Source organism: Pseudomonas sp. GW821-FHT02H09 (genome assembly GCF_059421425.1).
The window spans coordinates 173015-230365 of sequence record NZ_JBWKVA010000007.1 but is presented as its reverse complement, the minus strand read 5'-3'; the positions used below and the strand labels follow the sequence as shown (position 1 = coordinate 230365).

General features: G+C 58.2%; 52 protein-coding genes (1 of these 52 running past the window's edge). 22 read left to right on the top strand and 30 right to left on the bottom strand.

Features of this window, described 5'->3' with window-relative positions:
• Window positions 1–62: 62 nt before the first annotated feature.
• The 5 genes from fkpB to murJ form a co-directional block, all read right to left on the bottom strand.
• On the bottom strand, window positions 63–500 hold the full coding sequence (gene fkpB / locus AC07VR_RS11875; RefSeq protein ID WP_494993633.1) for an FKBP-type peptidyl-prolyl cis-trans isomerase: 438 nt from the start codon (window positions 498–500) through the stop codon (window positions 63–65).
• A gap of 7 nt (window positions 501–507) precedes the next feature.
• The gene (lspA, locus tag AC07VR_RS11870) at window positions 508–1020 is read right to left on the bottom strand and encodes a signal peptidase II (RefSeq protein WP_494993609.1); all 513 of its coding nucleotides are present in this window, start codon (window positions 1018–1020) and stop codon (window positions 508–510) included.
• Window positions 1013–3844 (bottom strand): isoleucine--tRNA ligase, encoded by a 2832-nt coding sequence (gene ileS, locus AC07VR_RS11865; protein ID WP_494993608.1) that lies wholly within the window; start codon window positions 3842–3844, stop codon window positions 1013–1015. Before ileS ends, lspA begins: the two co-directional genes overlap by 8 nt.
• Before the next feature lie 13 nt (window positions 3845–3857).
• The gene (gene ribF / locus AC07VR_RS11860; protein WP_495011315.1) at window positions 3858–4796 is read right to left on the bottom strand and encodes a bifunctional riboflavin kinase/FAD synthetase; all 939 of its coding nucleotides are present in this window, start codon (window positions 4794–4796) and stop codon (window positions 3858–3860) included.
• A gap of 129 nt (window positions 4797–4925) precedes the next feature.
• Window positions 4926–6464, bottom strand: a complete 1539-nt coding sequence (murJ, locus tag AC07VR_RS11855) for a murein biosynthesis integral membrane protein MurJ (RefSeq protein ID WP_494993606.1) — start codon at window positions 6462–6464, stop codon at window positions 4926–4928.
• 252 nt (window positions 6465–6716) lie between these two features.
• On the opposite strand from murJ, the gene rpsT reads away from it, so the two are divergent.
• On the top strand, window positions 6717–6995 hold the full coding sequence (gene rpsT / locus AC07VR_RS11850; RefSeq protein ID WP_003215870.1) for a 30S ribosomal protein S20: 279 nt from the start codon (window positions 6717–6719) through the stop codon (window positions 6993–6995).
• A gap of 172 nt (window positions 6996–7167) precedes the next feature.
• Here the strand turns inward: rpsT and AC07VR_RS11845 are convergent, their stop codons facing one another.
• The 5 genes from AC07VR_RS11845 to rplU form a co-directional block, all read right to left on the bottom strand.
• Entirely contained in the window at window positions 7168–7629 is a 462-nt protein-coding gene (locus tag AC07VR_RS11845) for a CreA family protein (protein ID WP_494993605.1), read from the bottom strand.
• An 11-nt stretch (window positions 7630–7640) separates the two neighbouring features.
• Window positions 7641–8759 carry a glutamate 5-kinase gene (proB, locus tag AC07VR_RS11840; protein WP_494993632.1) on the bottom strand — a complete coding sequence of 373 codons (1119 nt, stop codon included), beginning with the start codon at window positions 8757–8759 and terminating at the stop codon, window positions 7641–7643.
• 207 nt (window positions 8760–8966) lie between these two features.
• Window positions 8967–10190, bottom strand: a complete 1224-nt coding sequence (gene cgtA, locus AC07VR_RS11835) for an Obg family GTPase CgtA (protein WP_494993604.1) — start codon at window positions 10188–10190, stop codon at window positions 8967–8969.
• A 195-nt stretch (window positions 10191–10385) separates the two neighbouring features.
• A complete protein-coding gene (gene rpmA / locus AC07VR_RS11830; protein ID WP_150641122.1) occupies window positions 10386–10661 on the bottom strand; it encodes a 50S ribosomal protein L27 in 276 nt (91 codons plus the stop codon).
• 35 nt (window positions 10662–10696) lie between these two features.
• The gene (rplU, locus tag AC07VR_RS11825) at window positions 10697–11011 is read right to left on the bottom strand and encodes a 50S ribosomal protein L21 (RefSeq protein WP_003443915.1); all 315 of its coding nucleotides are present in this window, start codon (window positions 11009–11011) and stop codon (window positions 10697–10699) included.
• Window positions 11012–11252: 241 nt separating this feature from the next.
• On the opposite strand from rplU, the gene AC07VR_RS11820 reads away from it, so the two are divergent.
• From AC07VR_RS11820 to AC07VR_RS11810, 3 genes are all read left to right on the top strand, one after another.
• Window positions 11253–12221: a polyprenyl synthetase family protein gene (locus AC07VR_RS11820; RefSeq protein WP_494993603.1), complete on the top strand. Its 969-nt coding sequence runs from the start codon at window positions 11253–11255 to the stop codon at window positions 12219–12221.
• Between the two features lie 136 nt (window positions 12222–12357).
• Window positions 12358–12699, top strand: coding sequence for a zinc ribbon domain-containing protein YjdM (locus tag AC07VR_RS11815; protein WP_494993602.1), 342 nt, complete (start codon window positions 12358–12360; stop codon window positions 12697–12699).
• Between the two features lie 200 nt (window positions 12700–12899).
• Window positions 12900–13157 (top strand): PA4570 family protein, encoded by a 258-nt coding sequence (locus AC07VR_RS11810; RefSeq protein WP_494993601.1) that lies wholly within the window; start codon window positions 12900–12902, stop codon window positions 13155–13157.
• Between the two features lie 110 nt (window positions 13158–13267).
• Here AC07VR_RS11810 and bamJ read toward each other — a convergent pair whose 3' ends face one another.
• From bamJ to AC07VR_RS11795, 3 genes are all read right to left on the bottom strand, one after another.
• Complete coding sequence (bamJ, locus tag AC07VR_RS11805) at window positions 13268–13885, bottom strand: BamJ family beta-barrel-assembly machinery protein (protein WP_494993600.1); 618 nt, start codon at window positions 13883–13885, stop codon at window positions 13268–13270.
• Between the two features lie 131 nt (window positions 13886–14016).
• Entirely contained in the window at window positions 14017–14319 is a 303-nt protein-coding gene (locus AC07VR_RS11800; protein WP_494993599.1) for a DUF6482 family protein, read from the bottom strand.
• Between the two features lie 137 nt (window positions 14320–14456).
• Window positions 14457–14945 carry a TIGR00645 family protein gene (locus tag AC07VR_RS11795; RefSeq protein ID WP_494993598.1) on the bottom strand — a complete coding sequence of 163 codons (489 nt, stop codon included), beginning with the start codon at window positions 14943–14945 and terminating at the stop codon, window positions 14457–14459.
• A gap of 161 nt (window positions 14946–15106) precedes the next feature.
• Here AC07VR_RS11795 and AC07VR_RS11790 point away from each other — a divergent pair, with 161 nt between their 5' ends.
• On the top strand, window positions 15107–16939 hold the full coding sequence (locus tag AC07VR_RS11790; RefSeq protein ID WP_495011314.1) for a hypothetical protein: 1833 nt from the start codon (window positions 15107–15109) through the stop codon (window positions 16937–16939).
• Window positions 16940–16962: 23 nt separating this feature from the next.
• On the opposite strand, the gene AC07VR_RS11785 is transcribed toward AC07VR_RS11790, so the two are convergent.
• Entirely contained in the window at window positions 16963–17286 is a 324-nt protein-coding gene (locus AC07VR_RS11785) for a PA4575 family protein (protein ID WP_494993596.1), read from the bottom strand.
• A 206-nt stretch (window positions 17287–17492) separates the two neighbouring features.
• The gene (locus AC07VR_RS11780) at window positions 17493–19943 is read right to left on the bottom strand and encodes a Lon protease family protein (RefSeq protein ID WP_495011313.1); all 2451 of its coding nucleotides are present in this window, start codon (window positions 19941–19943) and stop codon (window positions 17493–17495) included.
• Between the two features lie 263 nt (window positions 19944–20206).
• Here AC07VR_RS11780 and AC07VR_RS11775 point away from each other — a divergent pair, with 263 nt between their 5' ends.
• The 3 genes from AC07VR_RS11775 to AC07VR_RS11765 all read left to right on the top strand — a co-directional run bounded on the left by AC07VR_RS11775 (window position 20207) and on the right by AC07VR_RS11765 (window position 23368).
• On the top strand, window positions 20207–20695 hold the full coding sequence (locus AC07VR_RS11775) for a DUF3015 domain-containing protein (RefSeq protein WP_494993594.1): 489 nt from the start codon (window positions 20207–20209) through the stop codon (window positions 20693–20695).
• Between the two features lie 92 nt (window positions 20696–20787).
• Window positions 20788–22641 carry an Lnb N-terminal periplasmic domain-containing protein gene (locus AC07VR_RS11770; protein ID WP_495011312.1) on the top strand — a complete coding sequence of 618 codons (1854 nt, stop codon included), beginning with the start codon at window positions 20788–20790 and terminating at the stop codon, window positions 22639–22641.
• 232 nt (window positions 22642–22873) lie between these two features.
• Window positions 22874–23368, top strand: a complete 495-nt coding sequence (locus AC07VR_RS11765) for a GreA/GreB family elongation factor (RefSeq protein WP_494993592.1) — start codon at window positions 22874–22876, stop codon at window positions 23366–23368.
• 267 nt (window positions 23369–23635) lie between these two features.
• Here the strand turns inward: AC07VR_RS11765 and ettA are convergent, their stop codons facing one another.
• Window positions 23636–25300, bottom strand: a complete 1665-nt coding sequence (ettA, locus tag AC07VR_RS11760) for an energy-dependent translational throttle protein EttA (protein ID WP_494993591.1) — start codon at window positions 25298–25300, stop codon at window positions 23636–23638.
• Window positions 25301–25584: 284 nt separating this feature from the next.
• On the opposite strand from ettA, the gene AC07VR_RS11755 reads away from it, so the two are divergent.
• The 5 genes from AC07VR_RS11755 to AC07VR_RS11735 all read left to right on the top strand — a co-directional run bounded on the left by AC07VR_RS11755 (window position 25585) and on the right by AC07VR_RS11735 (window position 34030).
• A complete protein-coding gene (locus AC07VR_RS11755) occupies window positions 25585–29436 on the top strand; it encodes a sensor domain-containing protein (RefSeq protein WP_495011311.1) in 3852 nt (1283 codons plus the stop codon).
• 239 nt (window positions 29437–29675) lie between these two features.
• Complete coding sequence (gene glyA, locus AC07VR_RS11750; protein WP_494993589.1) at window positions 29676–30929, top strand: serine hydroxymethyltransferase; 1254 nt, start codon at window positions 29676–29678, stop codon at window positions 30927–30929.
• Between the two features lie 259 nt (window positions 30930–31188).
• Window positions 31189–32502 (top strand): C4-dicarboxylate transporter DctA, encoded by a 1314-nt coding sequence (locus AC07VR_RS11745; RefSeq protein WP_495011310.1) that lies wholly within the window; start codon window positions 31189–31191, stop codon window positions 32500–32502.
• Window positions 32503–32569: 67 nt separating this feature from the next.
• Window positions 32570–33271 carry a FadR/GntR family transcriptional regulator gene (locus AC07VR_RS11740; RefSeq protein ID WP_494993587.1) on the top strand — a complete coding sequence of 234 codons (702 nt, stop codon included), beginning with the start codon at window positions 32570–32572 and terminating at the stop codon, window positions 33269–33271.
• 48 nt (window positions 33272–33319) lie between these two features.
• On the top strand, window positions 33320–34030 hold the full coding sequence (locus tag AC07VR_RS11735; RefSeq protein ID WP_495011309.1) for a GntR family transcriptional regulator: 711 nt from the start codon (window positions 33320–33322) through the stop codon (window positions 34028–34030).
• Between the two features lie 149 nt (window positions 34031–34179).
• On the opposite strand, the gene yjiA is transcribed toward AC07VR_RS11735, so the two are convergent.
• The 3 genes from yjiA to AC07VR_RS11720 all read right to left on the bottom strand — a co-directional run bounded on the left by yjiA (window position 34180) and on the right by AC07VR_RS11720 (window position 37554).
• The gene (gene yjiA, locus AC07VR_RS11730) at window positions 34180–35151 is read right to left on the bottom strand and encodes a GTPase (RefSeq protein ID WP_494993585.1); all 972 of its coding nucleotides are present in this window, start codon (window positions 35149–35151) and stop codon (window positions 34180–34182) included.
• Window positions 35152–35274: 123 nt separating this feature from the next.
• Window positions 35275–35472, bottom strand: a complete 198-nt coding sequence (locus AC07VR_RS11725; protein WP_010448516.1) for a YbdD/YjiX family protein — start codon at window positions 35470–35472, stop codon at window positions 35275–35277.
• 15 nt (window positions 35473–35487) lie between these two features.
• On the bottom strand, window positions 35488–37554 hold the full coding sequence (locus tag AC07VR_RS11720; protein WP_494993584.1) for a carbon starvation CstA family protein: 2067 nt from the start codon (window positions 37552–37554) through the stop codon (window positions 35488–35490).
• Between the two features lie 190 nt (window positions 37555–37744).
• Between AC07VR_RS11720 and AC07VR_RS11715 the strand changes: the two genes are divergently transcribed.
• Window positions 37745–38113, top strand: a complete 369-nt coding sequence (locus tag AC07VR_RS11715; RefSeq protein ID WP_494993583.1) for a PilZ domain-containing protein — start codon at window positions 37745–37747, stop codon at window positions 38111–38113.
• A 78-nt stretch (window positions 38114–38191) separates the two neighbouring features.
• On the opposite strand, the gene radA is transcribed toward AC07VR_RS11715, so the two are convergent.
• Window positions 38192–39559 carry a DNA repair protein RadA gene (gene radA / locus AC07VR_RS11710; protein WP_494993582.1) on the bottom strand — a complete coding sequence of 456 codons (1368 nt, stop codon included), beginning with the start codon at window positions 39557–39559 and terminating at the stop codon, window positions 38192–38194.
• Window positions 39560–40441: 882 nt separating this feature from the next.
• Between radA and mscL the strand changes: the two genes are divergently transcribed.
• Window positions 40442–40855, top strand: coding sequence for a large-conductance mechanosensitive channel protein MscL (mscL, locus tag AC07VR_RS11705; protein WP_494993581.1), 414 nt, complete (start codon window positions 40442–40444; stop codon window positions 40853–40855).
• Between the two features lie 47 nt (window positions 40856–40902).
• Here mscL and AC07VR_RS11700 read toward each other — a convergent pair whose 3' ends face one another.
• Complete coding sequence (locus AC07VR_RS11700; protein WP_495011308.1) at window positions 40903–41679, bottom strand: ferredoxin--NADP reductase; 777 nt, start codon at window positions 41677–41679, stop codon at window positions 40903–40905.
• Window positions 41680–42080: 401 nt separating this feature from the next.
• Here AC07VR_RS11700 and AC07VR_RS11695 point away from each other — a divergent pair, with 401 nt between their 5' ends.
• Complete coding sequence (locus AC07VR_RS11695) at window positions 42081–42791, top strand: autoinducer binding domain-containing protein (protein ID WP_494993579.1); 711 nt, start codon at window positions 42081–42083, stop codon at window positions 42789–42791.
• Between the two features lie 217 nt (window positions 42792–43008).
• Window positions 43009–44133, top strand: coding sequence for a methyltransferase (locus AC07VR_RS11690; protein WP_495011307.1), 1125 nt, complete (start codon window positions 43009–43011; stop codon window positions 44131–44133).
• Window positions 44134–44223: 90 nt separating this feature from the next.
• Here the strand turns inward: AC07VR_RS11690 and AC07VR_RS11685 are convergent, their stop codons facing one another.
• From AC07VR_RS11685 to AC07VR_RS11675, 3 genes are all read right to left on the bottom strand, one after another.
• On the bottom strand, window positions 44224–44391 hold the full coding sequence (locus tag AC07VR_RS11685; protein ID WP_494993577.1) for a DUF2474 domain-containing protein: 168 nt from the start codon (window positions 44389–44391) through the stop codon (window positions 44224–44226).
• Window positions 44392–44462: 71 nt separating this feature from the next.
• The gene (cydB, locus tag AC07VR_RS11680; protein ID WP_494993576.1) at window positions 44463–45470 is read right to left on the bottom strand and encodes a cytochrome d ubiquinol oxidase subunit II; all 1008 of its coding nucleotides are present in this window, start codon (window positions 45468–45470) and stop codon (window positions 44463–44465) included.
• Window positions 45471–45473: 3 nt separating this feature from the next.
• On the bottom strand, window positions 45474–46907 hold the full coding sequence (locus AC07VR_RS11675; RefSeq protein WP_495011306.1) for a cytochrome ubiquinol oxidase subunit I: 1434 nt from the start codon (window positions 46905–46907) through the stop codon (window positions 45474–45476).
• 397 nt (window positions 46908–47304) lie between these two features.
• Between AC07VR_RS11675 and AC07VR_RS11670 the strand changes: the two genes are divergently transcribed.
• Entirely contained in the window at window positions 47305–48546 is a 1242-nt protein-coding gene (locus AC07VR_RS11670) for an MFS transporter (RefSeq protein WP_495011305.1), read from the top strand.
• A gap of 14 nt (window positions 48547–48560) precedes the next feature.
• Here the strand turns inward: AC07VR_RS11670 and AC07VR_RS11665 are convergent, their stop codons facing one another.
• Window positions 48561–49112, bottom strand: a complete 552-nt coding sequence (locus AC07VR_RS11665) for a DJ-1 family glyoxalase III (protein WP_495011304.1) — start codon at window positions 49110–49112, stop codon at window positions 48561–48563.
• Window positions 49113–49179: 67 nt separating this feature from the next.
• On the bottom strand, window positions 49180–49635 hold the full coding sequence (locus tag AC07VR_RS11660) for a DUF4879 domain-containing protein (RefSeq protein WP_494993572.1): 456 nt from the start codon (window positions 49633–49635) through the stop codon (window positions 49180–49182).
• Window positions 49636–49838: 203 nt separating this feature from the next.
• On the opposite strand from AC07VR_RS11660, the gene AC07VR_RS11655 reads away from it, so the two are divergent.
• Window positions 49839–51134, top strand: coding sequence for an NCS2 family permease (locus AC07VR_RS11655; RefSeq protein ID WP_494993571.1), 1296 nt, complete (start codon window positions 49839–49841; stop codon window positions 51132–51134).
• On the top strand, window positions 51131–52219 hold the full coding sequence (trmA, locus tag AC07VR_RS11650; RefSeq protein WP_495011303.1) for a tRNA (uridine(54)-C5)-methyltransferase TrmA: 1089 nt from the start codon (window positions 51131–51133) through the stop codon (window positions 52217–52219). The genes AC07VR_RS11655 and trmA overlap by 4 nt, the downstream gene beginning before the upstream one ends.
• Window positions 52220–52284: 65 nt before the next feature.
• Here the strand turns inward: trmA and AC07VR_RS11645 are convergent, their stop codons facing one another.
• Entirely contained in the window at window positions 52285–52731 is a 447-nt protein-coding gene (locus AC07VR_RS11645) for a DUF2442 domain-containing protein (RefSeq protein WP_494993569.1), read from the bottom strand.
• Complete coding sequence (locus AC07VR_RS11640; RefSeq protein WP_495011302.1) at window positions 52728–53156, bottom strand: DUF4160 domain-containing protein; 429 nt, start codon at window positions 53154–53156, stop codon at window positions 52728–52730. Before AC07VR_RS11640 ends, AC07VR_RS11645 begins: the two co-directional genes overlap by 4 nt.
• A 324-nt stretch (window positions 53157–53480) precedes the next feature.
• Here AC07VR_RS11640 and aroQ point away from each other — a divergent pair, with 324 nt between their 5' ends.
• A complete protein-coding gene (gene aroQ / locus AC07VR_RS11635; protein WP_494993567.1) occupies window positions 53481–53921 on the top strand; it encodes a type II 3-dehydroquinate dehydratase in 441 nt (146 codons plus the stop codon).
• 5 nt (window positions 53922–53926) lie between these two features.
• Window positions 53927–54781 carry a shikimate dehydrogenase gene (locus AC07VR_RS11630; RefSeq protein WP_494993566.1) on the top strand — a complete coding sequence of 285 codons (855 nt, stop codon included), beginning with the start codon at window positions 53927–53929 and terminating at the stop codon, window positions 54779–54781.
• Window positions 54782–54828: 47 nt separating this feature from the next.
• On the opposite strand, the gene AC07VR_RS11625 is transcribed toward AC07VR_RS11630, so the two are convergent.
• Window positions 54829–55506, bottom strand: a complete 678-nt coding sequence (locus tag AC07VR_RS11625; protein ID WP_494993565.1) for a TetR/AcrR family transcriptional regulator — start codon at window positions 55504–55506, stop codon at window positions 54829–54831.
• Window positions 55507–55608: 102 nt separating this feature from the next.
• Window positions 55609–57351, bottom strand: partial view of a 3-dehydroshikimate dehydratase QuiC gene (gene quiC / locus AC07VR_RS11620; protein WP_494993564.1) — the 3' portion only. Its footprint extends 168 nt past the window's final position; 1743 of the gene's 1911 nt are visible here — the last part of the coding sequence; its start codon lies off the right edge, out of view — the gene reads right to left on this strand; it ends in the stop codon at window positions 55609–55611.

Here is a 57351-nt window from a genome sequence, read left to right as displayed (position 1 = left end):
TCGTGGCTGTGTGCGCAAGAAGTTAGTTCATTGCAACCGCTTCGCGGTTGTTCGCGCTGCCTTTAAAGCGCTTTGACTTCAATGATCTCGACGTCAAAGGTCAACGTCTTGCCAGCCAGCGGGTGGTTGAAGTCGATGGTCACCTGGGCATCATCGAACGCTTTGACCACACCGGGCAGCTCGGTATTCGCCGCATCATTGAAAATCACCAGCAAGCCTTCGGACAGCTCCATATCCTGGAACTGCGAACGCGGGATGATCTGCACGTTTTGCGGGTTTGGCTGACCGAAAGCGTTTTCCGGCAGGATCTGCAGGTTGCGCTTGTCGCCAGCCTTGAAGCCGAACAACGCCACTTCGAAACCCGGCAGCAGGTTGCCGTCACCGACCTTGAAGGTCGCCGGGGCCTTGTCGAAGGTGCTGTCGACGGTGTCGCCGTTCTCCAGGCGCAATGCGAAATGCAAGGTGACTTCCGTGTTCTGGCCGATGCGTTGCTCAGCCAATAACTGTTCAGTCATGAACGGTTTCTCCAGTCTTTTTACTTTTGAACATATCCAGCGCCAGCATTACCGCACCAACACTGATGGCGCTGTCGGCAAAGTTGAATGCCGGGAAATACCAGCGATTCTGCCAATGCACCAAAATGAAATCGATCACATGGCCCAAGGCAATGCGGTCGTACAGGTTGCCCAGAGCACCGCCAAGAACCAGCGCCAGCGCAATCGCCAGCCAGGTTTCGTTGCGCCCCAGACGCTTGAGCCAGATCACCAGCACCGCACTGACCACGATCGCGATCAAAGCGAACAGCCAGCGTTGCCAGCCGGAGCTATCAGCCAGGAAACTGAACGCTGCACCGGTGTTGTAGGCCAACGTCCAGCTGAAGTAATCCGGGATCACCACAATTTGCTGGTACATCGTCAGCGAGCCTGCGAAGTAGAACTTGCTGGCCTGGTCAATGACCAGTACCAGCACGCTCAACCAGAGCCAGCTCAGCCGTCCGAAACGGCTAGCAGCGTTAGGCATAGTGACGAACCTCGCCAGCACCGCTGATGTTGTCGACGCAGCGACCGCAGATTTCCGGATGCTCGGGATTGATCCCGACGTCCTCGCGGCAATGCCAGCAACGGGCGCACTTGGCGAAAGAGGACTTGACCACTTTCAGCTTGAGGCCAGCCACTTCGGTTTCCACTGCATCGGCCGGCGCTTGCACCAAAGGTGCAACGCTGGCGGTCGAGGTGATCAGGACGAAGCGCAGTTCGTTGCTCAGCCTGGCCAGGTCGGCCGACAGCGACTCCTCGGCGAACAGCGTCACTTCAGCCTGCAGGTTGCCGCCAACGGCCTTGGCCGCACGCTGGTTTTCCAGTTCTTTGTTGACCGCGACCTTGACCGCCATGATCCGCTCCCAGTAGGCGCGGTCCAGCTCGAAGCCTTCCGGCAACTCACTGAGGCCTTCGTACCAGGTGTTGAGCATGACCGATTCGTTACGCTCGCCCGGCAGGTACTGCCACAGCTCGTCGGCGGTGAAGGCCAGAATCGGTGCGATCCAGCGCACCAGCGCTTCGCTGATGTGGAACAACGCGGTCTGGCAGGAGCGCCGGGCCTTGCTGTCCGTGCCAGTGGTGTACTGACGGTCCTTGATGATATCCAGGTAGAAACCGCCCAGCTCCTGCACGCAGAAGTTGTGCACTTTCGAGTAAACGTTCCAGAAACGGTACTCGCCGTAATGCTCTTGCAACTCGCGTTGCAGCAACAATGTGCGATCCACCGCCCAACGGTCCAGCGCAAGCATTTCTTCAGCCGGCAGGATGTCGGTGGCCGGGTTGAAACCGGTCAGGTTCGAGAGCAGGAAACGCGCGGTGTTACGGATCCGCCGGTAGGCGTCCGCACTGCGTTGCAGGATTTGCTCGGAAACCGCGATCTCGCCCGAATAGTCAGTGGATGCTACCCACAGACGCATGATGTCGGCGCCCAGGGTGTCGTTGACCTTCTGCGGCGCGATCACGTTGCCCAAGGACTTGGACATTTTGCGGCCACTCTCGTCGACAGTGAAACCGTGGGTCAGCAACTCGCGGTACGGCGCGTGATTGTCGATGGCACAACCGGTCAACAACGACGAGTGGAACCAGCCGCGGTGCTGGTCAGAGCCTTCCAGGTACAGATCGGCACGCGGACCGCTCTCGTGGCCTATCGAGTGCGAACCACGCAGCACGTGCCAGTGAGTGGTGCCCGAGTCGAACCAGACGTCGAGGGTATCGCTGATCTTGTCGTAAAGCGCTGCTTCGTCACCGAGCAGCTCGGCAGCGTCCATCTTGAACCAGGCTTCGATACCTTCCACTTCGACGCGTTTGGCAACTTCTTCCATCAGCTCGACGGTACGTGGGTGCAATTCACCGCTTTCCTTGTTCAGGAAGAACGGAATCGGCACGCCCCAGTTACGCTGACGGGAGATGCACCAGTCCGGACGGTTGGCAATCATCGAGTGCAGACGCGCCTGGCCCCAGGCCGGAACGAACGTGGTGTCTTCGATGGCCTTGATCGCACGCTTGCGCAGGGTCTCGCCGGTAGCCGGCTGTTTGTCCATGCCGACGAACCACTGCGCGGTAGCGCGGTAGATCAGCGGGGTCTTGTGCCGCCAGCAGTGCATGTAGCTGTGGCTGATGGTTTCGGTGTTCAGCAATGCACCGACTTCAGCGAGTTTGTCGACGATGGCCGGGTTGGCTTTCCAGATGAACTGGCCGCCAAAGAACTCCAGCGAAGGGGCATACACGCCGTTACTCTGCACTGGCGTGAGGATGTCGTCGTTGACCATGCCGTAACGCTTGCAGGTCACGAAGTCGTCTTCACCGTAGGCTGGCGCGGAGTGAACCACGCCGGTGCCTGCGCCCAGTTCGACGTAGTCGGCCAGGTAAACCGGCGACAGACGATCGTAGAACGGGTGACGGAAATTGATCAGTTCCAGTGCCGCGCCTGGAACGGTGGAGATCACCGAACCTTGCAGGTTGTAGCGAGCCAGGCAGGATTCGACCAGCTCTTCAGCCAGCACCAGCAGCTTGTCGCCGACATCGACCAGGGCGTACTCGAACTCCGGGTGAACGTTCAGCGCCTGGTTGGCCGGGATGGTCCACGGGGTAGTGGTCCAGATCACGATCGAGGTTGGCTTGCTCAGGGCAGCAACGCCGAAAGCGGTCGCCAGTTGGGCTTCGTCAACGATCGGGAAGGCTACGTCGATGGTCGAGGACTTTTTGTCCTGATACTCGACTTCCGCTTCAGCCAACGCCGAGCCGCAGTCAAAACACCAGTTCACGGGCTTGAGCCCCTTGAACACGAAACCGCCCTTGACCATTTCCGCCAGCGCACGGATTTCTCCAGCCTCGTTGGCAAAATCCATGGTTTTGTAGGGGTTGGCGAAGTCGCCGAGCACGCCGAGGCGGATGAACTCGGACTTCTGCCCTTCGATCTGCTCGGTGGCGTAGGCACGGCACAGCTCGCGGGTTTCGTCCGCGGACAGGTTCTTGCCGTGAGTCACTTCGATTTTGTGTTCGATCGGCAGGCCATGGCAGTCCCAGCCCGGAACATAAGGCGCGTCGAAACCCGAAAGGGTTTTCGAGCGGATGATCATGTCCTTGAGAATTTTGTTCAGCGCATGACCGATGTGAATAGTGCCGTTGGCGTACGGAGGACCGTCGTGCAGAACGAACTTCGGACGATCCTTACCAATCTCACGCAACTTCTGGTACAGGCCAATGCTGTCCCAGCGCTGCAGAATCTGCGGTTCGCGCTGAGGCAGGCCGGCCTTCATCGGGAAGGCGGTGTCCGGAAGGTTTAACGTGGCTTTATAGTCGGTCATTTAAGGCTCTTCATTAGCGATTGGCGCTAGGTGCGGCATAGGCACGGGCGGCGGCGACATCCGCATTGATCGCCGTCTTAAGCGCCTCCAGAGAGGCAAAACGCTGCTCTTCGCGCAGCTTGTGGTGGAAAACCACCGTCAAACGCCGGTCATACAGATCGCCGGCAAAATCTAAAAGATGGACTTCCAGGTGGGCTTTGCCATCACCTGCAACCGTTGGCCGAACGCCTATATTGGCGACACCGGGCCAGGGTTGACCGTCGATTTCGACACTTACCAGATAAACCCCGGTCAGTGGCACGCGACGGCGTTTGAGTTGCACATTGGCCGTTGGCGTGCCCAATTGGCGCGCCAGCTTCTGCCCATGCAGTATCCGCCCGGCAATCTGGAACGGACGACCGAGCAGACGCTCGGCCAAAGCAAAATCAGCAGCGGCCAAGGCATTGCGTACCTGGGTGCTACTGACACGTATACCGTCCAGTTCAACGGTCTGCGCCGCTTCGACGGTAAAACCCTGAACGATCCCGGCCTGTTGCAGAAAATCGAAATCCCCTGCCCGGTCGCAGCCGAAACGGAAGTCGTCACCGACCTCCAGATGCTGCACTCCAAGGCCATCGACCAGAATAGTATCGACGAACTCGGCGGCGCTGAGCTTGCTCAACCGTTGATTGAAGGCCAGGCACAAGACCCGGTCGACCCCCTCGCAGGCCAGCAGCTGCAGCTTGTCGCGCAATCGCGCCAAGCGGGCTGGAGCCGTGTCTGGCGCGAAAAACTCACGCGGCTGCGGCTCGAAAATCACCACACAGCTGGGTACGCCCAACTCAAGCGCACGCTCACGCAGCCTGGCCAGGATAGCCTGGTGACCACGATGAACACCGTCAAAGTTGCCAATAGTGGCGACACAGCCCCGATGCTGGGGGCGCAAATTGTGGAGGCCTCGAACCAGCTGCATAACACGCTTCTTGCTTATAAAGTGGTCGATTATAACCACACCCGGCGGCCGACGACAGGCAACACCGCAACCCAAAGTGGTCGAACCGATAAAATCGACGTTTGACCCGCGCTTATCCGTGAAAAATCGTTAGTTCAACGCCTTGCGATTGAAATCCCGAAGGCGGAAGCCCATCAGCGCCAGCATGCCGAAGTACGCCACCACGCCCGCCACGACCAACGCCCCCAGACGCAGGAAACGCTCAAGCATTTGCCCCTGATCCCAGGCTGGCATGAACCGCATCGAACCCAGCAATACCGCGGACATTACCGCCACCGCGACCACCAGCTTCAGACCAAACTTCCCCCAGCCCGGTTGCGGCTGAAACATTTTCTTCTTGCGCAGTTGATAAAACAGCAGACCGGCATTGATGCAAGCGCCGACGCTGATGGCCAACGCCAGGCCCGCATGCTTCAGCGGCCCGATAAAGGCAAGGTTGAGCAACTGCGTGACGATCAGCGTGAAGATGGCGATTTTGACCGGCGTACGGATGTTTTGCTGCGCATAAAAACCGGGAGCCAGCACCTTGATCACTATAATCCCGAGCAACCCCACCGAATAGGCGATCAAGGCTCGCTGGGTCATCAACGCGTCAAACGCACTGAAATGGCCATACTGGAACAGCGAAACGGTCAGCGGCTCGGCCAGAATCCCCAGCGCCAGAGAGCACGGCAGCACCAGCATGAAACACAGGCGCAAGCCCCAATCGAGAATCCGCGAGTATTCGTGGCGATCCTTGTTGGCATAGGTCTTGGCCAGCGTCGGCAACAGAATTGTCCCCAGCGCCACACCCAGCACCCCGGACGGCAGCTCCATCAAGCGGTCAGCGTAATACATCCACGACACCGAGCCCGCCACCAGGAACGAGGCGAAGATGGTGTTGATGATCAACGAGATCTGGCTCACCGAAACCCCGAGTATCGCCGGCAGCATCTGCTTCATCACCCGCCAGACGCCAGTATCACGCAGGTTCAGGCGCGGCAACACGAGCATGCCGATCTTCTTGAGGTGCGGCAGCTGGTACAGCAACTGCGCCAGACCGCCGGCCAGGACTGCCCAGCCCAATGCCATGACCGGTGGATCGAAGTACGGTGTCAGGAACACCGCAAAGATGATCATGCTGACGTTGAGCAGGGTCGGCACAAAGGCCGGCACAGAGAAACGGTTCCAGGTATTGAGAATCGCCCCGGCCAGCGAAGACAGGGAGATCAGTAATATATAAGGAAAGGTCACCCGCAGCAGATCGGACGTCAGCGCGAACTTTTCCGGTGTATTGGCGAAACCCGGCGCGGTCGCCCAGATCACCCAGGGCGCAGCAATCATCCCCAGCGCCGTGACCAGCGCCAACACCAGCGTCAGCAAGCCCGAGACGTAGGCAATAAAAGTGCGCGTCGCCTCTTCACCCTGCTGGTTTTTGTATTCAGCCAGAATCGGTACGAATGCCTGGGAAAACGCCCCCTCGGCGAAGATTCGCCGCAGCAGATTGGGCAGTTTAAACGCAATAAAGAACGCATCCGTGGCCATCCCTGCGCCAAATGCGCGCGCGATGATGGTGTCACGCACAAACCCCAGAACCCGGGAAAGCATCGTGATAGAGCTGACGGCGGCCAACGACTTGAGCAGATTCATTGAAAGAGTTTTTGCCTGTAGATAAAGAGCAGGCGAACAAAGCGCCCACATATGCGATACTCCGCGCCGCAACAGCACAGAGCCAAAGCTCGCGAGTTTACAGGTCGCACGCCGGAAAGAAATATCCCGGCGCTCCGCATCTACCACTCAGCGGAACGCATCACCCGCCCTTGACAAGACTTCAACTCATCGGCATGATTCGCGGCCTATTTTGTTTGCTATTTCCTAAAAAGTCTTTCGAGGAGCTCGACGGTGGCCAACACACCTTCCGCCAAAAAACGTGCAAAACAGGCTGAGAAGCGTCGCAGCCACAACGCCAGCCTGCGTTCCATGGTTCGTACCTACATCAAGAATGTAGTTAAAGCCATCGACGCAAAAGACGCTGAAAAAGCGCAAGCTGCTTACGTTCTGGCCGTGCCAGTTATCGACCGTATGGCCGATAAAGGCATCATCCACAAGAACAAAGCTGCTCGCCATAAAGGTCGCCTGAATGGCCACATCAAGGCTCTGAACCTTGCTGCTGCAGCCTAAGCGACACGCTTGTTAAAAAACCGACCCCAGGGTCGGTTTTTTATTGCCTGCGATTTGAGCCTGACAGCCGAGAAATGCAGCGCCCGAGACATCGCCTTCGCACGCAAGCCTCGCCCCCTACGGATCGCACACCCTGCAGGAGCGAGGCTTGCCCGCGATAGCAATCCTCAGATCACTGATGCGCCCAAGGCAGAATCGGAATCGCGGTCACCGCATTCTGCGGACTGCCCTCGATCAGACGGTCGCTGTAGACCAGATAAACCAGGGTATTGCGCTTCTTGTCGAGAAAACGCACCACTTGCATGGTCTTGAACACCAGGGACGTGCGCTCCTTGAACACCTCTTCACCATCCTTGAGCTCACCCTTGAAGCTGATCGGCCCGACCTGACGACAAGCGATGGACGCCTCCGACCGATCCTCAGCCAATCCCAACCCACCCTTCACACCACCCGTCTTGGCGCGCGACAGGTAGCAAGTCACGCCATCGACCTTCGGATCATCGAAAGCCTCGACGACGATACGATCATTCGGCCCGACGAATTTGAACACGGTCGATACCTGTCCGATTTCTTCCGCCGAAGCCAGCAGCGGCATCGCCAACAGCAGCCCCAACAACCCTTTTGCCATGCGCATACGCGTTTTCCTTAAACCAGAATCAGGTTATCGCGGTGAACCAGCTCCGGCTCCGCCATGTAACCCAACAAACCGACAATCGCCTCAGACGATTGACCGATGATTTTTTGCGCCTCAAGCGCACTGTAGTTGGCCAGACCACGAGCGATCTCACGACCATCCGGCGCCACGCACACCACCATCTCACCGCGACGGAAGCTGCCCTGAACCAGCTTCACGCCGACCGGCAGCAAGCTTTTGTTGCCTTGAGACAACGCCGATACCGCCCCTTCGTCCAGCACCAGCGTGCCGCGAGTCTGCAAATGCCCGGCCAGCCATTGCTTGCGTGCCGCCAGCATGCCACGCTCAGGTGACAGCAAGGTGCCGATGCGCTCGCCCGCCTTCAAACGGTCCAGCACCCGCTCCAGACGCCCACCCACGATGATCGTGTGAGCCCCCGAACGCGCCGCCAGACGTGCCGCCCGCAACTTTGTCTGCATGCCGCCACGGCCCAGTGCACCGCCGGTGCCGCCCGCGACCGCGTCCAGCGCCGGATCATCGGCACGCGCCTCGTAAATCAGCTTGGCATCGGGGTTGTTACGCGGATCCGCATCGAACATGCCGTCACGATCCGTGAGAATCACCAGCAGATCAGCCTCGACCAGGTTGGCCACCAGCGCCGCCAGGGTATCGTTGTCTCCAAAACGGATTTCGTCGGTGACCACCGTGTCGTTCTCGTTGATCACCGGAATGACCTTGAGCTCAACCAGCGCGCGCAAGGTACTGCGGGCATTGAGGTAACGCTTGCGGTCGGACAAGTCATCGTGAGTCAGGAGAATTTGCGCTGTGTGCCGGCCATGCTTGGCAAAGCTCGACTCCCAGGCCTGCACCAGCCCCATCTGACCAATGGCGGCAGCGGCCTGCAACTCATGCATCGCACTGGGTCGTGCAGTCCAGCCAAGGCGACTCATACCCGCCGCCACCGCCCCCGAGGACACCAGCACCAGCTCGACACCCGCCTCATGCAACGCGACCATCTGCTCAACCCAGACACCCATTGCCGCGCGATCCAGCCCTTTGCCGTCAGCCGTCAGCAAAGCGCTGCCAATCTTCACGACCCAACGCTGCGCACCTGTCACCTTGCTCCGCATCATCTTCCAACCTTTGCCGGCGAGCGGCGCGACCCAGCGCCACCCATGCGATTATTCGTATTTGCGTTTTACAGACACCAAAACGCCGCTCTAAAGAGCGGCGCCTTGGAAACTGGCTTGCGAGCGATGATAACACCGCACCCCACCAGATAAACCGTCATTGCCGACAAGCCTCACTCCTGCAAGGGCGAGGCTGCCGTAAATGAATCAGTCACGAACGTAAATGATTTCCGGACCATCTTCATCATCCACATCTTCTTCATCCCAGTCATCATCGCCGATGTCGTGGACCGACTTCACACCGCTGCGTCGCAGGGCGCGCTGGTCATCCAGGGCCTGCAACTGGGCACGAGCTTCATCTTCGATGCTCTGATCAAGCTCGGCCAGCTCTTCCCTGTAGACCGGGTCGTTAGCCAGACGATCGGCACGATCCTCCAGATAACGCATGATGTCGCGCGTCAGGCGCTCGGTACCTTCTTTGGCGATGGCCGAGATCACGTAGACCGGACCAGTCCACTCCAGACGATCAACGATCTCCTTGACCCGAGCCTCATGCTCTTCCTCAAGAATCTGGTCGCACTTGTTCAGCACCAACCAGCGATCACGCTCAGCCAGGGACGGGCTGAACTTGGTCAACTCGCTAACGATGACTTCAGCAGCGTCTGGAGCACTGGTTTCATCCAGCGGCGCCATGTCGACGAGGTGCAACAACAGACGGGTACGCGACAAGTGCTTGAGGAAGCGAATCCCCAGGCCCGCACCGTCGGAAGCCCCTTCGATCAGCCCCGGAATGTCGGCAATGACGAAGCTCTTCCAGCGATCGACGCTGACCACACCCAGGTTTGGCACCAGCGTGGTAAACGGATAATCGGCAACTTTCGGCTTGGCTGCCGAAACCGAACGGATAAAGGTACTTTTGCCGGCGTTCGGCAAACCCAGCAGGCCGACGTCAGCCAACACCTTCATTTCCAGCTTGAGATCACGCTGCTCGCCCGGCTTGCCCGGCGTAGTCTGGCGCGGCGCGCGGTTGGTACTGGATTTGAAACGGGTGTTGCCCAGACCGTGCCAGCCGCCATGAGCCACAAGCAGACGCTGGCCGGCCTTGGTCAGGTCGCCAATGACTTCTTGCGTAGCAGAGTCGATGACGGTGGTACCGACCGGAACCCGAAGCACCAGCTCTTCGCCTTTTTTACCGGTGCAGTCAGTGCTGCCGCCGTTGGCGCCACGCTCGGCATCGAAGTGCCGGGTGTAACGATAGTCCACCAGGGTGTTGAGGTTTTCGTCGGCGATCATGAAGACCGAGCCGCCATCACCACCATCACCACCGTTCGGACCACCGTTTTCGATGAATTTTTCCCGACGGAAACTCATGCAACCATTGCCGCCGTCGCCAGCTTTTACTCGAATCGAAACTTCATCAACAAACTTCATAACAAAACGCCTCTCGCCATACGGACGAGCCGAAAAACACTAAGACATAAGACTCTTGCAAAAATGAGCGCAGCGACCTCAATCAACGACCGCACAATCCAGCGCCAGCAGCCCATACAAACAGTTTTGCAAGAGACTCACCCCACAAACGAAAAAGCCCCGTCGCAAGACAGGGCTTTTCCAGCAACTACGCAATTACGCCGCGACGACTTCAGTCTTCGGGACGATGCTCACGTAACGGCGACCGAAGGCGCCCTTAACCTGGAACTTGATCACGCCTTCGATTTTAGCGAAGAGAGTGTGATCCTTACCCATGCCAACACCGTAACCGGCGTGGAATTGGGTGCCGCGCTGACGCACGATGATGTTGCCCGGAATGATAACCTGGCCGCCATACATCTTCACGCCAAGGCGTTTGGCTTCTGAGTCGCGACCGTTACGGGTACTACCACCAGCTTTTTTGTGTGCCATGAGTTCAATTCTCCTAGTGAGGAATTAGGCTGAAATTAAGCCTGAATACCGGTGATTTTGATCTCGGTGTACCACTGGCGGTGGCCCATACGCTTCATGTGGTGCTTACGGCGACGGAACTTGATGATGCGGATTTTATCGTGACGACCTTGGGAGATCACTTCAGCCACAACGGTAGCGCCAGGAACAACTGGAGCACCGATATTCACGTCGTCGCCATTGGCAACCAACAGAACGCGATCAAAAGTAACGGATTCGCCGGTAGCGATTTCCAGTTTTTCGATCTTCAGGTATTCACCTGGGGCGACCTTGTATTGCTTGCCACCAGTAACGATTACTGCATAAGACATGGTATTTCTCCGATAATCCTGCTCACCCAGCTCTTTATAAGAAGAGGTATTGGCTGGCATGGCTGCATGAGGCTGGAACGGCCCAGATGCAATTGCGTAAGGCAGGTGCTGCCCAGGAAGTTCAGGGTGCGCGATTGTACGCAAGCGGGGAAGGCGATGCAAGTGGCTGAGTATAGCGCCTTGACACCTGCGGACCTGAGTCCTAGCATGCCGCGCAACCCTTCTGGAGCACCTGTCGCTGATGCAACCCCAAGCTTTCTACCGCGCGGTGGCGGACGATTTTAGCGCCGTCGACGGCATCATCAAGAAGCAGCTGACTTCCCGAGTGCCGCTGGTATCAAAAATCGGCGATTACATTACCTCGGCCGGCGGTAAACGCCTGCGCCCTTTATTGGTGTTGCTGTGTGGCAAGGCCCTGGGTCGCGAAGGCGATGACATGCGCCTGCTCGCCGCGACCATCGAGTTCCTGCACACCGCCACCCTGCTTCACGACGACGTGGTCGACATGTCAGGCATGCGCCGTGGCCGCTCGACCGCCAATGCCATGTGGGGCAATGCCCCGAGCGTGCTGGTTGGCGACTTCCTGTACTCGCGCTCCTTCGAGATGATGGTCGAACTGGGCTCGATGCCAGTGATGAAGATCCTTTCGCAAGCCACGCGAATCATCGCTGAAGGCGAAGTGTTGCAGTTGTCGAAGGTTCGTGACGCCAGCACCACCGAAGAAACCTACATGGAAGTCATCCGCGGCAAGACCGCAATGCTCTTCGAGGCCTCGACCCACAGTGCCGCAGTCCTGGCCGACGCCACGCCTGAACAGGCTGAAGCGCTGCGCACCTTTGGCGATCACCTTGGCGTGGCCTTCCAACTGGTTGATGACCTGCTGGATTACCGCGGCGATGCCGAAACCCTGGGCAAGAACGTCGGTGACGATCTGGCCGAAGGCAAACCAACCCTGCCGCTGATCTACACCATGCGCGAAGGCACTGCCGAGCAAGCTGCACTGGTACGCCAGGCGATCCAGAAAGGTGGTATCGAGGACCTCGAAAGCATCCGCGCTGCCGTGGAAGCCTCCGGCTCTCTGGACTACACCGCACAACTGGCCCGCGATTACGTGGCGCGCGCCATCACCTGCCTCGAAGCGCTGCCAGCCAGCGAATACCGTGATGCACTGGTCGAGCTGAGCGAGTTCGCAGTCGCCCGCACGCACTAAGACCAAGACCGCCAAGGGTCGCTTCGCGACCCGACGCAGCCGCTGCTACAGCAGCGCGTAACACCGCCCCCCACCCTCCCCACCAAAACCCTATATAATGTGCGCTTTTTAGCCATCCTGAATCCAAGGAGCCTTAGTGAGCACGTTGCCACCCTGCCCGAAATGCAATTCCGAATACACCTATGAAGACGGCGCCCATCTGATCTGCCCGGAATGTGCCCACGAGTGGTCCGCTAGCGGCGAAGCCGAGGCTACGTCCGACGAATCCGTTAAAAAGGACTCGGTCGGCAATGTCCTGCAAGATGGCGACACCATCACCGTGATCAAGGACCTCAAGGTCAAAGGCACGTCACTGGTGGTCAAGGTCGGCACCAAGGTCAAGAACATCCGCCTGTGCGATGGCGACCACGACATCGACTGCAAGATCGACGGCATCGGCCCGATGAAGCTCAAGTCCGAGTTCGTCAGAAAGGTCTGAGCCTGCCGCTTCCATCCCGCGCCTTGTGCGGGATGGCGCTTCACCCTCCCCCTGCAAACACCCCCGCATCAATAGCAAAAGGCCAGTCCTTTTGACTGACAACAATGCCCGCGCAGAAAAAACAGAAACTGCCAATAGGTACTTGCCATTAATTGAATAAGAACTATTCTCATTGGATTCCATTAAAGGAGATGAGAACCATGACTTACTTGATCGATGCCTGGCTGGACCGCCCACACCCTTACCTCAGGATCCTGCATCGGGAAACCGGGGAAGTCTGTGCGGTATTGGAAGAAGAAGCATTGAATGAGCTGCAGGATCAAGGCGACCTGGACGTCAACGGCCTGAGTTCCAGCGAACCCGTGGTGCTCAAGGAGTTGGTGCGCAACCTGTTTCTGTTCTGCTACGCGCGGGCACTGCGCCCTGTGAATGATCTGAACACAAAGTTCCAGATATGACTGACGCAAAACCTGTAGGAGCCGAGCTTGCTCGCGATGCGCATAACCCGGTTTAACCATGAAACCGTATCGATGCCATCGAAAGCAAGCTCGGCTCCTACTTTCAGGTCTTACAGTACGTCGAGCAGCTCGACGTCGAATACCAGTACGCTGTGCGGCGGAATGCTACCAACGCCTTGCGCGCCGTAAGCCAACTCGCTCGGCACGTACAGACGCCATTTGCTACCGGCGTTCATCAGTTGCAGGGCTTCGGTCCAGCCAGCGATCACGCCGCCGACCGGGAATTCTGCAGGCTGACCGCGATCGTAGGAGCTGTCAAACACAGTGCCGTCGATCAGAGTGCCGTGGTAGTGAGTACGCACGCTGTCTTCACGGGATGGCTTGGCGCCAGCACCGGCAGTCAGTACTTCGAATTGCAGACCGGAAGCCAGAGTGGTGATGCCGTCACGCTTGGCGTTTTCAGCCAGGAATTCCAGACCAGCACCAGCAGCCGCTTCAGCCTTGGCTGCCGCTTCGGCTTGCATGATTTCACGGATAACCTTGAAGCTGGCGGACATTTCTTCCTGGCCAACACGGCTGTCCTTGCCGGCGAAGGCATCGGTCAGACCTGCCAGGATCGCGTCCAGGCTAACGCCCGGTGGCGGGTTGTCACGCAGTTGGTCGCCCAGCTGACGGCCAATACCGTAGCTGACGCGGGTTTCGTCGGTGGACAGATTTACTTCGGACATAACGCTGCTCCGCTGTGCGGACGGCTCTGGAAATTGCCGTGCGTGCACAGCGCATTCCGGGGCGCCCGGAACCAAAAGGGCGAGCAGACTAGCACACAAGTCGGCCCCGTGATGAACGCGCGTCCGAGCTGTCAGGCAGAATGGATAGCGATCGGCACCCGCAAGCTTTCCTCGGTGCTGCCCGACATCCCACACATTTCATCGTGAACCGAGGTGTGAATCAGATTGAACGGCAGCTTCGGAAAGGCATGGAGGACTTCGCGCGCGTGTTCAACCGAACGCAGATGAAGCATCTGGCCATGAGTGTCGCTCAACGGATAGGCCGCGCCATGTATGCGCGCTTCTATCAAATAAATCCCGCCTTCGAGCGAGATCAGGTTCAGCTCGTCAACCTTCCCGGCGATCGCATAAGCATTCAACTCTTGCAGGTTCATGACCGCACCTCGCGCAACTTAAACTTGGCCCAGGACAGTTACAGGCATATGCCTCGCCGCACAAAAGCACAAGCCAGAAACGCCACCGCCCGTCCGTTTCGCAACGGCCGGGCGGCTCACAACTTCGCTCAGAGCAATCAGTGCTTGGTCAACTTGTCCAGGTAACCCATGGCGAAGGCTGAGATCACGAAGGTCATGTGAATGATCACGTACCACTTCAGATGCTCAGGATCGACATTCTTCGCATCCATGAATATGCGCAGCAGGTGAATCGAGGAAATCGCCACGATCGAGGCAGCCACCTTCATTTTCAATGAAGAGGAGTCCATCGTGCCAAGCCAGTTGAGCTTTTCCTTTTCTTCATCGATGTCGAGCTGGGAGACGAAGTTTTCGTAACCGGAAATCATCACCATCACCAGCAAGCCACCGACCAGCGCCATGTCGATTAACGACAACAACACCAGAATCAGATCCGACTCGGCCATTGAGAACACGTCGGGGATAACGTGCGAGACTTCCTGGAAGAATTTCAGGGCCAGGGCCAGCAAGCCAAGGGACAGACCGAAGTAGATAGGCGCCAGCAACCAGCGCGAGGCGTACATTGTATTCTCGATAAAGCGTTCCATTAAATCTCACATCAGGTCTGAAAATGGCGGCAAGTATATCAGCCGGTCAAAAACCCATAAACCGCAGAGAAATCCATGACCTGCGCGTCTGCCAAGGTGTTTTTCTGCTAGTGTCGAAGACATTCACGCAGCTCACTGACGTCGGACAGGAAGACTGAACAATGGATTTGCGATTCCCTTTAGCGAGTGTTGGCCTGTGCATCGCACTGCTGATCTGCGGCGGCTGCTCACCCAGCGATGGGAAGTCGCAGACCAGTCTCGAAGACAAGACCGCGCAGTTCGAGAAGTCTCTGGATGCTATCGAGGATCCGAAACTCAAGGACGCCGTGGCCAATCTCGGCGGCTCTTTACTGTTGTTTGAGCGCGCCCAACTCAAACTCAAGAGCAAGCCGATCGAAACCGAGTACGGTGAAGATGCCATGGCCTTGCTCAAACACTATCCAAGCCCGCAAGCCTTCGTCGACACCTACATCAACGGTCTGTTCGTACTGCGTAAATCGTCCGACTCCGACTACCTGACCGACCTGCAGCCGGTGTTCCCGTTCAACTTCAGCATGGCAGCAGAGTTCCCGTTTCCTCACGGTCTGGAATGGCAGTCGGTAACGTTAAGCAACAAAAAAGTCGTTCCCTTCCAGCCCGAATGGTCGGAAACCGATCCCGGCATTCAGTTCAGTCCTTCGAGCTCCAACCTGACCAACCCCGATGATCTGACGGTAACCTACCCCTACATCGAAGGCCTGGAAGTCGAAAACAAAAATCAGCCTCAACCGGTGACACTACAGGGCAAGGTGGAAGTCATCGCGCCGCGCAAGGTATTCACCTTTGACCTGACAAAAAAGGACGTGGGTAAAAAGCGCACCGATGAAAACATCACCGTCACGCTGTTGACCCTGGGAAAGAACTACGCGGAAATCGAACTGAGTAACAGCGCATCGCTGGCACCTGAGGTCAGTGCAACTCCGCTCAACCCGCTGATTGTTCAGGCCAAAGACACGACCGGGCAATTCCTCACGCGCTCGGGCTCGATCAACGAGAACGCCAGACAAGTCGCTTTCTATGAAAAACAATTGGCCGAAATGCAGAAGCAGAAGGCCTGGAGCGAGACCTTCCAGAAACAGCTTGAGGATGAACAGCGCACATTTGAATACCAGCAGACCAGCCATTACACCAAGGTCTACTTCAACGGCGCGATCGAGAACCTGGAAGTCAGCGTGCTCGACTTCTCGGGCGCCACGGTCACACGCAAGGATCTGCAGTTACCGGTGCGTCGGTTCGACAGGAACACCACCGAGAGAACCATCCAGAGCCTCTCACTGCCCGTGGTGGTGTATGACGACCAGGCAGCGACCTGGCTGAAGGACGCGACCCTCGACGAGGACAAACTGAAGAAAAGCATCACCATCAGCCAATCCGTCGAAGACCCCAGTGCCGCGCGCATCGAATTCGATCATCCGAAAACCTTCAATGATGAGCTACTGGGCTCCTCTTTCAGTGCCGGCGACACACCCGTGACCTTCTTCACTCAAGACGAGAACGGCAAACGCGCAGGCCCCATAGAGCTGCCACCTGAAGCCTTCCAGGTCGATCCGCTACGCGCCACGATCACCTACGACCTGAATCTGTTTCCGGAAACACCGACCTACGCCATCGGTTCTGTGCCATTTTTTCTCGCCAGCATCAAAAAAAACACCCTCGCAGCAGGCCAGCTGCCTAAAGGTCTCGAGCTCAAGGGCAATGCCTTGATTGTCGACCAGAAGTTGTTCCCGTCGCAGGACTGGCGCTTTTACGCCAAGGACGACAGCGGTAATTACTTGAAGGAAATTCTTGCGGTCAGTCATAGCGCGACCGCCGACGGGCCGGCGTTATCGGATGTGCATTACTTCTACGGCCAGCCGACCCATCTGGAGACCTACCAGCGCACCGAACTGAACACTGTCGAATATGGCTTCGAGGTCAAACTCGACAAAGCGGAAACAGAAAACCCTGTCGAGTAAGCGTTTCAGTGTCCAGGATGCATTCAAAAGTCGCCCGAGGGGCGACAGCGCCCGCCGTTGATTTCCCGCAACTGCGCCTGTAGGTGCAGGCACCAGATTTGCGGATCATCGGCCAGTTCGTAGCCGTGTAACGTCAGGCTTTCAACGATGGTTTCAAGGATCGATTCGGCCACAAAAGGCCCATGAAACGGGCCTTGAGCCTTGATGGCGGAAGGTTGTTCTCCAGCCATTCCGGCGGCGAAGAGTAAGGTCCACATACCTGTATCCCCTGCAAGCGGGCGAATGCTGCATTCGATACGGGTAACCAGGCCAAGGCATTGGCGGGTAAGGCTGAGGTTGCGCGACATAGCGGCGACCCTCGGTAGATCCGGTATTCAGCCTCCACAGGAAGGCTGTCTCGATCCAGTGATTACTGTCGATATCCTTGCCCTGAGAATAGAGGAAAAGTCTGGACTGCATGGTCTGCGAAGACCAGCGGCACCAAATGGTCATTTTTCGAACATTGACGTCAGTTTTGTGGCGAAGAGGCTCTCCCCCTCGCCACCGGTCAGCCTCAGAGAGGTTTGGCCGCTGCCAGCGCCTCTTGAATTGCCTCTTTTTCCGCTTCTTTTTCTGCTTCTTTGAGGTCTTCATCGCTGACCATTTCGGCGATCACTCGCAGACGCTCAACCACCCGCGCGTTGACGCTACCCTCGGGGAATTGCCCCTCTGCATCCGGCTCGCCGGCAGGTTCACCGACCAGCAGACTCAGTGCTTCATCAGCCTGGCGCACCGCGTAGACGTGGAACTGCCCGGCCCGCACCGCCGAAAGCACGCGCTCATCGAGCATCAAGGTCGCGACGTTGGCCTGCGGGATGATCGCGCCCTGCTCACCCGTCAAACCGCGGGCTTCGCAGAGACGGAAGAAACCTTCGATCTTCTCGTTGACCCCACCGACCGCTTGAACCTCACCGAACTGGTTGATCGACCCGGTGATTGCAAAGCACTGCTTGAGCGGCGTTTTCGACAGCGCCGAAATCAAGGTGCAGGCTTCGCCCAAAGAGGCGCTGTCACCGTCGACATAGCCGTAGGATTGCTCCAGGGCGATACTCGCGGAGATCGCCAACGGGAACTCCTGGGCGTAGCGGCTACCCAGATACCCGGTAAGGATCATCACGCCCTTGGAGTGGATCGGCTGCCCAAGGTTGACCTCACGCTCGATGTCGACAATACCGCTGCCGCCCGGGTAGACCGTGGCGGAAATCCGCGCCGGTATACCGAACGCCGAGTCACCGACTTCGAGCACCGTCAGACCGTTGCACTTGCCCACCGCCGCGCCCGCGGTGTCGATCAGGATGATCCCCGCCAGCATGTCGTCGAGAATCCGCGCAGAAACGCGTCCAGTGCGGGTCGCCTTGGCTTTCAAGGCACGTTCGATGTGCCCGGCATCGGTCATCTTGTCGCCGGCCAGATGACGGATGAAATCCGCTTCGCTGACCAGCTGGAACAGATCACCGATACGTGCTGACAACCGCCCCTGATGCTCGGCCAGGCGTGCGCTGTAGGTCGCCAGGCGCGCCACGGCATCAGCGGTCAGCGGCGCCATGCCTTCTTCCGAGGTACGGGTTTTCAGCAACTGAGCGAACTGCTCGAGGCTTTCATCGACCATCGGGATGTCTTCGTCGAAGTCCACCAGCACCCGGAACATTTCCTGGAAATCCGAATCCAGGTCTTGCAGCGCGTAGTAAAGCTGCCTCGCACCAATGATGACGACCTTGACCTGTAACGGAATAACCTGAGGTGCCAGCGTTACCGTTGCCAGCCGCCCCAGCTCGCCCAGCGGTGATTCCATTTTCAGTTTGCGCGACTGCAACGCGCGCTTCAGCGCATCCCAAACGAACGGCTCGCTGAGCATTTTCTCGGCTTCGAGGATCAGGAAACCACCGTTGGCCCGATGCAAAGCCCCCGGGCGCAATTGTCGATAGGTGGTGTAGAGCGCGCCCTGATCGGTGCCGTATTCGATACGGCCAAACAGGTTGTCGTAGGTCGGGTGCGGCTCGAATACCACTGGCGCACCGCCGCTGGCGTGGTGCCCGACAACAAGGCTGGGGCCGTACTGTTCTTCCAGAAGCTTGCGGGCCACCGCATCGGTCTTGCTGTCGTCGACCAATTGCTCGACCACGGTTTTCAGCAGGTAAACCTGCATGGCTTGCAGATAACCGCACACCGCGGCGTTTTCCGCGTATTTTTCCGAAAGAGGCGCCAACAGCGGCTGCAAGGCCAGGGTGATGGTTTCTTCGTTGAGGTGGCGCATCTGGTTGCTGGATTCACGCTTCCATTGCGGCAGACTCGCCAGCTCTTCGTTGAGGCGTTCTTCCAGTACGGCGATATCGGTGTGGAAACGCTCGCGCTCGGCTTCCGGCAGTTGCGCGAACTCGGCCTCGTCCAGCGCCTTGCCTTCGCTCATCGGGGTGAAGGCGATGTTGGTGCTGTCGCGATAAAGGGCGACTTCCTTTTCCAGGGCCAGGCGCTCGATCACATCCAGTGCGCGGTCGTAGCGCTGGTTGAACGCGCGGTCGATGGCGCTTTTCTTTTGCTGGTAGGAAGGGTGCTCGAACACTGCCGGGAAGGTCGCCAGCAGGTTATCGATCAGACCATTGATATCGGTAATGAAAGCACCGGCCGCGCCCGAGGGCAGCTCCAGCGCACGTGGCTCGCGCGGCTCATCGAAATTGTTGACGTAGACCCAGTCCGCCGGGGTTTGCAGACGTTTGCCTTCGGCTTTGAGGTAGCGTTTGACGAATGAAAACCGGCCAGTGCCGGGCTCTCCCATGACAAACACGTTGTAACCGGGGCGCGGCATGGCCACGCCGAACTGCAACGCTTCGACCGCACGCTCCTGGCCTAGCACACCGCGAAAAGGCTCCAGATCATTGGTTGTAGAGAAGCTGAACTGTTCAGCGGAAAACGGACGTGTCAGCGCTTCGGGCGCTAGACGCAAGCTGGCAGCAACAGGATCAGGCATCGGGCTTCCTTACATCAGGCGGGGCAGATAACGGCATTCTGGCGCCGGGTGTACCCGGCTGGCAAGGCACGCTGTAGACGAAAGCATAGACAAGTAACAAACCCAAGGCGGGCCGTGGTAAATGGCTCTTTTGAGGAATGTTTTGCAAAAAATCACGGAACCCCTGGTTCGTGCCTAAACTCCAGGCTGCGCGGCTGGACTAATAACCGGCCCAACTGGCACCGGCACGGGCCAGACCCCCTTGTCCAAAAGAGAACAAAGCTATGAAACGGATTCTTCTCGGTACTCTCTTCACCGTTGTATCTCTCAATGCAATGGCCCAGGCGCCAGGCGGTCCGGACTGCGGCTGGGGCAATATGCTGTTCAAAGGTCAGCGTGGCACCCCGGCCCACTTCCTGGCATCTACCACCAACGGCACTTCTGGCAACGCAACTTTCGGAATGACTTCCGGCACCAACGGCTGCGCGACCAACGCTGAGCTGACCTACGGTGGCAAGTCCTGGATTGCCATGAATGGCATGATGAACGAGCTGTCCGAAGACATGGCCAAGGGTCAGGGCGAAGCGCTGACGACCTACGCGGTGGTGCTTGGTGTGGCGCCTGAAGACCGCGCGCATTTCGCTGCTGTCACCCATGAGCACTTCCAGCAAATCTTCAACAAAGCCGATGTGACCGCCGAGGATGTGCACACCAATACCCTGGCCGTACTTAAAGGCGATGCTCGTCTGGCCAAATATGCTACCCCGGCATAAGCTCGACCCTCCCGCTCCTTTGAAGGGGCGGGATTTGTTTTTTGGACCTGTCCCGCCTTGGGTCTTTCTTATCGAATTCTAAGTTGCCCACCATGCTCAAACGCCTTGCCTGCTTGGCGCTCTGTGTCTGCGTCCCGCTGTCCGCCGCGCCTCATATCGACAATCAACGTTTGCAGCAATTGGCCAAGACCCCCTTCTGGATTGCCCTGGGTCACTATGAAACCGCCAAGCTCGGCGGCTGGCGCAGCTATGTCAGCGATCCGAAGTTTTTCCTCGCCACCGATGGCGCCCATCATCCCGACGCCGAGCTGAACGCGACCCTGCAAGCGTTGTACGCCCCGGCCAGCGCCGGCGAAAAACACGCGCAATGCGTTTACCCGGCGCGAACCCGATGGTTGAAAGCGCAGCTGAACCTGACTGATTTACCGGCCGTGGACTGCTCCGAATTCAAGCAGTGGTTCAAGGACGTCGCGCCACACAGCGCGGTGATGATTTTCCCGGCGGCTTATTTGAACAGCCCCTCGTCGATGTTCGGTCACACCTTACTGCGAATCGACCAGGCCGACGTACAACGCGATCACACTGCCCTGCTCAGCTACGCGATCAACTTCGGCGCCTATATCGAAGGCTCGGACAACAGCATCCTTTACGCCTGGAAAGGCCTGATGGGCGGCTATCCCGGCCTGTTCGCACTGGTGCCCTACCAGGAAAAACTCTCGGAATACCGCAGCCTGGAAAACCGCGACCTGTGGGAATACCAGCTGAACCTGACCCAGGAAGAAACCGAGCGCATGGTCGAGCATATCTGGGAACTCAAGCAGATCCGGTTCGACTACTTCTTCTTCGACGAAAACTGCTCCTACCGCTTGCTGGAACTGCTGCAAGTGGCGCGACCGAGCCTGAAGCTGACCGAACAATTCCCGCTGACCGCTATCCCCACCGACACCGTGAAAGCCGTGAAGGAAGCCGCACTGGTGGAGAAGATCGACTTTCGACCGTCCCGCGAACGCGAGCTCCTGAGCCGTGCTGAACCATTGACCGGCGAAGAACAGGCTTGGGTGCTGAAAGTCAGTGCCGACCAACAGTATTTGCAGGATCCGGTTTTCAAGGCTCAACCACGGCCCCGTCAGGCTCTGATCATCGACGCCGCCTACCGTCTTGAACGCTACCGCGCCAACGGCCTGGAGCGCGATCCACAGCGCTCGCAACGCAGTTTCGAGCTATTGCGGGCGATCAGTCAGAATCCCGCGCCGCAGCTTTCGATCGAACGCCCTGGCCTACCCGAGAACGGTCACCAATCGCGCACCTGGCAAGCCGGTATCGGCACCCGGGGCGACAGAGCCTTTGGCGAATATGGCCTGCGCATGGCCTATCACGACCTCAACGACAATGCCGAAAGCTTCCCCCTTGGTGCACAGATCGAAATCCTCCAGATGAAGCTGCGCCAGTACGAAGGCAATAAATGGCAGTTGCAGCAACTGGACCTGGCGACCATCCGCTCGCTAACCCCGCGTAACGAGTTGCTGCAACCCTTGTCCTGGCAAGTCATGGGCGGTCTGGAGCGCGTGCCGGGCAAGCATGACGATGAAACACTGGTGAGCCACGTCAATGGTGGCGCCGGCGGCACCTGGCGGCTCAGCGACAAGATGCTCGGATTTGCCCTCGGCACCGTGCGCATTGAGCACAACGCCGACTTCGCCGGCTTCATCGCCCCGGCAGCCGGTTTCAACACCGGCCTGCTCTGGCGAAACCCGCTGGGTAATCTCAGCCTGGAAGCCAAAGGCGATTACTTCACCAATGACGAAGTACGCCGCAGCCTGAGTCTGAATCAACAGTGGGAGCTGTCGCGCAACCTCAGCTTGCGGCTCAGCGCGCAGCGCGAGTTCAGCCACTTGGCATCCCCCGAGAACGAGGTGATGCTTGAAGTGAAGTGGTATCACTACTGACCCATCCCATGCCCCCTGTAGGAGCTGAGCTTGCTCGCGATGGTATCGCCGCGGTCATTCAGCTACATCTAGTAGGTGTTCGCATCGCCAGCAAGCTGTGCTCCTGCAGGAGATCGAGGTGCCAACGGTTTATAACGGCACAAGCTTATCGCTTACAGCAGGTCGCTTTCGGACAATCGACGAAACTAAAAGACTGCGATCATGGCCCAAACTCCATCAAGGGAGAAATGCCATGAGCCGCGCCTTCGTCAATGAAGATCGTGCCGCCGCGCAAGCCGACCAACCGGTAGAACGGCAGGTCAGCGCGCAGCCCAATTACGTCACCCCCGCAGGCCTGGCTCAGCTCCAGGCCAAAGTCGCAGCACTGCAGGCGCAGCGCAATGAGCAATCGATGCTAGGTGAGGGAGCTGACAAGCAACGCCAGGCCGATATAGAACGCGACCTGCGTTACTTCAATCAACGCCTGCAAAGCGCTCAGGTAGTCGCACCGGCAATTTCAACCGAGAAAGTGCAGATTGGCAGTTGGGTGACCTTTGCCGACGAACACAACGTGGAACAACGCGTGCAATTGGTCGGCGAAGACCAGGCCGATGCCGCCCATGGCCTGATCAATTGGGGCTCACCGCTGGGTCGCGCGCTGCTTGGCGCCAGGCCCGGTGATGAAGTGCAGTGGAAGCGACCGGCCGGCGATCAGTTGATTGAGATCATCCGCATCGAACCGGACTAGTGGCCTGTACGGTTAGTTCGTTAGTTCAAATTCGGATGCCGGAAGTCCCTGGCCAAGGCGCTGTGACGAGTCATAGCCCGCTATGGCGAGGAACAGCAACGCAGGATAGGGGCTTGTGGCGCCGAAGTTGACAAACAGAACCAACCACACAGGTCACTAGACGCCTGGATGAAGTTTTCTCTGTGGCAAGCGGGCCTGCCACAGGTTGATGTGCTCAGCTCGAAAAAAACGGAGCCCGAAGGCTCCGTTCTTTGTCCACCGACCTTATCAGGCCAGTTTCTTGTGGCGTACCCGGTGTGGCTGGGCGGCCGCTTCGCCGAGGCGCTTTTTACGATCGGCTTCGTACTCGGTGTAGTTACCTTCGAAGAACACCGCTTGCGAGTCGTCTTCGTACGCCAGGATGTGAGTGGCCACGCGGTCAAGGAACCACCGATCGTGAGAGATCACAATGGCAGCGCCCGGGAAGTCGAGCAAGGCTTCTTCCAGGGAGCGCAAGGTTTCAACGTCGAGGTCGTTGGACGGTTCGTCGAGCAACAGGACGTTCGCCCCCTCTTTCAGGGTCAGCGCCAGGTGCAAGCGACCACGCTCACCACCAGACAGGTCCTTGACGAACTTCTGCTGATCGCCGCCCTTGAAGTTGAAACGGCCAACGTAGGTGCGCGACGGGATTTCGTAGCTGCCGATACGAATCTGATCGGAGCCATCGGAAATCGCCTGGAATACCGATTTGCTGCCGTCCAGGTCCTCGCGGCTCTGATCCACGCAAGCCAGTTGCACGGTCTCACCGACTTCAATAGTGCCGGAGTCCGGTGTTTCCTTGCCCATCAGCATGCGGAACAGGGTCGATTTACCGGCACCGTTACCACCGATCACGCCGACGATCGCGCCTTTAGGCATGGAGAACGACAGGTTGTCGATCAGCACCCGATCGCCGTAACCCTTGGAAACGTTCTTGAATTCGATGACCTTGTCGCCCAGGCGCGGACCGGCCGGGATGTAGATCTCGTTGGTTTCGCTGCGCTTCTGGAATTCCTGCGATTGCATTTCTTCGAAGCGTTGCAGGCGAGCCTTGGATTTCGACTGACGGGCCTTGGCGCCCTGGCGTACCCATTCCAGCTCGTCTTTCATGGCCTTTTCGTGGGCCGACTGCTGCTTGGATTCCTGGGCCAGACGATTGGACTTGGCTTCCAGCCAGCCCGAATAGTTGCCCTCGTAAGGAATACCGGCGCCGCGGTCGAGCTCTAGAATCCAGCCAGCGACGTTGTCCAGGAAGTACCGGTCGTGCGTGATCGCAACCACGGTGCCTGGGAAGTCGTGGAGGAAATGCTCCAGCCAGGCCACAGAATCTGCGTCCAGGTGGTTGGTTGGTTCGTCGAGCAGCAGCATATCCGGAGCGGACAGCAGCAGTCGGCACAGCGCCACACGACGCTTTTCACCACCGGACAGATATTCGATCTTCGCATCCCAGGCCGGCAGACGCAGCGCATCGGCGGCGACTTCCAGTTGGCGATCAAGGTTATGACCATCGCCCGCTTGCAGGATGGCTTCGAGCTTGGCTTGTTCGGCGGCCAGCTTGTCGAAATCGGCATCCGGATCCGCGTATTCGGCATAGACCTGATCCAGACGCGCCTGAGCGTCCTTGATCACGCTGACAGCTTCCTCAACCACTTCACGCACAGTCTTGGTCGGATCCAGCTGCGGTTCTTGCGGCAAGTAACCAACGTTCAGCTCGGGCATTGGCCGCGCTTCGCCGTCGAATTCGGTGTCGACGCCTGCCATGATTTTCAACAGGGTGGACTTGCCCGAACCGTTGAGGCCGAGCACGCCGATCTTGGCGCCGGGGAAAAACGACAGAGAAATGTTTTTCAGAATTTCCCGCTTCGGCGGAACAACTTTGCTCAGCCGATGCATGGTGAAGACGTATTGAGCCATGGAGAACCTAGCGTCAGTGACTGATGAATAAAGCGCGAGCGAAGCTCGAGCCAGGCCATGCGCGGTGCCAGCAATTGATCGCAATCAATACCTGCGCGCGGAAAAAGCCTGAGTGTAGGAGCTGGAACGCCCCCGCGTAACCGGCAAAGCTACCTTAATGAAGGATTTCAGTCCAGCCAGCGAAGGCTGGCACTTTGCCACAACTCAAGGCATGCTAGCCGCCCTCCGGGCGTCCGGCTTATAGTGCACGTCGCGCCAGTCCAGCCAATCCGCAGGATCACAGTTTGTCCAACGTCACTCTGCCATCTTCCGCGCGCGCATCAAACTCTGCGCCCGGCTCGACCCTGCGCGGCACGCTCAAAGGCGCGTTGGCGACGCTGGTATTGCTGCTGCTCGCCCTGCTGTTCTGGCAGTTGCTCGATCAGCTCAAGCAAACCCAAAAGCACCAGCTTCAATACACCATCGATTACACCGCTGATCTGGCTGATCATGTCAGCCTGAACATGGCGTTGAATGCGCAAATTGCTCTTAACCTGCTACCGCTCGTCGAACAACCGCAGCACATCGACCAACAGCAGGCGCTGCTGAAAAAACTGCAGCTATCACTCCCGGATCTGCGCAGCGTGGCATTGCTGGGGCCGACCGGCGAAGTGCTCAGTGACAGCGCGACGGACAGCCACGACTATGCCTCGCTCGCCGATCTGGTCAAACGCAGCCGTTCCCAGCGCTACTTCTATAGCAACGCAGCCGATGGTTCGGTAGTGCAACTATTGCTGCCCTCATCCAGTGGTGCGACAAACGGTTATTGGGTGTTGCGACTGGCGCCGACATTTTTCCAGTCCCTGACCAAGCAGGCCGATCAACCGGCGCCGCCGATGTGGGTGGTGCAAAACCAGCTCAGTCATCAAATCATCAGTCGCGAGGCTAGCCTTTCGACCGCCAAAACAGATGTATTGACCCCGGATGATCTGACCAACAGCGTCCTGGTCGCGCCCTTGAGCAAAAGCGACTGGCAACTGCGCGGTCTATTCGATAAGCAAGCAGCGCTCAATGAACTGTTGCCTGCCTTCATCGGCAAATGCCTGCTGGGGCTGGCCTTCTCCCTTCTGCCGGTGATCACACTGCTGAACATGCGTCGCCGACAGCGACAATCGAATGAAGGGCGTCGCCGTTATCAGGACATTTTTGACGGCACTGGTGTTGCCCTGTGTGTGCTCGACCTTTCCGGTCTCCAGGCGTTTTTCGACAAAATTCAACTGCAGACCAGCGAACAGCTGTACCTCTGGCTGGAAAACAATCCCGAGCAACGCCAGAAACTGCTGCAAGAATTGCGCATCACCGAAGTCAACCAGGTTGCCTTGCAACTGCTCAAGGTCGAGTCCTGCGAGCAAGCCTGGAAATTCTTGATCGACGGCAGCCCGCTGGACAACAAGGCCATCGGTAACCTGTTGCTCGAGGCTGTACTCAACCAGCAGAAGCAGCTGGAGCAGGAAATCAAGCTCAAGGATGCCCAGGGTCATGACCAGCATCTGTGGCTGGTACTGCGCCTGCCGCAAGAGCAGCACGACTACCGGGCGGTGATTCTCAGTATCAGCGACATCACCAGCCGCAAGCTCGTCGAATTGTCCCTGCTGGAGCGTGAGGGCTTCTGGTCCGACGTCGTGCGCACCGTGCCTGATCATTTGTATGTGCAGGATGTGATCAGCCAACGCATGATCTACAGCAACCACCATCTGGGCCAGACGCTGGGCTACAACAAGACCGAGCTGCATCAGATGGGCGAGTATTTCTGGGAAATCCTGTTACACCCCGAAGACGCCGATCACTATCACCGTTTGCGTCAGGATCAGCGGCAAGCCGGTTACGCGCAATTAATGCAATGCCAACTGCGCTTCCGCCACCGCAACAATCAATGGCGCCGTTTCGATATCCGCGAACAGGCGCTCGCCCGCGACAAGCACGATCAGGTCACGCGCATCATCGGCGTGGCCAAGGACATCACCGACCAGATCGAAGCCAGCGAATCCCTGCGCGACAGTGAGCAGCGCTACCGCATGCTCGCTGAAAGCATCAGCGACGTGATTTTCTCCACTGACAGCACGCTGGCGCTCAATTACGTCAGTCCTTCGGTACAGGCCGTACTCGGTTATGACGCCGACTGGATCTTCCAGAACGGCTGGCAATCGATCATCGCCAACCCACAACAATTGACCGGCATCTACACGCTGATGGAACGGGTCAGCAAAGCCCTGGACAAGCCCGTACAGCTTGCTCAATTGCGCAGCCAGGTGCAGACCCAGTTATTCCTCTTTGACTGCCTGCGGGCCGACGGACGCAAGATTCCAATCGAACTGCGGCTGGTACTGGTGTGGGACGAACACGGTGCCTTCGAAGGTGTGCTCGGCGTCGGCCGTGACATCAGCCAGCAACGCCGTGCGGAAAAAGATCTGCGCATGGCGGCCACGGTATTCGAGCATTCGACCTCGGCGATTCTGATCACCGACCCGGCCGGCTATATCGTCCAGGCCAACGAGGCCTTCAGCCGCGTCAGTGGTTATGCGGTGGCACAAGTCCTCGATCAGTTGCCAAACATGCTGACCGTCGATGATCAGCAAGAAGCTCATCTGCATTATGTCCTCAAGCAACTTCATCAACACAGCACTTGGGAAGGCGAAGTCTGGCTCAAGCGACGCAACGGTGAACATTACCCGGCTTGGGTCGGGATCACTGCGGTGCTGGACGACGAAGGCGACCTCGCCAGCTACGTCTGCTTCTTCAGCGACATCAGCGAGCGCAAGGCCAGTGAGCAGCGCATCCACCGTCTGGCGTATTACGACGCCCTGACCCACCTGCCCAACCGCACACTGTTCCAGGATCGCCTGCACAGCGCATTGCAATCGGCCGAGCGGCAGAAGTCCTGGGTAGTGCTGATGTTCCTCGACCTTGACCGCTTCAAACCGATCAACGACTCCCTCGGTCATGCCGCCGGCGATCGCATGCTCAAGGAAATGGCCATACGCCTGCTCGGCTGCGTCGATGATGACGACACTGTGGCGCGCATGGGCGGCGATGAGTTCACCTTGCTCCTGCAACCGCGGGCCAACCGTGAAATAGCACTGAATCGAGCCATTCACGTCGCTGAACAAATCCTCGCCAGCCTGGTCAAGCCGTTCGTGCTCGAAGGCCGGGAATTCTTTGTCACCGCCAGTATCGGTATTGCCTTGAGTCCGCAGGACGGCAACGAGCTGAGCCAATTGATGAAGAACGCCGACACTGCGATGTACCACGCCAAGGAGCGCGGCAAGAACAACTTCCAGTTCTATCAGGCGGACATGAATGCCAGCGCCCTGGAACGCCTGGAACTGGAAAGCGATTTGCGCCATGCCCTCGAGCAAAATGAATTCGTTCTCTACTACCAGCCGCAATTCAGCGGCGACGGCAAACGCCTGACCGGCGCCGAAGCCCTGCTGCGCTGGCGTCATCCACGGCGCGGGCTGGTGCCGCCGGGAGACTTTATCCCGGTGCTCGAAGAGCTCGGGTTGGTGGTGGATGTTGGCGACTGGGTAATCAGCGAGGCCTGCCGTCAGCTCAAAACCTGGCACCAAGCCAAGGTCCGGGTACCGAAAGTCTCGGTGAACATCTCGGCCCGGCAGTTCTCCGACGGTCAGCTCGGCACGCGGATCGCCACCATCCTCAAGGACATCGGCTTGCCGCCGGCCTGCCTTGAGCTGGAACTGACCGAAAGCATTCTGATGCGCGAAGTCAGCGAGGCGATGCAGATCCTCGCCGGCCTGAAAAACCTCGGTCTGAGCATCGCGGTCGACGACTTCGGTACCGGCTACTCGTCACTGAACTACTTGAAGCAGTTCCCCATCGATGTGCTGAAAATCGACCGCACCTTCGTTGATGGCCTGCCGTCTGGCGAACAGGACGCGCAGATCGCCCGGGCAATCATCGCCATGGCCCACAGCCTGAACCTGGCGGTGATTGCCGAGGGCGTGGAAACCCATGAGCAACTGGACTTCCTCCGTGAACACGGTTGTGACGAAGTGCAGGGTTACCTGTTCGGCCGCCCGATGCCGGCCAACCGCTTCGAAGCGCAATTCAGCAATGATGCGTTGTTCATGTTCGATTGAGATTTTGTGGTGATGCGGGCGGCCCCATCGCGAGCAAGCGAACGTCGCCCGGCCCTTCCCACATTTGGTATGCGTTCCCCAGTGGGAGCGAGCCTGCTCGCGATGAGGCCCGCACGATCGCCGCCAATCCCCTCATGAAAGCCACTTGTCTGCGACATGATGTCCTTTCATATGCCAGACAAAACCCATTGGGTTAGAATGCCTTCCTTTTCTGCCCCCCCCGATCCTTGAGGACCGCCATGTTCAGCCGTGATTTGACTATTGCCAAGTACGACGCCGACCTTTTTGCCGCCATGGAGCAAGAAGCTCAGCGCCAGGAAGAACACATCGAGCTGATCGCTTCGGAAAACTACACCAGCCCAGCGGTGATGGAAGCTCAAGGCTCGGTACTGACCAACAAATACGCCGAAGGCTACCCAGGCAAGCGCTACTACGGCGGTTGCGAGTACGTTGACGTGGTTGAGCAACTGGCCATCGACCGCGCCAAAGAACTGTTCGGCGCCGATTACGCCAACGTTCAACCGCACGCCGGCTCCCAAGCCAACAGCGCGGTTTACCTGGCCCTGCTGCAAGCCGGTGACACCATCCTGGGCATGAGCCTGGCCCACGGCGGTCACCTGACTCACGGTGCCAGCGTCTCCTCCTCCGGCAAGCTGTACAACGCCGTGCAGTACGGCATCGACAGCAACGGCCTGATCGACTACGACGAAGTCGAGCGTCTGGCGGTAGAACACAAGCCAAAAATGATCGTGGCCGGTTTCTCTGCCTACTCGCAGATTCTGGACTTCCCGCGCTTCCGTGAAATCGCTGACAAGGTCGGCGCCTACCTGTTCGTCGACATGGCTCACGTAGCCGGTCTGGTCGCTGCTGGCGTCTACCCGAACCCGGTTCCATTTGCTGACGTCGTGACCACCACCACTCACAAGACCCTGCGCGGTCCACGTGGCGGCCTGATCCTGGCTCGCGCCAACGCCGACATCGAGAAGAAGCTGAACTCCGCAGTATTCCCGGGCGCCCAGGGTGGCCCGCTGGAACACGTGATCGCAGCCAAGGCGATCTGCTTCAAAGAAGCGCTGCAGCCTGAGTTCAAGATCTATCAGCAACAAGTGGTCAAGAACGCCCAGGCCATGGCCGGTGTGTTCATCGAGCGCGGTTTCGACGTGGTGTCTGGCGGTACTGAAAACCACCTGTTCCTGCTGTCCCTGATCAAACAGGAAATCTCCGGTAAAGATGCCGACGCTGCTCTGGGCAAGGCTTTCATCACCGTGAACAAGAACTCGGTCCCGAACGATCCACGTTCCCCGTTCGTCACCTCCGGCCTGCGTTTCGGTACACCTGCAGTCACTACTCGTGGCTTCAAAGAGGCTGAGTGCAAAGAGCTGGCCGGCTGGATCTGCGACATCCTGGCAGACCTGAACAACGACGCCGTCATCGACGCCGTTCGCGAGAAGGTCAAGGCCATCTGCAAAAAGCTGCCGGTATACGGCGCTTAATCAGCCCGCTTGACCGCAACACAAAGAAACCGGTCAGTGATGGCCGGTTTTTTTTCGCCTGTAAAACAGCTCAAGCTCGGGCATCGCCACCCAACTGGTAAGACCGGTAAAGCCAATTCATTATTTTCTGCTTGCGATCACCTGAAAACAGCGCCTACACTGCGCCTGCACTGGACATACCGGTAAGACCACAATAATTAAGTCCTGAATCTGATGCACCTTGCGCACAGCAATCAGGACACTCACCAGGATTCCTCCCATGCTCAGATGGTGCTCGCGTTCAATCTTCCTTCAAGTTGTCCTTGGCCTGGTGCTTGGCATCGTCTGCGGACTGACCCTTCCCGAATACTCCGCCCAGCTAAAACCTCTCGGCGACGGCTTTATCAAACTGATCAAAATGCTCATCGGCCTGATCGTTTTCTGCGTGGTAGTCAGCGGCATTTCCGGCGCCGGCGACCTGAAAAAGGTCGGGCGCATCGGCCTCAAGTCGGTGATTTACTTCGAAGTGTTGACCACCATCGCCTTGGTGATCGGTCTGGTGTTCGCTTTCAGCACCGGTATCGGCAGCGGTGCGAACATTCATCTGGATCAGCTTTCCGCTGCCGACATGGGTGACATCGCCCAGCGTGGCCAGCACATGCACAGCACCACCCAGTTCCTGATGGATCTGATTCCGACCTCGGTGATTGGTGCATTCGCCGACAACAACATCCTGCAAGTGCTGCTGTTTTCGGTGTTGTTCGGCAGCGCGTTGAACCTGGTGGGTGAGGCGGCTTCGGGAATCTCGCGACTGATCAACGAGCTTAGCCATGTGATCTTCCGCATCATGGGCATGATCGTACGTCTGGCACCGATTGGTGTGTTTGGTGCGATTGCCTTCACCACCAGCAAATATGGCGTGGACTCACTGCAACACCTGGGCAGTCTGATCGGTCTGTTCTACCTGACGTGTGCGGTGTTCGTGTCGTTGATCCTGGGTCTGGTGATGCGTCTTTCCGGCCTGCGGATGCTGCCGTTTCTCAAGTACCTGCGCGAAGAGTTGCTGATCGTTCTGGGCACCGCCTCCTCCGACGCCGTGTTGCCGCAAATCATGCGCAAACTTGAGCATCTGGGCATCGGCAGTTCGACGGTGGGCCTGGTGATTCCCACCGGATACTCATTCAACCTCGATGGTTTTTCGATCTACTTGACCCTGGCCATCGTGTTCATCGCCAATGCCACCGGTACGCCGCTGGCCATGACCGATTTGCTGACGATCCTGCTGGTCTCGCTGATCACCTCCAAAGGCGCCCACGGCATTCCAGGCTCGGCACTGGTGATTCTGGCGGCGACCCTGACTGCGATCCCGGCGATTCCGGTGGTAGGTCTGGTGCTGGTACTCGCGGTGGACTGGTTCATGGGCATCGGCCGGGCACTGACCAACCTGATCGGTAACTGTGTCGCCACCGTGGCCATCGCCCGCTGGGAAAAAGACATCGATGTCCAGCGTGCCAACAAGGTACTGTCCGGCGAGCAGGGTTACACCTTCCAGCCGCGTAAAGCCCCACCACCGGCACATCAGCAAGAGTTTTGACCCAACCTTGTGCCTGTCATTGGCAGGCACAATAACCAACGCCTTACCGACTCTCATGGAGTGAACAGTGATCACCTCGTCAACAGTTGTAAATTCAGTGGTTCAAAAGCTTCGCGCCGCGTTGGCGCGTGGGCAGTGGCGCTCTGGCGATATGTTGCCGGGGCAACGCGAACTGGCTGAACAACTGGGCATCAGTCGGCCGAGCCTGCGTGAAGCGGTAATTGTGCTGGAGACCCTCGGCCTGGTGCGCTCCATGCCCGGCAAGGGCGTGGTGGTACTGGAAGCCAGCCTCGATGATGCGCCAACCACTGACAGTGGCGTGGCCGGCGCCAGCCTGGAGGATGTACTGCAACTGCGTTACACCCTCGAACCGTTCATTGTCGGGCTGGTTGCCCAATCCATCAGCAGCAAGGAAATCGGCCAACTGCGCCTGACGCTGATGGACATGCGCGAAGCCCTCGAATCCAATGACAGCGAAGCCGGGATGAACGCCTACATCGACTTCCACGAAGAGCTGTTCACCCTGACATCGAACCCGATCTTCCAGAACGTCGTGCAGCAAACCAGCAACGCGCTCAAACAGAGCGCCGAGATGCTGCGCAATTCGCCGGAGCATTTGGCCGAGCGCCTGGAAGAAAACGAAACCGTGGTGCGTGCGATCCGCAGCAAAAACAGCGCCCTGGCCAGCGCCGAAATGCGCCGGCACATCCTTCAGGAAGGGAAACGCATGGGCATTGAACTGAACATCCCGGACGACAATCTGGGCTAATAGCTGTAGTAGAAAAAACCCTATCGGCAACCGGACTGGAGACAGGCCATGAGTTCCTACGCCTTGAAGAATCCCGTTTTCTCGATTTCTGCCGCCCTGCCCCTGCGCCGCCAGAGCGAAAAAAAGCGTTGCGTCGACGACATCTATCCGCAGATTTTCGACGCCATTCTCGAACAACGCATTGCCCCGGCCAGCCGATTCACCGAAGAAAGCCTTGGCCAGGCATTCGGTGTCAGCCGCAGTATCATCCGCCAGGTACTGGCGCGATTGTCTCATCAGCAGGTGATCACTCTGCGGCCCAATCATCGCCCGCAAGTCGCGGCCCCCGATGCCGAACAAACTCGCCAGATACTCCACGCCCGAAGGCTGACAGAAACCACCCTGGTGCGACTGGCCTGCCAACAACCAACTTCCCGGCACCTGCCGCAGTTACGCGAATTGATCGACCGCGAACGCCGCTGCATCGAACAAAACCAACGCGGGTCGGCGATTCGCCTGTCGGGTGAGTTCCATCTGCAACTCGCGCAAGTCGCCGGCAATGCACCGCTGGCCCAATTTCTCGGAAGCCTGGTGCCGCTGACTTCACTGGCTATCGCCTGCTATGAAGAACAGTCGTGCAGTCATTGTGCGTGGCAGGAGCATGCGGCGATTGTCGAGGCAGTGGAGCGCGGGGATGCCAAGGCTGCCGAGGGGTTGATGACCCTGCATCTGGATCATCTTGAGGAGAAACTGCTGAACTCAGGGCTAGCGTCTAGTTGAAATCGTGTTGCCGGTTAGATCGCCTTCGCGAGCAAGCCCGCTCCCACATTGGATTGGTGGTGTTCACAAATATTGTGTTCACAGGTGATCTAGTGTGGGAGCGAGCCTGCTCGCGATAGCGGTCTCAAACACGCTGGAAATATTCGACCTTACTCAGCCGCCACTCGCGCAAACCCTGCGCGGATTTTCTCTTCCGGCAATTCATCGGCGATAAACACGATCACGCTCTCGCGCGCTTCATCCTCGGCCCACTCGGCGTCCCAATCGAAGCCATACAACTTCAGCACGCCCTGAAACACCATGCGTCGTGGTTCGTTGATGATGTTCAGCACACCTTTGTAGCGCAGCAGTTGCTTGCCGTGGTCTTCCAGCAGTTCGTTCATGAACTCGCTGAGCTTGTCGATATCCAGCGCTTTGTCGGTACGCAGCACCAGGCTGGAGATGCGGTCAATGGAAGGCGCCTTGCTCACCGGGCGCAGGCTTACACCGCCGCCGAGGTCGGCGTTGAGATTGAAGCCACGCACATCGAGCAACTCGGCCAGATCGATCTTGCCGTGTTCGACCACGCGGATCGGCGCGCGACGATTGATCCGGGTCAGACGTTCACTCAGAGCGTTAAACGTCGCCTCGTCGACCAGATCGCGCTTACTCACCAGCAAGCGGTCGGCAAAACCGATCTGCGCCTGAGCGATGGTCTGGGTCAGGTGCTGCTCGGCGTGAGCCGCATCGACCAGGGTGATGATGCCGTCGAGGATATAGCGTTCGCGCAGTTCTTCATCAATGAAGAAGGTTTGCGCCACCGGCGCCGGATCCGCCAGACCAGTGCATTCGATCACCAGCCGGTCGAAGGCGATTTCTCCGCTGTCCAGACGCTCCAATAACAAGTACAGCGCCTTGGTCAGATCGGTGTGAATGGTGCAGCAGACGCAACCGTTGGACAGGGTCATGACTTGCACTGGCTCATCGCCCAGCAGCTCGGCGTCTATGTTGGCGTCGCTGAATTCGTTTTCAATCACGGCGATTTTCAAACCGTGTTCGGCCTTGAGCAAATGGCGCAACAGCGTGGTTTTGCCGGCGCCGAGAAAGCCGCTAAGGACCGTGACGGGGATGGTGGGTAGCAAAACGAAGATCTCCCATATGCAGAAAAAACTGTAGGAGCACGGCTTGCCGGCGATGACGTCCAGAGGATCGCAATCGCCGGCAAGCCGTGCTCCTACAGTGGTGTGTTGCTTAAACGCCGTATTTCAACAGCATTTCGGACCGCCCTTGCCTCCGTAGCGAGCCTCCTGGCGTTCGCGAAAGAACGCCTCGTAGCTCATCACCGGCTTGTCCGGGTGTTTGGTTTGCATATGCTCGACGTAGGTGTCGTAGTCGGGCATGCCGACCATCAGGCGCGCGGCCTGACCGAGGTACTTACCGAGGCGACTCAGGTCATTGAACATGGCTGCAACCCTCTATTACGCTTCCGGCTGGGCCTGGAATGGCGTTTCTTTGTCCGTGCGCTCTTTGCTGCCCCAGGACGAAACACCGACCTTGAGGGCATAGAACAGGATGCTGAATACCACAAACAGGAACAGCGCCGTCAGTGTCGCATTGGTGTAGGCGTTGTAGATCACATGCTGCATCTGGGTGATGTCCTTGGCCGGGGCGAGGATCTGACCGCTGGCCAGCGCATCGCTGTATTTCCTGGCCAGGGACAGGAAACCGATCGCCGGGTTGGCGTCGAACAGCTTGATGAAGCCTGCGGTGGTGGTGCAGATCAGCAGCCAGACTGCCGGCAGCAAGGTCACCCAGATGTAGCGCTGGCGTTTCATCTTGATCAGTACGACAGTGGCGAGCATCAGCGCGATACCGGCCAGCATCTGGTTGGAGATACCGAACAGCGGCCACAAGGTGTTGATGCCACCCAGCGGATCGATCACACCTTGGTACAGCAGATAACCCCACATCGCCACGCACCCGGCGGTCGCGATCAGGTTGGCGGTCCAGGATTCAGTGCGCCGAAGAGCCGGAACGAAAGAGCCGAGCAAGTCCTGCAGCATGAAACGACCGGCACGGGTACCGGCGTCGACGGCGGTCAGGATGAACAGTGCCTCGAACAGAATCGCGAAGTGGTACCAGAACGCCATGGTGTTTTCACCCGGCAGTACGTGGTGCAGGATCTGTGCGATACCGACCGCCAGGGTTGGAGCGCCACCAGCACGGGCCAGAACCGTGGTTTCACCGATGTCCCTGGCCACCGCTTGCAGCGCTTCCGGGGTAATTGCAAAACCCCAACTGCTGACCGCTTGAGCAACCGAAACAGCATCAGCGCCGACAATGGCCGCCGGGCTGTTCATCGCGAAGTACACGCCCGGTTCGATCACCGAAGCAGCCACCATGGCCATGATGGCCACGAAGGATTCCATCAGCATGCCGCCGTAACCGATGTAACGGGCGTTGCTTTCGTTATCCAGCAGTTTCGGCGTGGTCCCGGAGGCAATCAGCGCGTGGAAACCAGACACCGCACCACAAGCGATGGTGATGAACAGGAACGGGAACAGCCCGCCCTTCCATACCGGCCCGGTACCGTCGGTGAACTGGGTCAGTGCCGGCATTTTCAGCTCGGGCATGGTGATCAGAATGCCGATCGCCAGGGCGATGATGGTGCCGATCTTGAGGAAGGTTGACAGGTAGTCGCGCGGCGCCAGAATCAGCCAGACCGGCAGTACCGCCGCGACAAAACCGTAGCCAATCAGCATCCAGGTGATCTGGATGCCGGTAAAGCTGAACGCTTTGGCCCACACGGGATCGGCGGCAATCTGCCCGCCCAGCCAGATCGAGCCCAGCAACAGCAACACCCCGACAAGGGAGATTTCACCGATGCGACCCGGGCGGATGTAGCGCATGTAGATGCCCATGAACATCGCGATCGGGATGGTCGCCATCACCGTGAAAATACCCCACGGGCTCTCGGCCAGGGCCTTGACCACGATCAGCGCCAGCACCGCGAGGATGATGATCATGATCAGGAAGCAGCCAAACAGCGCGATGGTGCCAGGAATGCGGCCCATTTCTTCACGGACCATGTCGCCCAAAGAACGGCCGTTGCGGCGGGTCGACATGAACAGGACCATGAAGTCCTGCACGGCGCCAGCCAGCACCACACCGGCAATCAGCCACAGCGTGCCGGGCAGGTAGCCCATCTGCGCTGCCAGAACCGGGCCGACCAACGGCCCCGCACCGGCAATGGCTGCGAAGTGGTGACCGAAAAGAACATGTTTGTTGGTCGGCACATAGTCCAGACCGTCGTTGTTGAGCACTGCGGGAGTGGCCCGCAGTGGATCAAGCTGCATCACATTGTTAGCGATAAACAGACTGTAGTAACGATAAGCAACCAGATAAATAGCCACTGCCGCAACCACAATCCACAAGGCGTTGATCGCCTCGCCGCGGCGCAAGGCCACTACCCCTAAGGCACACGCACCTACGATTGCCAGCAGCAGCCAGGGTAAGTGGCGTAGCAGGCTATTATTGTTTTTCATCTTTTTCTTCCAGCCAGGTGGACTTGAGAGAAACTCACCTCGAGTTTAGACCTGTTTGCATTAAAGACCATACCCGACATTGGTCTGGAGCCTTGTTTCAAGGCTCCCTTCCCCCTCCTGAGTGAGCACAGACGGTGGCAGCTTCTACAGATGCGGGTCTATAGTCAGCAAACATCAAGAGGACTGCGCCATGAGCGACCACCCTGCAGATCGCCGCCGCTTCAAACGTATAGCCTTCGACGCCACGACTGAACTCAGCCAGGGCGGGAATCGTTGGCCAGTGCAGCTGATTGATCTGTCACTCAAGGGCTTGCTGATCGAACGTCCCGAGCCTTGGCAGGGGAACAAGGAACAGATTTTTTCCGTCGACATTCACTTGAGCAAGGAGGTCGAGATCGCCATGGACGTACAGCTTACCCATGAAGATCACGGCCAGCTTGGCTTCGTCTGCCGGTACATCAACCTGGAATCTGTCAGCCGCCTGCGGCGCTTGATCGAGCTCAATCTGGGCGATCAGGCCGTACTTGAACGGGAGCTGGGAGCGCTGATCAAGATTTGATCATGACGGATCAACCAGGAGCCGGCCGCAAGTCGCCTGGAGGCGGGATACATTAAAGATTGTATCCCCGAGTCGTCTTTATTCGAACAACGCGTCCAATGCCTGTTCAAGGCGTGTCACGGCAATAATCTGCAACCCTGGCGGCGCCTCTTTCGGTGCGTTGCCCTTGGGTACGATGGCCCGCTTGAAGCCGTGTTTGGCGGCCTCTTTCAGGCGCTCCTGACCGCTGGGTACCGGTCGCACTTCACCGGACAAACCCACTTCGCCAAACACCAGCAGATCGTGGGGCAAAGGCCGGTTGCGCAAACTGGACATCACCGCCGCCATCAACGCCAGGTCGGAAGCGGTTTCCAATACCTTGACCCCGCCGACCACGTTGAGGAATACATCCTGATCATGGGTCGGAATGCCGCCATGTCGATGCAGGACCGCCAACAGCATGGCCAGTCGATTCTGATCCAGACCCAGGGTTACCCGACGCGGGTTGGCCAGGTGAGTGTCGTCCACCAGTGCCTGGACTTCCACCAGCATCGGCCGGGTGCCTTCCCAGGTGGCCATCACCACACTGCCCGGCACTTCTTCCTGAGCGCGAGTAAGGAAAATTGCCGACGGGTTAGAGACTTCTTTCAGACCTTTGTCGGTCATGCCGAACACACCTAATTCATTGACTGCGCCGAAGCGGTTTTTCACCGCCCGCAACAGGCGCAGACGGCCATCCGACTCACCTTCGAAATACAGCACGGTATCAACCATATGCTCCAGCACCCGCGGCCCGGCCAGTGCCCCCTCTTTAGTGACGTGGCCGACCAGGAAAATCGCGGTACCGCTCTGTTTCGCGTAACGCACCAGCAACGCCGCACTTTCGCGCACCTGGGACACGCCACCCGGCGCCGATTGCAGTTGCTCGGTGAAGATGGTCTGAATGGAGTCGATCACCATGACTTTCGGCTTTTCTACCCGAGCCGTAGCAATGATGGTTTCGATGCAGGTTTCGGTCATCACCCGCAGCTTGTCCTGAGGCAATCCCAGGCGACGGGCGCGCATCGCGACTTGCTGCTGGGACTCTTCGCCTGTGACGTACAACGCCGGCATGCGCGCGGCAAGACTGCATAAGGTTTGTAACAGGATGGTCGACTTGCCGATGCCCGGATCACCACCAATCAACACCACCGAACCGTCTACCAGACCGCCGCCGAGCACCCGGTCCAGCTCGCCGGATGCCGTGGAAAAACGCGGAACTTCTTCAACGCTGACTTCGGCCAGCGTCTTGATCTGAGCCTGCTGCCCGGTCCAGCCAGTACGTCCGCTGGGAGCCGCGGCCGCACCGCTTTCCAGCACGGTTTCGACCAGCGTATTCCAGGCGCCGCATTCGCCGCATTGGCCGGCCCACTTGGGGAAGGTTGCGCCGCACTCCGTGCAGCCGTACATGCGCTTTGCCTTGGCCATCAGAACTCCAACGAAAAACCGCGATGATAGCTCAGCTGGCAGCAATCAGCGCGGCGCACGCCGTATGGATTTCAATCTTGCCGTTGCGTTTACACCAACGTTGAGTCGCTTCAAGGCAGGTTCAATCAACCCATTTCGCCAGACGCTTTAGTAACGTGTTCTATTTCCTGTAATGGGTCAGCCAAATTACGATTGAGCACTAGTTGTACAACTTTCGTTTTGACGCATCAGTCCAGACTTCGATCCGGCCCATCAAACCAAACCAAAGCTTGTACAAACCTTGCTACTTAAAAAGCGCAATGTACAAGCAACACACTGAAAAGCACCTTTAACGCAACGCCCATCACCTTAGTCCTGCCACTTCAAACTTACCCGGAAAACTTGATGAGCACTTTAGAGCAACTCTTTTGCGACGAGCCTTTTTTGCCATAAGCTTGATTTTTGGCGTCGGTCAATTTTTAGAGATGCACTTACGCTACTGCTTTCCTCCGACAACTGCTGACGTACCGCCATTGAACTACAACACCGTCTGTTTATGCCTACTGTTTTGGAGCATAAAAACAAACCAACCAGACATAAGTCATCGATATTACCACCCGCGATCCAGAGCGTTGCGACAAGCTTGCGCCCCCTCCCGCAGCAATGCGTGAGCATCGGCCGGGCTGGTTCGAGGTGAGGACTTTGGCCTTGGGCCGCCCTTCAGCTTTTCGGCCACGATAATGGAATCCCCACGGACTTCGCGCGCGATTGAGGGCACGTTGTAAACCATTTGCTGCAGGCAGGTCGATGCCTGCGAGCGCTATAAGCAGTTGCGTCGAGCAAGATGCGTTTTGCTGAATTACACTGCGCTCACCAACCTCATCTGTAACAGGGAAATAACCTATGGGCGTGCTAAGTGAGTTCAAGGCCTTCGCGGTCAAAGGTAATGTGGTCGACATGGCCGTCGGTATCATCATCGGCGCGGCTTTCGGCAAAATCGTTTCGTCATTTGTAGGTGACGTGGTGATGCCGCCCATTGGCCTGCTGATCGGTGGGGTGGATTTCGCTGACCTGGCGGTCACGCTCAAAGCGGCTCAGGGCGGCACTCCGGCAGTGGTCATGGCCTATGGCAAATTCATCCAGAGCATCATCGACTTCCTGATTATCGCGTTCGCGATTTTCATGGGTGTGAAGGCAATCAATCGCCTGAAACGCGAAGAGGCCGTTGCGCCAACCCTGCCGCCGGTTCCGACCAAGGAAGAAGAGCTGCTTGGCGAAATTCGCGACCTGCTCAAAGCGCAGAACAACAGAGCCTGAACGCTCCTGTCGCGATAAAGAACGGCGCCATCAAGGCGCCGTTTTTTTTACCAGTAACTCTCTACAGCAACCTGTCCGGGCCTGCGACTCAGGCTCAGTTGCATATCACGCTTTTTAAGCATGCTACGCGTGTCATCGATCATCTGGGGGTTACCACAGAGCATCACCCGCGAATGCTCGGCCGTAAGCTCCACGCCTGCGGCTCGCTCCAGTTCGCCACTCTCGATCAACCGGGTGATCCGCCCGTTCAAGGCTCCCGAAGACTGCTCGCGGGTGACCGTCGCGATGAACTGCAATTTATGGCCGTACTCAGCCAGGTACTCACGCTGTGCCAGTCCGGCTATCAGGTCCTGGTAGGCCAGCTCTCGTGCTTCGCGCACGCTATAAACCAAGATGATTCGCTCGAATTTTTCCCACACATCAAAGTCCTGCAGGATCGACAAAAACGGCGCAACGCCCGTACCTGTGGATAACAACCAAAGATCACGGCCACTGGCAAAGCGGTCAAGGGTCAGAAAACCGAATGCCTGGCGCTCGACCAATAATGTATCGCCCTCCCCCAAACGACTCAGCTCACTGGTGAACTCACCACCCGGAACGACAATGGAAAAAAATTCAAGAAACTCGTCATGAGGTGAAGACACCATGGAATAGGCCCGCCACACCGTACTGCCATCCGCTTTGGTAACCCCCAGGCGAGCAAATTGCCCGGCCTGGAAACGGAAGCCCGGATCTCTGGTGGTGCGCAACGTAAACAGACCAGGAGTCAGCGGTTGTACGTCGAGCAACGTTTGGCGGGTAAATTTTTCGGCGCTGACGGTCATGGGGCGCTCCATTGAACAGGTACCCCAGTTTCCCGCAAAGCCGAGCCCAGGAACACCGGCGATTTGTAATGTTATCTAGCTGTGTGTGAGGGTGGCACACGCTCAACATAATCTTTAAACGAATGAGACTGACTGCATAGTGATAGATTCTGACTATATATTGCACTAACCAAGTTTGATTTAAACAATCGCAACACTATTAAACCCCCCTCACTCTTCCCGACCATTAGAGGAAGCAGGGTATTTTTATGCCATGTCACATTGTGAGCTTGCTAAGAATAAAATCGTTCAATTTCGAACAAAGTCCTCAGCATTTCCGAAAGAAATATCCTACACTCGGTTTTCGAGTTTTCCTTGGATCCAATGCAATACCCTACAGAGCCCGACAGAGGGAATAATCAATGACTATTTGGACCGACGCCCAGATACAGCGATTAACGCAAGGCAGCGACATTCAGTCCACATTCGAAGTCGCTCTTAGCCTTATTTACGAGATGGGATTTGAGTACTGCGCATTTGCGGTAAGCCCTCACTCGCAAAGTACTCAAACACACACTGTAAAGATCAACAACTACCCGGACGAATGGAACAAAAAATACGAAGCGCATAACTATGTCGCAATAGATCCGATCGTAAAATATTGCAGTCAGTCGGTTTTGCCTATCCTCTGGGATGACAACGCGTTCTCTGGCACCCCTGCCTTTTGGGAAGATACGCAAGCCCATGGGATGCGTCATGGCTGGTCGCAATCGGTGCATGATCTTCGTGGATTCTTCAGCGTACTGAGCCTCTCACGAAGCCACCAACCGATCACTGCCAGGGAGCTCTACGGGAAGGCAGGCCAACTTATCTGGCTAAGCCACACGCTGCACTCAATCGTCGCGCAGAAGATGCTATCCGACGCTGACTTTCGTGACGGGACCAGTTTATCAACCCGGGAAACCGAAGTCCTGAAATGGTCTGCGGACGGCAAGACCGCCTCCGACATTGCAACCATCCTCAATCTCTCGGAGCGGACCGTGAATTTCCATGTGAGCAGCGCAATAAAGAAGATGGGCGTCAACAATAAAATCTCGGCAGTGGTGCAGGCCAGCCTGAAAGGATGGCTCTGAGCCTTGCCGTACGGTAGACAAAGACCGAACTATCCACTGTTCGCGCCGATAAAACCTGCGAGTAATTCATTAGAAAAAAACGTACCATTTGCGGCCGCATCTGAGTGATGACGCGAGTTGCCCAGCACCGCGACGCAGTCCACTCAGACGATCCTGCAAGCATCAAAGCCGCCCAGGCCCTGCGGGACACCCGTTGATTACCCAGAGTCCCCGCACCATGCCCCTGCTCGACAGCCCCTTCGCCCAGCTCGACCTGATCCGCCAGCCTGAACAACAGAACGAGCCGTTACAGGCCTTCGACGCGGCTGATGAATTCCTGCTCAACCATCTGGCCGAGCAACGGCCGGCAGCGGGTACCCGGGTATTGGTGCTCAACGACAGCTTTGGCGCTCTGGCAGCCAGCCTGGTCGGGCATGTACAGGTCACCAGCAGCAGCGACTCGTTTCTCGCCACCCTGGCACTGGAGAAGAACCTGGTGCGTAACGGCCAGGCCTTCGATGCCGTGCCGATCGTGCCCGCCAGCGAAAACCTGACCGGACCGTTCGACCGGGTGTTGATCCGGGTGCCGAAAACCCTGGCCTTGCTGGAAGAACAGCTGATTCGCCTGCAAGACCAACTGGCCCCCGGTGCGCAGGTGATTGCGGCCGCCATGGTCAAACACCTGCCACGCGCCGCCGGCGATCTGCTGGAACGCTATATTGGCCCGGTACAGGCTTCGCTGGCGGTGAAAAAAGCCCGCCTGCTGATCGCCACGCCCGAGAGCAAAAAACCAGCCGTATCGCCTTACCCGACTCGCTACACCCTCGAGGAGCCTGCGATCGAATTGTTGAACCATGCCAATGTGTTCTGCCGCGAAGGCCTGGATATCGGCACGCGGGCGTTTCTCCCACACTTGCCGAAAAACCTTGGCAGTGCGCGGGTCGCCGACCTGGGATGCGGTAACGGGGTGCTGGCCATCGCCAGCGCGCTGCAAAACCCTCAGGCTCAGTACACGCTGGTGGATGAATCATTCATGGCGGTGCAATCGGCGGCCGAAAACTGGCGCGCGGCACTCGGTGAGCGCGCAGTGATTGTCCGCGCTGGCGACGGCCTGGCCGGGCAAGAGCCGCAATCGCTTGACGTCGTGTTATGCAACCCGCCGTTTCACCAGCAACAGGTGGTCGGTGATTTTCTTGCCTGGCGGATGTTCCAACAAGCTCGTGAAGCGCTGGTGGTCGGCGGCGCGTTATATATCGTCGGCAATCGTCATCTGGGCTATCACAGCAAACTCGCCCGATTGTTCCGTGGCGTCGAGCAAGTAGCGGCCACGCCCAAGTTCGTGATTCTCAAAGCGCGTAAATAACGCTCGAATCCCAGGCAAAAAAAACCCTCCGTCAGGAGGGTTATAAATCCGTGCCGCAAGGCAACGGGATGGGAATGGGTGTCGCGAATTTCAGTGTGTGGTCAGGCCGGCGGCGTTCATAAACATGCGCATCAGGCTGGCGACGATCGCCAGGGTCAGCACGCTACCGGTCCAGATCACCGCCAGCCAGCCAAGCCTGTGCCAGAGCGGTTTCTTTTCCGCCTGTTCGATTTCCTGCAAGGAGTGTTTGCCGGTCATTACCTGAAATCCTCTCTGGGGGTTTGATGGTGCCCAAGAAGACGCCATCACGAGCAAGCTCGCTCCTACACCTAGTGATAACCGTCTTCATGGGTGACCTTGCCGCGGAACACGTAGTAGCTCCAGAAGGTGTAACCCAGGATGAACGGGATGATGAATAACGTGCCGACCAGCATGAATCCCTGGCTCTGCGGCGGTGCCGCGGCGTCCCAGATCGATATCGACGGTGGCACGATGTTCGGCCACAGGCTGATGCCCAGACCGCTGTAGCCGAGAAAGATCAGCACCAGGGTCAACAGGAACGGCGTGTAATGCGCATTGCGGGCCACGGCGCGGATCAAACCGTACAGGGTCACCAACACCAGAATCGGCACCGGCAGGAACCAGAACAGGTTCGGCAAGGTAAACCAGCGTGCTGCGATCTCGACGTGGGCCAGCGGGGTCCAGATACTGACAATGCCGATCACCGCCAACAAGACGAACGCCAACGGTCGCGCAAGATTATGCATCTGCTCCTGCAGCTTGCCTTCAGTCTTCATGATCAGCCAGGTGCAGCCGAGCAAAGCATAGGCGACCACCAGTGCCACACCGCAGAACAGTGTGAAGGGCGTGAACCAATCCAGCGAACCGCCGGCGAACTGGCGGTTGACCACCGGAATGCCATCGATGAAAGCCCCCAGCGCCACGCCCTGAAAGAAGGTCGCCGTCAGCGAGCCGCCGATAAAGGCCTTGTCCCAGAGGTGTCGCTTGTCGTCCTTGGCCTTGAAGCGGAATTCGAAGGCAACGCCGCGGAAAATCAACCCGATCAGCATCAGGATCAACGGCAGGTACAGCGCCGAGAGCACCACCGAGTAGGCCAGCGGAAAGGCCCCGAAGAGTGCGGCGCCGCCCAGCACCAGCCAGGTTTCGTTACCGTCCCAGACCGGCGCGACGGTGTTCATCATCACGTCGCGATCGCGGTCCTCCTTGACGAAGGGGAAAAGGATTCCGATCCCCAGGTCGAACCCATCCATAACCACGTACATCATGATGCCGAAGATGATGATCACGGCCCAGATCAGCGGAAGATCAATACCCATGACTCAGTTCCCCTTGTTCAGGCTGTCGCTGTGATCGCCATCATCATCAGCAGCGGAAAGCGGACGCGCTGGTGTACGTTTCTGGCCAGGACCACCGTGGCTTGCTTCGGCCCCCTCGTTGAGCACCGGTCCTTTGCGCACCAGACGCATCATGTAGCCCAGACCCACGCCAAACAGCGAGAAATACACCACGACGAACAAGGCAAGGGTGATACTCATCTGCGTCAAGCCATGCCCCGACGAGGCATCCGCCGTGCGCATCAATCCGTAGACCACCCACGGCTGGCGCCCGATCTCGGTGGTGAACCAGCCGGCAAGGAGCGCGATCAGACCGGACGGCCCCATCCATAGCGCCAGATACAGGAACGGACGAGACGAATACAGGGTGTCGCGCTTGCGCAGCCACAGGCTCCACAACCCGGTAAAGATCATCAGCATACCCAGCCCGACCATGACCCGGAACGACCAGAAAACAATGCTCGAATTCGGTCGGTCTTCAGGTGGGAAGTCCTTGAGCGCCGGTACTTGTTTGTCCAGCGAGTGGGTCAGGATCAGGCTGCCCAAATAAGGGATCTCTACGGCAAAACGGGTCTTCTCGGCTTTCATGTCCGGCCAGCCGAACAGGATCAACGGAGTCGGCTCATTGCCGACATTCTCCCAATGGCCCTCGATCGCGGCGATTTTTGCCGGTTGATGCTCGAGGGTATTGAGGCCGTGGAAGTCACCGATAACCGCCTGGATCGGCGCCACGACCAGCGCCATCCACATCGCCATCGACAGCATCGTACGGATTGCCGGGTTATCACGGCCGCGCAGCAGGTGCCAGGCAGCGGACGAACCGACGAAGAAGGCGGTAGCGACAAAGGCCGCCGTGGCCATGTGCATCAGACGGTAGGGGAAAGACGGGTTGAAAATCACTGCCAGCCAGTCAACCGGAATCACCCGACCGTCAATGATTTCGAAACCTTGCGGGGTTTGCATCCAGCTGTTGGAAGCCAGGATCCAGAAGGTCGATATCAGCGTACCGATGGCCACCATGACGGTTGCGAAGAAGTGCAGCTTGCGCCCGACCCGGTTCCAGCCGAACAGCATGACGCCGAGGAAACCAGCCTCGAGGAAGAACGCCGTGAGCACCTCATAGGTCAGCAGCGGCCCGGTGACAGACCCGGCAAAGTCGGAGAAGCGGCTCCAGTTGGTGCCGAACTGATAGGCCATGACCAGCCCGGAAACCACACCCATGCCGAAGTTGACGGCAAAGATCTTCGACCAGAAGTGGTACAGATCGCGGTAGGTATCGTTGTGCGTCTTCAGCCACAGGCCTTCGAGCACCGCCAGGTAACTCGCCAGACCAATAGTGATGGCTGGAAACAGGATGTGGAACGAGATGGTAAACGCGAACTGAATTCGGGCGAGATCAAGTGCCTCCAAACCGAACATAAGTCTTCCTCTGTCAGGTAATACCGGCTGCCGGCTAGAGGCCTGCACCCACTGCCCCCACGGATATGGCGCGTGGCGAATTCAAATTCGTTTTTTCTAAACCATCACAACGCAGGGATTCTGGCCATCTGGCCGCCAGATCAGTTCCGGAAAAGGAATTGATCTGGATCAATCAACGTTCAAAGAGTAGTCCCATTTTCAGGCCTGGACTGTGTGGTCGTTTGTCGCGTGACAGGTTGCCTCACCGGACTCAGGGGTGAGGGGTTTGCCCCCTCGTCAGAGGGAATGTCGCCATTGTTGAAATAGATGCTTGGCTAACGATATTTTCGGCCATAGCACCCAATGGTTACAGCTTGGTGATAGTCTCGTTTTCCCCCCGCACAGACCTGCCTTTCAGATGCCTAGCCAAGCCCCCCTTCTGTTGCGTCATCACCGCCCTTTTATCGCGTTCTGGCTTGCTCGGATGTTTACCGCCAGTGGTTTCCAGATGCTGACCGTGGCCATTGGCTGGAACCTCTATCAACTGACCGGCAATGTCCTGGACCTCGGTTGGGTCGGGCTGGTGGAGTTCGCCCCGAGGGTGCTGTTCATGCTCCACACCGGGCATGTGGCGGACCGTTATGACCGGCGCAAAATCGCAGCCATCTGTCAGTCCTTACAAGCATTGATCGCGTTGGCCCTGGTGATCGGCAGTGTCACCGACAACGTCACCCGGGAAATGATCTTCATCCTCGCCTTCCTGCTGGGTGCCGCCCGCTCGTTCGAAATGCCGACAACTCAAGCGTTGCTGCCGACCATCGTCCCCGGTGCACTGTTCCCGCGAGCCGTTGCCGCGTCGCAGTCAGCCCAACAATCGGCCACCATTGTCGCGCCGGCTTTGGGCGGTTTGCTCTATGCCTTCGGCAGCGTCTGGGTTTACGGCCCCACCGTGATTTTGTACATCATTGCCTGCCTGCTGATGCTCAACCTGCCCGCCCGACAGACACCGCTGAACAAAGGCAAGGCGACGCTGGACTCGCTGCTGGCCGGGATTCGTTTCATTCGCAGTCGGCCGGACATTCTCGGGGCGATTTCCCTGGACCTGTTCGCCGTACTGCTGGGGGGGGCGACAGCATTGCTGCCGGTGTTCGCCAAAGACATCCTGCTCACCGGGCCATGGGGCCTGGGGTTACTGCGCTCGGCCCCTGCTGTCGGCGCCTTACTGATGTCGCTGTGGATGGCGCGCTTTGCCGTGGAGCGCAACGTCGGGCGAATCATGTTCACCGCCGTCGCCGTATTCGGCGTTGCGACCATCGCCTTTGGCTTATCGACCTCGTTCTGGTTCTCCCTCGCGGTCCTGGTGGTGCTGGGCGCCGCTGACATGATCAGCATGGTGATCCGCGCCTCCTTCGTGCAACTGGAAACCCCGGACGAAATGCGCGGCCGGGTCAGCGCCGTGAACGGCCTGTTCATCGGGGCCTCGAACCAGTTGGGTGAATTCGAATCCGGCGTGACCGCCCATTGGTTCGGTACCGTGCCGGCTGTGGTACTCGGTGGGATCGGTACGCTGATGGTCACCGGCGCATGGATCAAACTGTTTCCGACACTGGCCAAACGCGACCGCATGCATGCGGTCGCGAGTGTCGAAACCAACGCCTGAGGAGCCCTTCGCGGTTAAACCACCAACTCCCCCGCCAACGCCGCTCGCTTGGCCTTGCCGCAGAGTTGCTCAACCAGTGTCAGCGCAAACGGCAGCGCAGCGCCGGAGCCTTGGGCGGTGATGCAATTGCCGTCGACGACGACCGGTTGGTCGATGAAGTTACAGCCGGATAACTGATGGCTGGCTGTTGGCAGGCAGGTCATGCGCCGCTGGCGCAGAACGCCATAAGTCTGCAAGGCCTGCGCCGGGGCTTCGGCGATGCCGGCGAACAGACGTCCGGCCGCAGCCTGGTCCGTGACCAATTGCAGCAAGGGTTGATGGGCCGCCAGGTTCTGGACGCCGACCACACCGCCGGGCAGTACGATCAAGTCGAAATGCTGTGCCAGCACATCCACCAGCATGGCGTCGGCCGTCAGCCGGGTACCGCGCGCGCAAGTGAGCATGCGCCGAGACTCAATGCTGGCCACCACCACTTCAATCCCGGCGCGGCGCAGTACATCGATCAGGGTCACGCTTTGCAGGTCGTCGATGCCTTCGGCGAGGGTGATCAGAGCTCTAAAGGTCATGGGCTGTTTCCACACAATAATCCTTAAAGCTTAGTCAGCTTTCCTTATAAGCGTCCGGCGAGTGCAATTACTTGATGTAGATCTGCGCTGACAGGGTGTTTCCAGGCGCGTTGATGGACGTGTTACTGAAGGTGAAGGTGCCCTCCTGTTTGCCGACCAGATCGAAGATATAGAGATAACCGACTATTTTCGCCGAATCGGAACACGCCCCCAAACCATTGCCGGCGGCCGCACAGACCCTCGTTTTATTACCACTCACCGCTAAACCGTCCAACGCGACAATCGGGTTTCGGCCATAACCCTGCTCCAGCACGAAAACCCTGATAGTCCCACCGCCGTGATTGCAGTGGGTCTGTTCACGGCCATCCGATACGTCTTCCAGGCCACAGACCGGCGACTGGACCTTGAGAATTTTCACCTCGCTCAACGGCGGGGCCGGAGCAGCCAAGGCGGTTTGTGCCCCTGTTAGCAGGGCACCCAACAACCCAAGACGCAAAACGACACTGTTCTTTGTGCAATACATATCTACCCCCAAACTTGCGCGCAGTATGCCCCACTACCCACTACGGCAAAACAACGCCAAGGATCGCAGTCATTGGTGCAAGCTACTGGTATGATGCGCGGCTTTTTCCGACCCACAGAAAATCAACAGGTGCTTCAGGCAGACTGTGCTTTGCTGTTTGAGTCGATACATTCACGGCGCCGGGCGCGCCACGGGGAGCAGACATGCTGGAAAGGCTGTTTCAACTCAAGGCACACAACACCAACGTGCAGACCGAGATTCTTGCGGGCCTCACGACCTTCCTGGCCATGGCCTACATTCTGTTCGTCAACCCGAGCATCCTCGGCGAGACCGGCATGGACAAGGGTGCAGTGTTTGTCGCGACCTGTCTGGCGGCGGCCATCGGCTCGACCGTGATGGGCCTGATCGCCAACTACCCGATCGCTCTGGCGCCGGGCATGGGCTTGAACGCCTTCTTCACCTACACCGTAGTCCTGCACATGGGCCACACCTGGCAAGTAGCACTGGGGGCGGTGTTCATCTCGGCGGTGATGTTTTTCCTGTTGTCGATCTTCCGCATCCGCGAATGGATCATCAACAGCATCCCGCTGGCGCTGCGCTCGGCGATTGCCGCCGGTATTGGCCTGTTTCTGGCACTGATCGCCCTGCACAACGCCGGCATCGTGGTCAGTAACCCAGCCACTATGGTTGGCTTGGGCGATCTGAAACAACCGGCACCGATCCTCGCCACCCTGGGTTTCGCCCTGATCGTCGCTCTTGAAGCCCTGAAGGTTCGTGGCGCAGTGCTGATCGGCATTCTTTCGGTGACTATTGTTTCCATCGCGCTGGGCTTTACCCCGTTCGGCGGCGTGATGTCGATGCCGCCTCCCCTGGCGCCGACCTTCCTGCAACTGGACATCAAAGGCGCGCTGGACATCGGTCTGGTCAGCGTGATCTTCGCTTTCCTGTTCGTCGATCTGTTCGACAACTCTGGCACTCTGATCGGCGTGGCCAAACGCGCCGGCCTGATGGGCAAAGACGGCCACATGCCGAAAATGGGTCGCGCCCTGATCGCCGACAGTACTGCGGCCATGGCAGGCTCCTTGCTGGGCACCTCGACGACCACCAGCTATATCGAGTCGGCAGCGGGCGTCAGCGCCGGCGGCCGTACCGGTCTAACCGCCATTGTTGTGGCGATCCTGTTCCTGCTGGCATTGTTCTTCGCGCCACTGGCCGGCAGCGTTCCAGCCTTCGCCACCGCGCCCGCCCTGCTGTTCGTCGCGGTACTGATGACCTCCGGCCTGGCCGAAATCGACTGGGACGACATCACTGTCGCCGCGCCTGTAGTTGTCACCGCCCTGGCGATGCCGTTCACTTATTCCATCGCCAACGGCATTGCCTTCGGTTTCATCTCCTGGACCGCGATCAAGGTGCTGTCCGGTCGTGGTCGTGAACTGAACTCGGCGCTGGTGATTCTGTCGATTCTGTTTGTGATCAAGCTGGGTTGGTTCAACGCATGAGTGCTCCGTCTTTCGACACCGAAGCCTACACCCGTCAGCTCGACGAAAAAGCTGCGCGCCTGCGCGAACTGCTGGCGCCGTTCGATGCGCCCGAGCCTCAGGTGTTTGACTCACCGCTGAAGAATTTCCGCCTGCGTACCGAATTCCGCCTGTGGCGTGAAGACGGCGAGCGCCACTACGCAATGTTCGCCCCGGGGGACAATCGCACGCCGATCCTGATCGAAGAGTTCCCGATCGCCAGCCTGCGCATCAATCAATTGATGCCGCAGCTCAAGGCGGCATGGCAAGCCAGCGCAGCATTGAGCCACAAGCTGTTTCAGGTGGATTTCCTGACCACCCTGGCTGGCGATGCGATGATCACCCTGTGCTATCACCGCCCGCTGGATGAGCACTGGCAAGTCGCCGCAGAAAAACTGGCCGCCGACTTGAATGTCAGCGTGATCGGCCGTTCCAAGGGCAAGCGCGAGGTGATTGGCCGCGATTATGTGGTCGAGAAGCTCGACGTCGGCGGCCGCACGTTCAGCTACCGCCAACCGGAAGGCGCGTTCACTCAGCCCAACGGTACGGTCAACCAGAAGATGCTCAACTGGGCGTTCGAATCACTCGGCGAGCGTTCGGATGACTTGCTGGAGCTGTATTGCGGCAACGGCAACTTCACCCTGCCGCTGGCAACCCGTGTGCGCAAAGTGCTGGCCACCGAAATCAGCAAGACCTCGGTGAATGCCGCATTGAGCAACCTCAGCGAAAACGCTGTGGATAATGTCACCCTGGTGCGTTTGTCCGCAGAAGAACTGACCGAAGCCTTGAACGAGGTTCGCCCGTTCCGCCGTTTGCACGGCATCGACCTCAAGAGCTACGAGTTCGGCAGCGTGTTCGTCGACCCACCGCGCGCCGGTATGGACCCGGACACCTGCGAGCTGACCCGACGCTTCGAGAATATCCTCTACATCTCGTGCAACCCGGAAACCCTCGCGGCCAACATCGCCCAACTGCACGACACCCACCGCATCACCCGCTGTGCGCTGTTCGACCAATTCCCATGGACTCATCATATGGAGTCCGGGGTGTTGTTGACCCGGCGCTGAAACTGCTCTGATCTACAAAACAGCCGTCGCAATGATGGCTGTTTTGCATGGGTCATCCGGGCGGCTTAAAGGGTGACATCGACCTTGCGCGGACGACCACCCTTTCTACCGTTAGCACGGGCCGCCTGCGCTTTGGCATCACTGCTTTGCCGTCCATTGCGCGAGGCGATCACTACCGCTGCCATGTCCATCAACGGCTTGCTGGCCGATATCAGACCGGCAATGGATACCTGTAAATCCCGCGCCTCATGACAGATCGCCGTACCTGCAAAGCCAATTTCCAGTCCGGCGAAATCCTCGCCCTTGAAATCATCGAATTCCGGATAGTTCTTCACCGGCAGCAGGATCGCGCTGCCATCTTCAAAACCGATAGACAGGCGCTGCTCCTGAAACTTCACGGTGGTCGCATTGACCCCGCAACTGCGGCGAGCCTGACCACGTTCTATCGCTTCATCCAGAACGGCCTCGGTTACCGGCCCATCGAATGGCACCCTGGCCTTTATCGTTTTCATAGTTCGATCTCCACCCTGTCTGGCGCGTCAACCAGCCCCAGCAGCGTTCTATTGCCCTCTAGCTCATAACGAGCCGACTCAATCAGATAGGTCGTGCTGCCAGGTCTCGTCGTTGCGACCACTTCATCTGCCTGCCAATCCCACAACTGATTATCCAGGCAGGTAGTGTGAATTTTGGCCCACCAAATACTGCGCGCACGCTGCAACTGAGCAGGTTGTTTCAGCTCCTGACGCAAGCCCTCCAGGATCGCCAAAGGCGGTCGACGGGCATAAGGGATGACATCCCACAGCTCAACGCCGTTATGCCAGAAGCTGAATTTGAAACGAGCACTCCATCTGCCTCCGTCGACATGCACGTGAGGCGGACAGTGTTCGTCTCGCAGCATGAGCACCATCGCCAATCCCTTGTAGTTGCATATTTTCATGCTAACCCATCCGTTAGGTTAATAAGCCACTTGGCTCGTTTTTCCTTAATGAATCCGACAGCTGGCAGTTTTCCATGCCACTGCCCGGACTTGAGATTAGTTCTGCCGGCGGGCAAAGCCCCTCGTCCTGCGGCGCCAAGTCGTAAGCAATTCTTACGACCCCGCCCTCTGCCCTGGCTGAAATGTCCGATCACCGAACACTTATTTCTGCCGTTTCTTGCCTGCCGCATGTCTTCAATTGACCGAAGTAACTAGTTAGTACAATTTATCCCCACAGGCTGACTCTCTCAGCCAAAGCCAAAAATAACAGCGGAGATACCCCACATGTCCCCTATCGTTCTGGTGCTCAACGGCCCGAACCTGAACATGCTCGGCACCCGTGAGCCGGCGACTTATGGCCATGAAACCCTGGCTGACATTTCTGCCTTGTGCGGCCGTGCCGCAGAGGAGTTCGGGTTGGCGGTAGAGTTTCGCCAGACCAACCACGAGGGCGAGTTGCTCGACTGGATTCACGGCGCTCGCGGCCGTTGCGCCGGGATCGTGATCAACCCGGCGGCCTGGACCCACACTTCGGTAGCGATCCGCGATGCACTGGTGGCCAGTGAGCTGCCGGTGATCGAAGTCCACCTGTCCAACGTCCATGCTCGCGAACCGTTCCGTCATCACTCGTTTGTGTCGGCGATTGCCAAGGCCGTGCTTTGCGGTTTTGGTAGCAACGGCTATCGCCTGGCGCTGGAGCATTTCAGCCAGCAGTTGAAGGGGTGATCGGTATGTCGCAGAAAACCGGTGTACTGGCTGGACTGATTGGCGCGGGCATCCAGGCATCGCGCACACCCGCACTTCACGAGCATGAAGGCGATGCCCAGGGCTTGCGCTACCTCTATCGGTTGATCGATCTGGACCCGTTGAAACTCGACAGCAACGCCCTGCCCGAGCTGCTGTTGGCCGCCGAGCGGATGAATTTTACCGGGCTGAACATCACCTTCCCGTGCAAGCAAACGATCATCCCGTTGCTCGACGAACTTTCACCTGAGGCAAGCGGCATCGGCGCGGTGAACACCGTGGTGCTCAAGGATGGCAAACGCATCGGCCACAACACTGATTGTCTGGGCTTTGCCGAAGGTTTTCGGCGTGGCTTGAATGGCGTCGCCCGCCGGCACGTGGTGCAAATGGGCGCAGGCGGTGCCGGGGCGGCGGTTGCCCACGCGCTGCTGAGCGAAGGTGTGCAACAGCTGAGCATTTTCGATGTGGAAACCAGCCGCGCACAAAGCCTGGCAGACAACCTTAACAAGCACTTCGGTGCCGGTCGCGCCCGTGCGGGAAGCGATCTGCCGAGCGCACTGGCGCAAGCCGATGGCTTAGTGAACACCACACCGATGGGCATGGCCAAGCTGCCTGGAATGCCAGTGCCGGTGGAGTTACTGAGAGCAGAATTGTGGATCGCAGAGATCGTCTACTTCCCGCTGGAAACCGAACTGCTGCGCAACGCTCGAGCTTTAGGCTGTCGCACACTGGATGGCGGCACGATGGCGGTGTTTCAGGCAGTGAAGGCATTTGAATTGTTCAGCGGCGTGGTGCCGGATGCGCAGCGAATGCTTGAGCACTTTCAGAGCATGAATAGCTAAGAGATGCACAGGTATGTGTGGCGATGGGGCAAGCCCCTTGCCACAGCTCAGGCCTGCAAATACCGCAACACCGACTCGCTGATCATTTCGCGATGGCGCTGTTTGATCGCTTCGTCCGCCAGATTGATCTGGAAGATTTCGCCAAAGGTATTGCGGTTCGAGACGCGGTAGAAACAGAACGAACTGATCAGCAAATGCACGTCCAGTGGTTCAAGCCCACGGCGGAACACGCCCTCCTCGGCACCGCGCTCAAGAATCTCCCCCAGTGAATCCAGAATGGTGTTGTTCATCGCCTTGATCGCGTCGGACTGCTTCACGTACTCGGCGTTGTGAATGTTTTCGATGCTGACGATGCGCACGAAATCGACGTTGCGATCATGGTGATCGAAGGTGAATTCCACCAGCCGCCGAATCGCCTCACGGGGCTCCAGCTCAGCCAGGTGCAGACGGCTCTCGGTGCTGCGAATATCGCCGTAGAGTTTCTCCAGAACCTCGACATAGAGCTGCTCCTTACTGCCGAAGTAGTAATAGATCATTCGTTTGGAGGTGTGGATACGCTCGGCGATGGCATCAACGCGAGCACCCGAAAGCCCCTGCTGGACGAACTCGACAATAGCCTCTTGAAGAATATTCTCGCGGGTCTTTTCCGGGTTGTTCTTGCGACTCTTGCGCGGCTCGAGAGCAGGCTCGTCGGGCGCTACAGAGAGGTCTGGGGTCATAGTCATTCCGGGCTCACGGCCATCACTGCACAGGTAGCGATTATGGGCCGCGCCGCGCAGTGAAGGAAAGGACACTGGCGGCCGTTTCTGACCGCCGTTACCAAACGCTTACAACTTGGCCTGCCGCACGCCACCACTGCGTGACTTGGCCATCGCTGCCAGGCGCACCGCGACGTTCGCCGCGCCATAACCCAAGTAGCCATTCTTGCGCTGGATAATTTCAAAGAAGAAGCGCCCTTCGAAAGGTTCGGTGTAGACATGGAACAGCTCACCGCCTTGCGCGTCGCGGTCATACAGCACGTTGTAGTACGCCAGTTCACTGAGAAACTCGTCGTCGAAATCAAAACGTGCCGCGAGGTCGTCGTAATAGTTCAGAGGGATATCCAGCAGCGGCACCCCTGCCTCTTTGGCCCGACTGACTTCGGCGAAGATGTTGTCACAATCGAAGGCAATGTGGTGTACCCCAGAACCGCGGTAACTGGACAAGGCGTGTGAAATCGCCGTGTTGCGGTTCTCGGAGATGTTCAATGGCAAACGAATCGAGCTGCAACGGCTGCGTAGCGCACGGCTCTTCACCAGACCATAAGGATCGGGCAGTACCACTTCATCGTCGGCCTCGAAATCCAGCAGGCTTTTGTAGAACAGCACCCAGCTGTCGAGACTGTCTGCCGGCAGCGCCATGGCCATATGGTCGATGCGCTTGAGACCGCCGCTGGCGATCAGCGCCGGTTGCAGATTGAAGTCGGTGTCGTAGAGGGTTTTGCCGTCGACATCCTGATCCACCAGGTAAATCAGGCTGCCATCCGGCGCCCGTACGGCCGCCAGCTCAAGCTCATTCGGCCCGACCAGACCGCGATAAGGCTGGCCTTTGTAAGCAACAGCCCGAGCCAGTGCGCTGGCGCTGTCCTTGACCCGAATCGCCGTAGCGCACAGCGACGGCCCGTGAGCTTCGAAAAAGCTGTGGGCAAATGAATAGGGCTCTGAGTTGAGAATCAGGTTGATATCGCCCTGGCGTAGCAAGCTGACGTTCTTGGAACGATGCTGACCGGCCTTGACGAACCCCAGGCGCTCCAGCCAGTGAGACAGTTTGGCGCCAAGGCTTTCGTCCACCGCAAACTCGAGAAACTCGATGCCGTCGTACTCGCTGGCCGCAGGCGTGGCGAACAGAGTATCAAGGTTAGCCGCAGGTACAGTTTCTTGTTGCAGGCGCTCGCGGGTTTTTTCTTCCAGGTACAGCAAGGAGCGCAAACCATCGGCGGCATTGGCCCGGGGCGGCGCGGCGCGGAAACCGTCGTTGAAGATTTCCAGCGACAACGGTCCGGTGTAGCCACTCTTGATGATTGGCGCGAGGAAGCCCGGCAGGTCGAACTCACCCTGACCAGGGAAACAGCGGAAGTGCCGGCTCCACTCCAGAACATCCATGGCCAGAATCGGTGCGTCGGCCATTTGCACGAAAAAGATCTTGTCGCCCGGAATCTCGGCGATGGCCCTCGGATCGCCCTTGAGCGACAGGGTGTGAAAGCTGTCCAGCAACACGCCAAGGCTCGGGTGATCGGCCTGACGGACGATGTTCCAGACCTGTTGATAAGTGTTCACATGCCGGCCCCAGGCCAGCGCTTCATAGCCAATCCGCAGGCCCCGAGCGCCAGCGCGCTCAGCCAACAGGCGCAAGTCGTCGATCAGGATTTGCTCATCACCGACGCTGTCTGCCGAGGCGTTGCTGCACACCAGCACCAGATCGGTGCCGAGTTCCTGCATCAGGTCGAACTTGCGCTCGGCCCGCTCGAGGTTGCGCGACAAACGATCGCGGCGGCAACCTTCAAAATCACGGAAAGGCTGAAACAATGTGAT

Bases quoted from the DNA above. Each gene is read 5' to 3' on its own strand.
- AC07VR_RS11780 (WP_495011313.1), bottom strand. From the start codon at position 19,943: ATGCCTGATCCTGTTGCTGCCAGCTTGCGTCTAGCGCCCGAAGCGCTG.
- AC07VR_RS11670 (WP_495011305.1), top strand. From the start codon at position 47,305: ATGCCTAGCCAAGCCCCCCTTCTGTTGCGTCATCACCGCCCTTTTATC.
- bamJ (WP_494993600.1), bottom strand. From the start codon at position 13,885: ATGTCCGAAGTAAATCTGTCCACCGACGAAACCCGCGTCAGCTACGGT.
- ileS (WP_494993608.1), bottom strand. From the start codon at position 3,844: ATGACCGACTATAAAGCCACGTTAAACCTTCCGGACACCGCCTTCCCG.
- cgtA (WP_494993604.1), bottom strand. From the start codon at position 10,190: ATGAAGTTTGTTGATGAAGTTTCGATTCGAGTAAAAGCTGGCGACGGC.
- AC07VR_RS11695 (WP_494993579.1), top strand. From the start codon at position 42,081: ATGACTATTTGGACCGACGCCCAGATACAGCGATTAACGCAAGGCAGC.
- ettA (WP_494993591.1), bottom strand. From the start codon at position 25,300: ATGGCTCAATACGTCTTCACCATGCATCGGCTGAGCAAAGTTGTTCCG.
- AC07VR_RS11640 (WP_495011302.1), bottom strand. From the start codon at position 53,156: ATGAAAATATGCAACTACAAGGGATTGGCGATGGTGCTCATGCTGCGA.
- trmA (WP_495011303.1), top strand. From the start codon at position 51,131: ATGAGTGCTCCGTCTTTCGACACCGAAGCCTACACCCGTCAGCTCGAC.
- AC07VR_RS11625 (WP_494993565.1), bottom strand. From the start codon at position 55,506: ATGACTATGACCCCAGACCTCTCTGTAGCGCCCGACGAGCCTGCTCTC.
- AC07VR_RS11720 (WP_494993584.1), bottom strand. From the start codon at position 37,554: ATGAAAAACAATAATAGCCTGCTACGCCACTTACCCTGGCTGCTGCTG.
- AC07VR_RS11800 (WP_494993599.1), bottom strand. From the start codon at position 14,319: ATGAACCTGCAAGAGTTGAATGCTTATGCGATCGCCGGGAAGGTTGAC.
- AC07VR_RS11775 (WP_494993594.1), top strand. From the start codon at position 20,207: ATGAAACGGATTCTTCTCGGTACTCTCTTCACCGTTGTATCTCTCAAT.
- AC07VR_RS11665 (WP_495011304.1), bottom strand. From the start codon at position 49,112: ATGACCTTTAGAGCTCTGATCACCCTCGCCGAAGGCATCGACGACCTG.
- AC07VR_RS11795 (WP_494993598.1), bottom strand. From the start codon at position 14,945: ATGGAACGCTTTATCGAGAATACAATGTACGCCTCGCGCTGGTTGCTG.
- AC07VR_RS11690 (WP_495011307.1), top strand. From the start codon at position 43,009: ATGCCCCTGCTCGACAGCCCCTTCGCCCAGCTCGACCTGATCCGCCAG.
- rplU (WP_003443915.1), bottom strand. From the start codon at position 11,011: ATGTCTTATGCAGTAATCGTTACTGGTGGCAAGCAATACAAGGTCGCC.
- AC07VR_RS11745 (WP_495011310.1), top strand. From the start codon at position 31,189: ATGCTCAGATGGTGCTCGCGTTCAATCTTCCTTCAAGTTGTCCTTGGC.
- AC07VR_RS11655 (WP_494993571.1), top strand. From the start codon at position 49,839: ATGCTGGAAAGGCTGTTTCAACTCAAGGCACACAACACCAACGTGCAG.
- AC07VR_RS11790 (WP_495011314.1), top strand. From the start codon at position 15,107: ATGGATTTGCGATTCCCTTTAGCGAGTGTTGGCCTGTGCATCGCACTG.
- AC07VR_RS11725 (WP_010448516.1), bottom strand. From the start codon at position 35,472: ATGTTCAATGACCTGAGTCGCCTCGGTAAGTACCTCGGTCAGGCCGCG.
- AC07VR_RS11715 (WP_494993583.1), top strand. From the start codon at position 37,745: ATGAGCGACCACCCTGCAGATCGCCGCCGCTTCAAACGTATAGCCTTC.
- AC07VR_RS11735 (WP_495011309.1), top strand. From the start codon at position 33,320: ATGAGTTCCTACGCCTTGAAGAATCCCGTTTTCTCGATTTCTGCCGCC.
- AC07VR_RS11845 (WP_494993605.1), bottom strand. From the start codon at position 7,629: ATGCGCATGGCAAAAGGGTTGTTGGGGCTGCTGTTGGCGATGCCGCTG.
- lspA (WP_494993609.1), bottom strand. From the start codon at position 1,020: ATGCCTAACGCTGCTAGCCGTTTCGGACGGCTGAGCTGGCTCTGGTTG.
- AC07VR_RS11660 (WP_494993572.1), bottom strand. From the start codon at position 49,635: ATGTATTGCACAAAGAACAGTGTCGTTTTGCGTCTTGGGTTGTTGGGT.
- AC07VR_RS11765 (WP_494993592.1), top strand. From the start codon at position 22,874: ATGAGCCGCGCCTTCGTCAATGAAGATCGTGCCGCCGCGCAAGCCGAC.
- cydB (WP_494993576.1), bottom strand. From the start codon at position 45,470: ATGGGTATTGATCTTCCGCTGATCTGGGCCGTGATCATCATCTTCGGC.
- AC07VR_RS11685 (WP_494993577.1), bottom strand. From the start codon at position 44,391: ATGACCGGCAAACACTCCTTGCAGGAAATCGAACAGGCGGAAAAGAAA.
- murJ (WP_494993606.1), bottom strand. From the start codon at position 6,464: ATGAATCTGCTCAAGTCGTTGGCCGCCGTCAGCTCTATCACGATGCTT.
- rpmA (WP_150641122.1), bottom strand. From the start codon at position 10,661: ATGGCACACAAAAAAGCTGGTGGTAGTACCCGTAACGGTCGCGACTCA.
- AC07VR_RS11630 (WP_494993566.1), top strand. From the start codon at position 53,927: ATGTCGCAGAAAACCGGTGTACTGGCTGGACTGATTGGCGCGGGCATC.
- proB (WP_494993632.1), bottom strand. From the start codon at position 8,759: ATGCGGAGCAAGGTGACAGGTGCGCAGCGTTGGGTCGTGAAGATTGGC.
- AC07VR_RS11810 (WP_494993601.1), top strand. From the start codon at position 12,900: ATGACTTACTTGATCGATGCCTGGCTGGACCGCCCACACCCTTACCTC.
- AC07VR_RS11770 (WP_495011312.1), top strand. From the start codon at position 20,788: ATGCTCAAACGCCTTGCCTGCTTGGCGCTCTGTGTCTGCGTCCCGCTG.
- AC07VR_RS11785 (WP_494993596.1), bottom strand. From the start codon at position 17,286: ATGTCGCGCAACCTCAGCCTTACCCGCCAATGCCTTGGCCTGGTTACC.
- aroQ (WP_494993567.1), top strand. From the start codon at position 53,481: ATGTCCCCTATCGTTCTGGTGCTCAACGGCCCGAACCTGAACATGCTC.
- AC07VR_RS11675 (WP_495011306.1), bottom strand. From the start codon at position 46,907: ATGTTCGGTTTGGAGGCACTTGATCTCGCCCGAATTCAGTTCGCGTTT.
- ribF (WP_495011315.1), bottom strand. From the start codon at position 4,796: ATGCAGCTGGTTCGAGGCCTCCACAATTTGCGCCCCCAGCATCGGGGC.
- mscL (WP_494993581.1), top strand. From the start codon at position 40,442: ATGGGCGTGCTAAGTGAGTTCAAGGCCTTCGCGGTCAAAGGTAATGTG.
- AC07VR_RS11820 (WP_494993603.1), top strand. From the start codon at position 11,253: ATGCAACCCCAAGCTTTCTACCGCGCGGTGGCGGACGATTTTAGCGCC.
- radA (WP_494993582.1), bottom strand. From the start codon at position 39,559: ATGGCCAAGGCAAAGCGCATGTACGGCTGCACGGAGTGCGGCGCAACC.
- AC07VR_RS11700 (WP_495011308.1), bottom strand. From the start codon at position 41,679: ATGACCGTCAGCGCCGAAAAATTTACCCGCCAAACGTTGCTCGACGTA.
- AC07VR_RS11645 (WP_494993569.1), bottom strand. From the start codon at position 52,731: ATGAAAACGATAAAGGCCAGGGTGCCATTCGATGGGCCGGTAACCGAG.
- glyA (WP_494993589.1), top strand. From the start codon at position 29,676: ATGTTCAGCCGTGATTTGACTATTGCCAAGTACGACGCCGACCTTTTT.